This is a genomic window from Chryseosolibacter histidinae, from assembly GCF_018598225.1.
Taxonomy (GTDB): Bacteria; Bacteroidota; Bacteroidia; order Cytophagales; family Cyclobacteriaceae; genus Chryseosolibacter; species Chryseosolibacter histidini.
In genome coordinates this window covers 1-57,671 of record NZ_JAHESF010000009.1, presented here as the reverse complement: position 1 = coordinate 57,671, position 57,671 = coordinate 1, and the positions used below count along the sequence as shown (strand labels likewise).

Genomic DNA, 57,671 nt, shown 5'->3' with positions numbered 1-57,671 from the left:
GCTGAAGAACCTGACAGCGCAGACCGCCGCCAAGCGGTTGTTCATGGACAATAGCTACAGCTACGATAAGATGAATAATATCCTGGGGCTGAAGAACAGCGCGCCGGTGCCATCACCCAACCTGATGGGCGGCGCAGGCGAATACAGCTACGAATATGATGAGCTCTACAGGCTTACGAAAGCCACAGGATCTTTCAAAGGTTCGAACGATGTGCACACCTATACCCTGAGCATGGCATACAACAGCGTGGGCGGTATCACACATAAAACGCAGAACCACCAGCGTAAGGGTGTGGTGCAGAAGAAAACAACTTACGACTTGAGCTACACTTACAGCAGCGAGCAACCTCATGCGCCTGTACACATTGGCGATCAAACGTATACGTATGATGCGGATGGAAACCAGACCGGCTGGACCCACGATAAGACGGGGCAGCGAAGAAATATCATGTGGGATGAGGAGAACAGGATCCGTTCGCTTTATGACAACGGTTCGCAGCATCACTATGTCTACGATGCATCTGGTGAGCGTGTGCTCAAAGGTAAGAGCACCGGCCAGCGCGTGTTTGTGAATGGTGAATGGAAGGCAGGCTCCGGGCAGATGGGCAACTACACGGTGTATGTAAACCCGTACCTGGTGCTGAGAAGCGGAAGTTACACCAAGCACTATTACATCGAGGGGCAACGCATTGTGAGCAAGCTTGGCGGTGGCTGGGATAACAATGGCAAAGGCCCGCTGAAGGCAGGAGGAAGCAAGGTGGATTACATGGGCAAGACTCAAAAGGTATTCGACGGCATTGTGAAGAACCTCAAATTCCTGAGCGCTGACGGACAGATCCTGACGGCGGGGAAAAGTGGTAAAACACCTCCGGGACAGCTCAACGGAAGCACGACCGGAAGCACACCGGAGAAATTCCAGTATTTTTATCACCCTGATCACCTGGGCAGCACAAGTTATGTGACGGATGTCAGCGGCGAGGTGTATCAGCACCTGGAGTACTTCGCGTTCGGGGAGACGTTTGTGGAGGAGCACAGCAACACTGACCGCACACCCTACCTGTTCAACGGGAAAGAGCTGGATGAAGAGACGGGATTGTACTATTATGGAGCGAGGTATTATGATCCGAGGTCAAGCGTATGGGAGAGTGTTGATGAATTGGCTGAAGATCCTGAGCAGTCTGGTAAATCTCCCTATGCCTATGGGTGGAATAACCCGGTAACCTACAATGATCCGGACGGAAAATGTCCGAACTGCGTTACCGCTGCAATTGGTGCAGGCCTCGGCGCGCTCATTGGCGGTGGTTTGGAGCTGGGAATGCAACTTTATAAAGGAGAAGAAGTAAATTGGGGCAAAGTTGGTGGAAGCGCACTGCAGGGTGCCATCACAGGCGGAGCCGCCGGATTTACAGGTGGCGCCTCGCTGGTGACCACAGCAGCGGTTGCCGGAACTGCCAATGCCGTGGGCGGTGCAGCAAACCGCGCGATACAGGGAAAAGGAACAACTGTTAAAGACGTTGTGGTCGATGCCACGGTCGGTGCCGTTCTCGGAGCCGGTGGAAAAGTTGTGGGCAACGCGGTGAAAGGGGCCACCGACAGGCTGTCCAACGCTGCTAAAGGAAAATTAGGCGAAACGGTTACAGCAGTAAAATATGCTGCGAAGGGATATCAGAGTCAGGGAAAGGCGATCGTCAACACGGGAGCCCGCACCGCCACAGGAAGAACGCAAAGAGCTGTTTATGATCATAACATGAGAAATGTGTTCACAGGCAGACGCCTGACAGTGGAAAGTAAATTCAATACGGCCGGGCTAACCCCCAATCAGGTTAGAGCAGCTGGTAATGTTACCACGCCCGGAGGTTTGATCGTTGACAGAACCACAAGTCAGCAGCTTGGCAATGCCGCGAAAGCAGCTACTGTAGGTGCCGGAGGCGGTGTTGCAGCTCAAAGAAATCAAGAACATTAAACCATGGGACTATTTTTTAAAGTATCGGACGATAAACTTCTGGAGGTCAGGAATAAAATATTCCGTGAAAAAGGAATCCCTGCCCTCGAAAAAAATGGATTCAGGAAATCACCGTTCTCTACTGCCTGGTTTGGTAAAGATGATATCGGCGGATTTACTTATCAAATGTGCAGGCTGTCTCAAAACACACGGCTTGAAATAGTTGAAACCATCATTGCGCGGGGTGACCGGTGGATCCAGATCTATTTGAATATTTTTGAGCTGCGTCCGCAAGTGGCCTCACCGGAACAGCTAAAAGGTGTCGATGGACTAAAGTACGACCTGCCTCCCAACAGTTTGACCAGGATGCGTCTGCGGGTTGATGATTTCAAAGGAATGCCGTTATTCAACTTCGTGGAGCACAAATTGAAATCCTTCAATTCGGAGAGCGGATTGAAAAAAAGAGCAGAAGAGCTGGGTGACCTGATAGAAAAGGATCTGACAAATATTGACTCATTTATTAAAAAATGGCATGAGCTCCATCAGCCCAATGTCACAGACTGGAGCGGAAACAGGGTGAAATAGTTTTAACAACGTTACCAAAGTTCATAACAGAAAGTATGAAAAGAAAACTACTGACAGGGGGCCTGATCGCCCTGGCATTTTTTCAATCCTGCAGCGACGATGACAAAGGTACACCCTCGTTATCGGGAAGGTACGGCATGGTGTCGCATGAGATCTCCAGCTGCACAGATGCCACTAAAAATAAACTGACCCAATGTCCGTCAACCGTTCGCTGCCGTGACCTTGAATTCCTGGCCGATGGTAAGGTCAATATCCACTATTCAACGGCCACGCACCCCGGCACTTACGTTATTGCCCAGAACCAGTTGGTGTTGGACGACAATTATTACAGCACCCCGTTCACCACGTTATATACTGTTTCAGCAGACGGGAATAAGCTAACGCTGACAAGGCAGGATACTGACACAGGGGCGGCCTGCATGGAGAAAGAGATCTACAATAAGATGTAAAAAGAGGGGCGATGTTTTATCGCCCCATGATAAAGTAGACGCGCTTCATAGCTTCGTCATATCCGCTTCCATTTTCAATGTTGAGCTGGATCGTTGTTATGATTTCGTTCACCAGCGCGTTGGGATATCCGAATCTGGTAGCGAAAACACTACAAAGCAGTATTTCTTCCGGGTGAATGAAATCGTCTACCGTCATCATGTGAACAAGGTCGTATAGCTGATAAAATTTTTCGCGGTCATCCGTAGGGCATATAAAGACAATGGCTTCGGGATGGCAGCGGATCTCTTCCAGTTGTTTGTCGGAGATATTGTTTCTCCTGGCAATCTCTTTCAGCAGATAAAACTCCTGCTCGTTGAACTCACCATCGGCGGAAGCCACTTCGATCAGGTTTTTGATATGGCTTTTAGCAGATACGTTTCCGTGTTGGAACAAGCCAAAAATATTTCTTAAATCCATTTTCATAGATCATTGTTGTTAATTGATAAAACTATCGGGAAGACTTGATCACGATCAGATCGTATGGCCGTGCAAAAGAGCGCACGGGCAGTACGCCTGAGATGTTAATGTTGCGGTGGGACGGTGTCCATAAAACAGGTTGTTGCTATTAAGCAGCCATATTGCAACATCTATACCACCGGCCTGTTTATGTTGATTTCGAAGCATTGCCAGATCGAAAGCCGTTAAAAACCCTCAAAAAGGGCGGTAAGCTTTTTAAAAATGGGAATGAAGCAATCCAGGAATGGGAGGGTCAGCCGCGATTGACAGCGTTTATGCCCCTGGCTACGGGTTGCGCTGATCTGAAAGGTTTGTAGTGATGCCGGTGAGCGATGGTGAACATTTCGCGATCGCCGGAGGAGTCGCCGTAAGCAACGATCTCTTTGAAGTCTGTGAGCGTGAATTGTTGCTGGATCCGTTTCACTTTTTCGGGCCCGTAACAATTGGCCCCGCAGAGGTTTCCGGTGATCTTGTTGTTCTCAACTTCCAGCTGTGTGCCCACGCAGATCAGTCCCTGTTTTTCACACCACGGCTGCACCCAGTTCTCTGCCGAAGCGGTTACTACGGCTACCTGTGTACCCTCGCGTTTATAAGCGTTGATGGCTTCCAGCGCCTGGGGGCGGATGAGTCGCGGCAGCAGCCTTTCTGAAAATTCTTTACAACGGATCGTAAAATCTTCGAGCTTTTCGCCACCCAAAAAATACCGCAGGCAGATCTGCTTACCTTTCCAGTTCGGGATCAGCTTGAGCACGTACAGCGCCAGCACGGGAGAGAGTACAAACATGCCCCAGAAGAAACGCAGCCGCCCCTTGTAGAACATGAGGAACTCCACCAGCGTGTCTTTGGTGGTGATGGTGCCGTCGAAGTCGAAGAGGGCAAGTTTTCTTGTCATAGTTTATTCTATCGAATTAGGAGCTGTGGGTTGCGAGCCTTGAGCTACCAGAAATTACGAGTCTCCACTCGCTGCCGGAAGCTATCGGCTTGCAGCTTTTTTTGCTACAGCGCATAAATGATGATATAAAAGCTCAGGATCCATCCTGCGATGGTGGTCAGAATAAATTTGTCTTTGATAAAAATATTGGTGGGGGAGCCGCTCTTTTTCTCCACGAAGACGATCTGCAGGTAACGCATGATGCCGGCGATCACAAACACGGTTGTTACGAACAGGTAGTCGCTTTGGAAACGCTCTGTCACTTCGGGGGAAACGGTATACATGATATACGCCACGATCATCACCGCCGAGAGCAGGGTGATGCAGGAGTTGATGTATACAAGGTTATACTTCTTCGTAGACTTGCGGATCACGAAGCCGTTTTTGTGTTTGCCGTTGATGAGGATGTCGTCTCTTCTTTTGGCAAGGATGAGGAACAGCGCCAGCAGCAGCACCATCAGCGAGAGCCAATGGGTGATGGGCAGGTCTGCGATCACGCCACCGCTGTAAATGCGGATGAGAAAACCGAGCGAAACGATGAACAGGTCAAGGATGGGAATATGTTTAAGCCCGAACGAATATGCGAGGTTGAGCGCGAAGTATCCCAGCAGCAGGTAGAGGAACGTGGTGTTCAGCGAAGCCGCCAGCCAGAAGCCGGAACCCAGCAGCAACGCCATCAGCACCCAGGCTGTATGGGTTTTCACTTCGCCCGAAGCAAGTGGCCTGAATTTCTTTTCAGGGTGAAGCCTGTCTACATCACGGTCGCGGTAGTCGTTGAGCACGTAAACGGCCGAAGCTACAAAGCTGAATGCCAGCGCTCCCAGCAGCACCATCAGCAGTTCTTGTGTTTTGAAGAGATGCCCGGCGAAGAACGAAGGGATGAAGAGGAACAGGTTCTTGACCCAGTGCCGGACCCTGATCAGTTTGGCGATGGACTGCATTGGACTGGAGATCGCGCTTTTGGCGGTGATGTCATTGACGAGCATGCTGCCCATGATGGTGTTTTTGTTATTGTCGGCGGTCTGCACTTTCATTTTACCAGATGTTTTCGAGGTCTTTCTTTGTATATAAGTGATTGCGTGTAACGAACAGTGATGATGTATTGCGTTTTCTGAGAACGAGCGGGTCTTTCACGAACAGTCGCGACAGCCACGCCAGCGGCAGCAGAAAAACAAAATAGATGACGCTGAGCAGCACGCGCGAATTGACCCATCCGAGTGCCATGGCCAGCTTGAGCCAGGCCCACTCAATGCCTCTCGCGGCCGCCGGAATAAACACCGAGGCCAGCCCGATGCCCAACGCCACATACATGAGCCACGATAACCGGAAGATCATTGCAATGGCCAGCAGGCCTGTGACAATGACAAGGATGGTCTTGTATCGGTCTTGCTGCTGCACGGCTGATGGTTTAGAATAATGTATAGATAAAAGGCGCAACGGCCGATCCGCCACCGATCACGATGAGCACGCCGACGAAGATCAGCAGCAGGATGATGGGGGTAAGCCACCACTTCTTTCTCTCTTTCAGAAATGTGTAAAGATCTTTGACAAACTCCATAGGTTGATTGTATTGATAGTTCGTAGTTAATTTTCGTGCCTAGTCGAGCGTGAACTCTTCTTTCCAGTTATCTTTTTCCTGCCATGCGGGCTGCTGCTTTTTTTCGAATACAAAATTTCCGACCACGAGGTAGTCCATCTCCGTGCGCATGAAGCAGCGGTATGCATCTTCCGGTGTGCAGATGATGGGCTCACCGCGTACGTTGAAGCTGGTGTTCACGATCACGCCGTATCCGGTAAGCTTTTTAAATTCCTGTACCAGCTCATAGTACCTGGGATTGGTTTCCGCATGCACGGTTTGAATGCGTGCTGAAAAATCGATATGGGTGATGGCCGGCATGTCTGAGCGCAAATGATAAAGCTTCTCTTTCAGCGGGAAAGAGTGATAGCCGTCGGGCAGTGGCTTCCGGCGCTGCATCGATACGGGTTGAACCAGCAGCATGTAGGGTGAAGCCGAGTCGTGTTCAAAGTACTGCCCGCATTCTTCCGCCAATACCGAAGGGGCGAAGGGCCTGAACGATTCGCGGAATTTTATCTTCACATTGAGCTTCTTCTGCATGTCTTTGTTGCGTGGGTCGCCAAGAATGCTGCGGCCTCCCAGCGCACGGGGCCCGAACTCCATCCGTCCCTGCATCCATCCCACCACGTTACCTTCCGAAAGCCTGTTGGCGACTTCCTTGCACAGATCGTTAGAATTGTAGAAGTGTTTGCAGACTGCACCGTATTTCTTCACAACGCGCTGCACATCTGCATCAGAATATTCGGGGCCCAGGTAAGAGCCCTTCATCCCGTCAAGGGCCGAAGGTTTGACACGTTCTTTTTCGAAGTAGATATGATAGGCAGCCTGTGCCGCGCCCAGGGCTCCACCTGCATCGCCGGCGGCCGGCTGAATAAAAATGTCTTTGAAGATCCTGGCGTTGTAGACCTTGCCATTGGCTACACAGTTGAGGGCCACACCTCCGGCCATGCAGAGGTAGTCGGCCTGCGTGAGACGTTTGGCTTCGCGGGCCATGAGCAGCACTGCTTCTTCTGTGATCTCCTGAATGGCAAGCCCGAGGTTGCAATGGTGCGGCTGAAGCTCATCCTCAGGCTTGCGGGCCTTGAAACCGAAGAGCTTTTCCCATTTATCTTCCTGCACCATGGTGAGCCCGGTGGCATAATTGAAAAATTCCTGGTTGAGCCACACAGAGCCGTCGTCCTTGATATCGACAAGCCGGGTCTTGATGATGTCTACGTATTTTTTCACCTGCTCACTTCCCGGCACGCCATAAGGTGCGAGTCCCATGAGCTTGTACTCCCCGGAGTTTACCTTGAAGCCCAGGAAGTAAGTGAATGCAGAGTACAAGAGTCCCAGCGAATGCGGGAACTTGAGCTCTTTGAGGATGCTGATATCCTTTCCTTTTCCATGACAGATGGAGGCCGTGGCCCATTCGCCCACACCGTCGATGGTGAGGATGGCGGCCTCTTCGAAAGGTGAGGGGTAAAACGCGCTCGCGGCGTGCGAGAGGTGGTGCTCCGGAAAAAGCAGCCTGGCCTTCGACCTGTCGAATGGTTCTATTTTTTCGAGCTCCTCCAGCAGCAGCCGTTTCAGGAACATTTTCTCCTTCAGCCACACGGGTATGGCGGTGATAAAAGAGGAGAGGCCCCTGGGAACAAAGGCGTAGTAGGTCTCGAGCAGCCGCTCGAACTTCAGCAAAGGTTTGTCATAAAAGACAATGGCATCGAGCTGACTGAGTGTTGTGCCCGAATACTCGAGGCAGAACTTTACAGCATTGGCGGGAAAACCGGGGTCATGCTTTTTGCGGGTAAAACGTTCTTCCTGGGCTGCGGCAATGATCTCGCCGTTCTCGATCAGTGCAGCAGCTGAATCATGATAGAAGGCGGAAATTCCTAAAATTCTCACAGTACGGGTTTTAAAAAATAAACCTGGGTTGACGATACAGGCCAATACCCGGTTCACCCTAAAAAACTTGTACCTCGCCGCTTCCCCGATTACCAGGAGCGCTGGTCAGCGTGCGGGTGGGCATGGCATTCTTTTATTATACCCGCTAAAGGCTTTACCCCTATGACAACATTTACAGAAGAAAGATCCTATCATTTTGCGGATTTTATCAGGTTTGTGGCCATGTGTGCCATCATTTTTCAACACAGCTTCATTGTTGAAAAAGCAGTGCTCATCTCGGATGCGCCCTCCGTTATCACCTTTTTCTTTTTGAAAGTGATGGCCAAGATCGGCTCCATATCCTTCTTCCTGGTGTCGGGTTTTCTCTTGTCATCCGCCCTGGAGCGTTATTCTTCAAAGGAATACCTTAATAAGAGGGTGAAAAATATTTTCAAACCTTATGTGCTCTTTGTTTTCCTCTACCTCATGCTCGACATGGCGGGGGCTTTTTTCGGGGAGCAGAAGATCACGTCGTTGACAGAGCTCCCGGCCTTCGTGGCAGGTAAGCTGCTCGGCATCCTCTTCTTCACGAGCTACTGGTTCATATTCAATTACTTCATCAGCGTGATGCTTCTGCTCTTGCTCAGAAAATACCTTTACGAGCCCTGGCTGGGCGTGGTGCTTTTTTGCTGCACCATGGTGTACGCCATCAACGTTCACCTGGAGTGGTTCACGCCCCATCACACCACCGCTTTTGTTGGTTTCACTTTCTTTTTGTGGCTGGGCGCCAACCTCAAGAAATACGAGGAGGGCTTCTGGAGGCTGATCGATGGCACACCCTGGTGGAAGCTGATCGCCGCGGTGCTGATAACGCTCGGGGTGAATTTTTATGAGACCTTCTATCTCCTGGAAACAGCCGCCACGGTGGTAGACAGCTCACTGAAGGTGACCAACATTCTTTATTGCTTCGCGGTGTTCATGCTGCTGAGCAAGATCGGGATCAATGTCAGGTTCGGTTTTATGAATCCGCGCGATGAGACCTATCCGCTGTACCTGATCCATCCCATCTTCCTGAAAGTTATCAACTATGCTGTTCTTCCCTTGTTGCCTTCAGTAAAAAACGCGCTCACCATTAACGATCCTTCTGAGATCAGCTGGCTCGCGATTTTATTGTACCAGGCGGGGTGGTTCATTGGCATCTATACCCTTTCATTGGTGGCTGTAAAGGTGATCCTTAACAGTCCCTTCCGATGGGTATTCGGAAAGCAGGGGAAAGCCGTTATATCCCCGGCTCAATATTTTAGAATATTCATTAATGGCGTGAAAAATTTAAAATTCAGATAAATCAGTAAACAAACATATCAAAATGGATCTCTTAGTATTAGCGAAGGTATTGTGGAGAAAATCATGGATCATTATTTCGGTACCATTAATTGCCGCTTTTGCAGCGTACCTGTTCACGATGGACATGACGGATACTTATATTTCGACAGCACAGATCGCCACGGGCTTCACCCTCAATGACCAGGTGCAGATCACCGAAGAAAAATTCAACATGCGCGATGCCGACGTCAAGTTCAGCAACCTGATGAACTCGATGAAGTCAGGCCTGTCCATGAACCTGATGTCATACCGCTTGCTGCTGCACGACCTCGATCCCAAAGAGATCCCTTTTCACCGTCCTGATCCTCAATTGTTCACCACCACACCCAAGGAGATCGAGCTGGTCAGGGGTATGGTTAAACGCAAGCTTGACAGTCTTTCTCCGCTGGCGGCATCCGACCCGGAGTTCGACATGATCCGCAAGTTCCTGGAAGGATATCAGTACAGCTACAATGTTGTGAAAGAAAAGCTCGTCATCGAGCGGATCCCCAATACGGACTACATTGAAGTGGAGTACAGCTCGGAGAAGCCAGGTCTTTCGGCATTGGCTGTGAATGCCTTCTGTGAGGAGTTTATGCGTTATCATCAGTCGCTGAAGACCGAGCGCAGTGGCGAGTCCGTTGAGTTCCTGAAGCAGCTGGCTGATAACAAGAAGGCAGAGCTCGACAGCAGGCTGGAGACGCAGAAGGCTTTCCGGTCGAGCAGTGGGGTTTATGCCGAGGGCGAAGGCAGCATCCGGCTGAGCCAGCTCACGGGGCTTGAATCGCAGCGCGACATAATTAAAAGCAACATTCACCGGCTGCAGCTCACCATGCAGCGGATCAACGAAGATATCAAACGCATCGGGGCGCCTGTAGTGACCAACAACAATCAGCGGATCCTGGACCTGCGAAACAAGATCAACAGGCTCAACGAACGTTACATCACAGGTGGCTCTACCAATCAGCGGCAGCTGGACTCTCTCAACATGCTGCGTGAGGAGCTGCGCATCCAGCAGGACAATTCCAGCCGCCAGGGAGCAAGCCTTCCGCAGGGATACACCGTGGCCGATCTGCAAATAAAATTGAAGGATGCCGAGATCGAATACGAAGTGGAGCGGTCTAACCTGGCCCTGATCGATTCAAAGATCCGGAACCTGGAATACAGCGTGTCTGGTTCTGCTTCGAAGGAAGCGAGGCTGGCGGCCATTCAGAAAGAAGTGGAGCTGGCTACCAACGAATATACCCAGGCCATGGAGAAGTACAACAACGCCAAGAACCGGATGGCGGCTTCCAACACTTTGCGCCAGGTGCTGAGGGCTGTACCGCCGGCAAGTCCCGAGGGGTCAACACGGTGGCTCATCATCGGTCTGGCCGCCTTCACCAGCATGGGCATGTGTATCTTCGTGATCATTACGCTCGAGCTGCTGGATGGTTCCATCCGCACACCAGACCGGTTCAAACGTATGATCGGACTTCCGCTGGCGGGTGTCATCAACCGTATCGATAGCCGCAACTTTAACATCAGAACGTATTTCAATCAGCAGAACGGTAGCCCCGAGACAGAGCTGTTCAAGTCGCTGTTGAGGAAATTTCGCCACGAAATCGAATCGCTTACCGGCAGGGTCTTCCTGTTTACAAGTCCCCGCAAGCGCGATGGTAAAACGTTTATCATGTTCTCGCTGGCCTACGTGCTCAGCCTCATCGACAAACGTGTGCTGATCATCGATACCAATTTTAAGAACAACTCGCTCTCGCAGATCCTGGGCCGCAACCAGGGCGACCTGAAGGTGCTCGATAGCCGCAAGAGCAAGTTGCTCATGAGCGCGGAGGGACAACAACAGAAGCGCGAGCAGGAGTTTGAGCACGAAAGCCACTACGACCTGATCAACCCTACCAAGTACAAGAACATTTACATCGTAGGCAACTCGGGTGGTGGTCACGAGTCTCCGGCCGAGATCCTTTCGGGCCGTGATTTCGGCAACCTCATTACGGTGCTTGCCGATAGCTTTGACTACGTGCTGCTGGAAGGTGCCGCGCTGAATGAATATTCCGACACCAAAGAGCTGGTGAAATACGCCGACAAAGTGGTGGCCGTCTTCTCAGCCGAGTCAGCCATCAGGCAGTTCGACCGCGAATCCATCCAGTATTTCAAATCACTGGGCAAGAAGTTCGGAGGAGCCGTGCTCAACCGGGTTGAGTCGAAAGACCTCCGGGTTTAAGTTTCAGGTTTCAAGTTTCAGGTTTAAAGTTGAGGGATCCCAACTTTAAACTTTAAACTTCAAATTTTAAACTTACTTCACTGTGTTCGGATGCAAGCACTTATCCCAATAATCCAGGATTAGCTTAAAGGTCCGCTCCGTCTCGGCGAAGCTTGCTTCCTTGATGAAGAAACCTTGTACGGTGAGGTCGTATGCCTGGCGTACCTGGTGAAGACTGGCGCCGGTGGTAAAAAAAACAAAGGGGATACTTTTCGACCGCAGGTACTCTTCAGACTGGATCGTCTTTCGCAGCTCGAGGCCATCCATCTGAGGCATGTTCAGGTCGCAGAAAATAATAAACGGTTTTTGTGTTGTAGTGCGGAGGTAGGGGAGCACTTCATTCCCATTGCGGAAGAACAGCACTTCATTTGGCACGTTGAGCCTTGTTGTCACCTCCTTGAAGATGAAGTGGTCGTCTGTGTCGTCGTCTACAATTATGATCGGTCCACTGCTGGTCATGTCTGCTGCAGGTTAGTAATACAAATCTTCACAATGCGTGTTTTAAAATAACGAGCCAGTGATTGGTTGCCGGTTGCCAGTTGCCGGATAGCCGGTTCAGTGTGGTGTTTGAAAGCTAACTGGTTTCTTGTCAATGGTAGAATTGAAGCACAACCGTAAAAGTTACACGACTCTAACCGGCAACTGGTAACCGGCAACCGGCAACCAACTTTGGTTATATAATTCCTCATCTAAAGCTGGCCTCACAATTATACAGGTACAGTCCCAACCGGGCGACAAATCGTGCAATGGTGTATTCTATCGATTGCAGCCGGTTTCAAGTTTTGCCGGGTATGATAATTTCATGATGCTGCTTCAGCACAGATCATAAAAGATGTGCTGATTTTTTGAAAAAAATATCGTCCATCATTAAAGGTTAGACATTGGCTTCATTTGCATACTCGCACTGGCTTTCACAGGGGGCCTACTCCCTGATGAACAGGCTCTCTGTTTTGTTTTTTGGTTTTTTGAATATCTTCTTTATGGTGCGGATGATCCCGAAAGCCGAGATCGGCATCTGGGTGTTGTTCACCAGCGTTACCGCCATCCTGGAGATGGTGCGACACGGATTTATCAGGAACCCCTTCATCACACACCTGGTCAGCGCAGACGAGCACGAGAAAGACGCCGTGATCACCACGTCACTGGTGCTGCACTGCATGCTGGCAGGTATCATCTCTGTTCTGCTGCTGGTGAGCGCGGTACCGCTGAGCCGGTTCTGGGATGCGCCCGGCCTCGACAAGCTGTTCTCGCTCTATGCCCTGAACACCATTATCTTTATACCCTTCCTGCATTTTGAATATTTACAAACGGCCAAGTCCAATTTCAAGGCGATCTTCATCAGCAATTTCCTGAGGCTGGCCCTGCCGGCGATCTACGTGATGATCGTTTATTTTGGCAGCCATCATCTTACCCTGGTGGAGCTGGCCGTTGTGCAGATCGTTGCCACTTTCATCGGCGCTGTCGTGGCCTATTTTTATGTGAAGGACCTGGCCAGGATCTTCTCCAATGTTGACTGGAAAACGTTCCATGAGCTTTTCCACTTCGGCAAGTATACGTTCGGAACCAACATCAGCTCGATGTTCATGAAGAACACCGACAGCTGGATGATCGGGCGTCTCATTTCCACAGCCGGGGTAGCGGTCTATAACCCCGCCCTCCGGATCTCCAACCTCATCGAAGTGCCTACGCTCACCATTGCCAACATGATCTTTCCACGTGTACCCCAGAAAATGAAAGAGCAGGGCGTGGCGGGTGTTCGGGATATCTATTACAAATCGGTAAGCCTCATCCTGGCGGCCATGGCACCCATGGTGATACCGTTGTTCCTCTTCTCTGACACCATTATCACGCTGGTATTCGGTGCCGAATACATTGACTCTGCGCCTATTCTGCGGGTTACGGTCTTTTATTCACTGATCATTCCTTTTAACAGGCAATTCGGCATGATCATGGACGGCCTGAAAAAACCCAAGATCAATTTTTACCTGCTGGTGCTGGTAGCCGTGCTCAATGTGATCTTCAATTTCTTTTTCTTACAATGGTTTGGGCTCATCGGCTCGGCATACGGCACGTTGCTCTCTTACATCGTTGTTTTCATCCTGAACCAGATCATCCTCTACAAAATGTACGGCATCAATACCTTCAAGGTATTTGAAGGCATCACGGAATGGTACCGGGTGGGCTGGGATATTTTCCGGAAGCGGATCGTAAAGTTCGCGTGATGCGGTCTCCCGATTATGATATTATCATGCTCGCGTTGGCGCGCTGGGACGGGCCTTACGCTTCTACTGCGTTCTCTCTCGCCAAAGAGCTCTCGCGGCATACAAGGGTATTTTTTGTTGACAATCCCGTTACCCTCCGGGAGTACCTCGAAAAAAGACATGCGCCGGAGCTGAAGCGGAGACGGAACGCGCTGCTGAAAGGCGATGACTTTTTTTCCATCCCCGACAAGGCATACCCCGAGCTGTACGCAGTGACGCCACCCATCACCTTGCCCGTGAACTGGCTTTCCGACGGCAGTTTGTATGAGACTTTAAGCCGCCTGAACGACGCAGCGCTTTCCCGGTCACTGAACAAGCTGCTGCACACATTTGCCATCAGGCAATACATTTTCATCAACGCTTTCAATCCTTTATTTGGCCGGCGTCTTTCACTTTCCATGCCGCCATTGCTCACGGTATACCAGTGTGTGGATGACATCAGCCAGGCCCCTTACATGCAGAAACACGGCCCGAGGCTGGAGCAGGAGGCGATCGCCGCGGCTGACTTTACCATTTGCACTTCCGCGGAGCTCAGGCGTATGAAGTCGGCGTTTTCAGAGCGCGTATTTCTGTTGCCCAATGCGGCCAACACCACGCTTTTTCAACGGGCCATGCGCGAGAACCTGCCGAGCCCACCGGAGATCAGCCGCCTGCCCGAAGGCAAAAAAATAATTTGTTATGCAGGCAATATCTGCCAGCGCCTGGATTATGAGCTGCTGACAAAAGTGGCCAACGTGCACAGTGACAAAGTGCTGCTGATGATCGGTCCGAAGACGCGGGTTGACCATGGCGCATCCGAGCTTGAAAAATTACCCAACGTGGTTTTTACGGGAGGTAAACCCGTGGAGGAGCTGCCGGCATACCTTCAGCACTGCCATTGCTGCATTATTCCCTTTTTGTGTAACGAGCTCACCAAAAGCATCTACCCCCTCAAGATCAACGAATACCTTTCGGCAGGGCGCCCCGTGGTGACCACCGGCTTTTCTGAAGACATCCAGGGTTTCAGCGAAGTGGCATGGATCGCCGGCAGCCCCGACGAGTTTGCACGCCAGGTGCAGAAAGCCATTGACCAGGATACGGAAAACAGCCGCATCCAGCGAATGATGTTCTCAGCCTCCAATAACTGGGAAGCGAGGGCACACCATTTTATAGATCTTACTGTAGAATTTTTGAAACATGACGGACGAACGCGAGACGCAGGACGAAGAGAACGGCAGCAAACCTTTCATGGGATTGAATAAAGCCCTCGCCATACTATTTGTCCTCGCCATTTACATGGTGATCTTTTTAAAGATACTCTTCATAAAATAATAACGGTTCCAGATGTATTTGAACAGAACAGGCAGGTATCCGCTATTCATCATATTTACCCTGTTGCTCTTGCTCTCGGTAGGCATTGCTTACCTCATCGTGACCAAAGGCACCATCGCAGGCCCGTTGACACTGGTGGCCATCAGCGGCATCTTTTTGCTGGGCGCCATCCTGAAAGATTACCGGATCGGCTTCTATTTCCTTTTCGGCATGGGCATGTTCATGTTTTACATCGACCGTGTCATTCACATTCCCATTCCCCTGGGGGTTGTGTACGATGCGCTCGCGGCACTGGTCTTCATCGCCCTTTTTATTCATAATAAAGATAAACGCGACTGGACCCTGTTTAAAAATCCCGTCACCATCGCCTTTGTGATCATCACGGCGTATCAGCTGCTGCAGTTCTTCAATCCCAATGCTGTATCGCACATAGCCTGGGTGATTGCCCTGCGCAACAATATTTCTTTTCTGCTGTACGTGGTCTGCTTCCAGCTTTTCGCCACGGTCAGGGATCTGACGCGTTTCACCATCACGTGGATCATCATGGCCTCCATCGTTGGTTTCTATGGCATTTATCAGGAGATCTTTGGACTGACGGATTTTGAATGGGAATGGATGTACGCCAGCCCGGGCAGGCTCGACCTCTATCTCATCTGGGGTAAGCTGCGCAAGTTCTCCATGCTGTCAGACCCTTCGGCGTTCGGGTTGTTCATGGCCTTCAGCTGCCTTGCGTGCGCGGTGCTGGCCATGGGACCATTTAAAGGTCTTTATCGTTTCGGCCTGGGCATTCTGTCGGCGATCATGTTCATATCCATGTCGTACTCCGGTACGCGCACCGCCATGGCCATGGTGGCGGTCGGTATTGCATTTTTTATTGTGATGACTCTTCAGAACCGGAAGACCATCATTGCTGCGGCCGGTCTGGTTTTTGTCGGCACTATCGTATTGGTGGGGCCTTTTTACGGAGGCACCATCAACAGGATCAGGTCTACCTTCAATCCGTCAGACGATGCTTCCATGGCGGTGCGCGATAACAAACGCGTGCGCCTTCAGGAGTACGTGCGTACGCATCCCATCGGTGGAGGCCTCGCTACTACCGGACAGAACGGTGTTAAGTACTCTCCCGGTCATTACCTGGCAGGAGGCTGGGACCCTGACAGTGGTTACCTGCTCACAGCGCTGGAGATGGGATGGATCGGACTGATCATTTTTCAGGTATTCTTTTTTATGGTGATGCTCAAAGGAATTAAAAACTACTTCGCGCTCAATGATCCATTGCTTAAAACACTCACCCTCACGTATATCGTGCCGTTCCTGGCGTTGTCAGTGGCGCACTTTACGCAGGATGCGCTGTTCCAGAAGCCTTTGAATTTGCTCGTGATCGTGACGTATGCAGTGGTGGTTAAAATACCCTCTTTTCAAAAGAAATTATTCTCAGTCGATCTCGTGTAGATAACAACTTTCATAAAACAAGGTCAAATCAAAACTCAAAATCAGTATAAATTTTATTGCGATGAAAAAGATCATTTTTTTCCTGGTGATCAGTGTTCCGGTGTTTGGACAAAATGTTGATTACAACAAGATCATTCTGCCTGACTATACAAAGACCGCGGACTTCGGAGAGAAGCTTGTTCAGCTCGCCTGGAAGAACCATCCCAGCAACGAGACCTTTCGCAGGGAAGTGGATATTGCCGAAGTAACCGTGCGGCAAAGCTCGGCGGCGTGGCTCGACATCATCAGCGTGGCGGGTAACATGAACGAGTTCACCATCAACCCCCAGTCTGATATTTATGGAAGGTCTGCGTACTGGCCGAAGTACAACGTGAGGGCCAGCATCAGCCTGGGACAACTGTTTACCATCCCTGCCACCACCCGCGTGAACAGGCACCGCCTCATGATCGCCCAGGCCAACGTGAATACACAGAAGCTTACGGTGCGCAATCAGGTACTCAAGGCCTATAACGAATATGTGCTTCGTGAAAAAATGTACAAGGTGCAGTCACAGCTCCTGCTCGATAACGAGACGTCGCACAAGCTGATCGAACAACGTTTCAAAAATGGCGAAACCAATTTCGAAACCTACTCATTAAGCCTCAGCAATTACACCACCATGACCGTAGCCCAGCTCGAAGCAGAAAGGAATTATAAGAATGCCAAACTTGATCTTGAACAGTTGATCGGGATGAGATTGGAAGACGTGAGGTAACCAGTTGACAGTTGACAAGCGAACAATTCACAACAGGTGGGTGAATTGCGCCGGCGGTGTGCTGATTGAGGGCGCCCCGAATCGTAGCCCGGTTTCGTCACTTTACACTGAACGTTGTCAATTGCCTCTTTGTCAACTGTCAACTATTCCATCTCATACGCTCCAATATCAAACGCTTTTCCTTTCGGTCTTGGGTTCTTGAGGAAATCGAAGCTGATGTCTTTGCAGAATTTTCTTACGTCGGCGCCCCGGTTGATGGCGGGGGAGCCGGGGCGAAGGCGCAGGTCAGCCTGGAGAATATTTTTAAAGCGCACGCGCGAGATGTCTTGTGTGAAAATATTGTTGCAGGAGTCGAGTATGCCGCCACGGGAAGTAAGCTTGTGGCCGGCCTTCACCACCAGGTTGTTCATCACAAACTTTTTTCCGCCGTGGTTGTGGAAGAACACAAACCCATCTTCGCCAGAGTTGTAAATGGTGTTGTTGAAGATCATAAAATATCCATCCGGAATATACACCGCCATGGTGCTGCCCGATCCGTTGAAGCCATCGGCCCCGGCATTCAGCACCACGTTGTTGAAGAACTCGTTGTTGCCCATGCCCTGAAACGAGATGCCATGCCCGGTGCCCGTATCTACAAAGTTGTTGTACACTTTTCCTGTTACACCTTCGCCGATGAAGAGGCCTTCGTTCTGGGCGCCTTTGTTGCGTGTGCCGTAGTTGCGGATGGTGTTGTTGTAGATCTCGCAGTCTTCGTCGGCATTTTTGATCTGGATGCCATCAAACCCGGTGTTCGCGATCACGTTGTTGTAAACGCGTAAACCCTTGATGGAATGGGAGTACGTCTTCGCAGGACATTTCGGCTCCTTGCGGCCTTTGTAAAAACCGTGACCGATATACATGCCTTCGCCTCCGGTGTCGTGGATGTAGTTGTCATGAACGGAGACATTGCGCATGATCCATGCCTGCCGGGTAGAGTCAGTGAACAACGCACAATCCTGGTAAGGGCTCGTTTTGATGCCGATGCCTGCAAAGCCGGCGCCTGTTTCGCCAAGTCCGTTGGGGTTACCACCGGCAATTTCCAGCCTGGCGATCTCGAAGTCAGTAGTGAATTCTTCAAGTGACACAAAGAAGCCACTCTTCGTGGAGATCCTGAAGCCATAGGTGCTGTCTGCAACGCCATCGCCCAGCAATTTGAAATGTTCGGAATGTTCAAACTTCAGCGCAAAACTTTTGGGTGATGAGATGGTGACCACGCCACCGCAGTTCCGGATGGTGATGGGTTTTTCCTTCGTTCCCTTGATGTAGCTCAGCACTGCCTTTTCATATCGTATAGCGGCATCGAAGCAAATGATCTGTCCAGGCTTCACGTTGATCAGCCCTCCGTCCGTGCGATATCCCCGTATAATGTGGTCGCACTTGCTGCACGGAAAAACTTCTCCGGGCGTTTCGTCGGAAGGCATTATTGGCGGTTGATTGGCATTTTCTTTTACGTTAACAAGACTCGTGAGCACAAAGACGATAAGGATCAGGGAATGCGAATACATGTGTGGAAATTAAAAGTTAAAGCGATCAGGAATGTTTAAATCTTCAAGTCTGGAAAACCGGTATTTTCATTTGTCGATCAAAAACTCAGTTAAATCCAAATGGTTTGCCCTACTAATTTTATTCCCGCTCGCTGCCTATATAGCGTTCCATATGCTGGAGGCGGAGGCGGTTTCGTTTGTTTTTCACCTCTTTCCATCTGAACCGTATAAATCCACCGGTTTTTATGACGACCTGCTCAACCTGATGTTCAGTGAGCTTCTCTGGATCACCGGTTTTTTATTCCTCACCTGGATTTTTGTGGTATATGTTCCACTATTGAAGGTCATCAACCAGGCCGAACGGTATGCCATGACCCATTCGGGAATTTATGTTTTTGTGGTCATCAGCGCGTCTTTTGTGCTCTCCGTTTTTATTTCTGACAGGGCCCTCGAGCGTTTTGCCAATTCGTCTGATGAATACGCTTACCTGTACCAGGCTCAAACCATGGGCCATGGAAAGCTTTGGGAATTTGCGCATGACCTTCCCGAGTTCTTCCACTTCAATCACATCGCCCAGAAAGACGGCATCAGCGTAAGCCGTTTTCCACCAGGCTGGCCGCTGATCCTCAGCACCGCGTACTATTTTGGTTTTCCCGCCAACCTTGTCAACCCTGTGCTGGGGCTCATCACCCTCATTGTGTTTTACGGTTTCGCCCGCAGGTTCTATGGGCAGCAGGTGGCGCTCTGGTCGCTTACGGCGCTGGCATTGTCGTCGTATTATATTTTTAATAACGCTTCTTATTTTTCACATACTTCCTGTGCGCTCTTTACAGTGGGCTTCGTCTATGGTGTGTACCGGTACCTGCAGCGGCCCCGGGCAATGTACACCCTGTTGGCCGGCTTTTGCCTGGGCATGGTCGCCATCACGCGATACTATACGGCGATGATCATTTTCCTGCCGTTCTTCTTTTACCTGCTGTATCATTGCCGCTGGAAGTCGTTGGTGGTTTTCACCTGGATCGGCATTGGTGCTTTGCCATGCATGCTCTTTTTGTTCTGGTATAACAACGCCATTACCGGCAACCCGCTGATGCCCGTTACTATGTGGGCTTACGCCGATGAGGCACTCGGTTTTGTGAGGGGGCATACAGTGGCGAAAGGATTCGAGCACCTCGTTCGCTGGTCACTGATGTTCTTCTATTGGTGCTCTCCCGGCATCTTCATCCTGTACCTGGTCTTTCTCTGGAGAAAAGCCATCAACCCGGCGGAGCGTTTCGTACATCCCGAAGATTATATTTTTATCCTGCTGATGATCGGTTATTTCTTCTATTACCAGATCGGTGGCAACCAGTATGGCCCGCGCTTCTTTTTCGAGGCGCTTCCGTTCCTCATTGTGTTTGTGGTCAGTAAAGTTTTCCAATACCGTGAGAAGTGGGCACTGGCGGTGCTGGCCGTGAGCATCGTGTATGCCCCTGTCAGGCTGCCCTTCATCGCGCAGCGTGAGCATGAGGTGGTAGAGGAGCGAAACGATCTCTACAACACCGTAAAAGAAAAACGTGTCACCAATGCCGTGGTCCTGGTTTCATCCTACACCAGTGTGATACGCCCCATGCCCATTGGCGACCTCACACGCAACGACATCCATTACGCCAACGACGTGCTGTTTGCACAAGATCTGAAAGAAGAAGACAGCCTGCTGATGGACTATTATCCCGATCGTACTTTTTACAAGTATGTAAGAGGAGATAATGATGTGCGGGGGAAGCTTATCAGAGTCGGGAAATAGTTGACAATTGACAAATATACAATTGACAAAAGGCACGCCGCATCCTCTCCGAAGCCCGTCATCCTGAGTGGCGGTTTGTGCGGTGGGATGTGCGAGCGAAGGATCCCCTGTTCGTCACTGCGGACTTATTTCGAAGGCAGGTCTTGTAGAGAGCACTTCGCCATCCGGAGATCCTTCGTTCCGCGCAGCGCCTGCACACCGGCCTCACGCAGGATACCGGTTCCCGGTTGGCGGTGGACCGTGGACCGTCGACTGTGGACCGTAGGCTAATTCCTCCCCGCATTCAGCGTATCACTCGTAGTCAACTGTTCCACCGGTTTCGTGAACACATACACATACGATTCTTCCGGGTGTCTTGGCGCGAGGAAGCTGAACTCGAACTTGTAATGTTGCTCGAGGCACTTCCGGACGTCTTCGGGATAGAAGTTGATCACTTCCTTGGGCGATACCGATTCGAAGATCACCAGGTCGTATTCCTTGCTGGCAACTTTCTGGCAGAACCACGCTACCTCTTTATCGAAGATGGAAACGGTCTGGTGGAACCACATGGGCTGTTGGGTGAGGGGCGTGTAGCCGATCTCGTACGCCAGTGAGGTGAGCTCACTCATGTTCAGCACTTTTAATTTTTTCGGATCGGTGTTCTTCACCACATCCAGTTCCATTATTTTTTTGATGCCTTCCAGTGTATTCTCTGCGAGGAAGAGCTTCTCCATCGATTTATATTCTTTGGCCAGCCTGTATTTATGTTTCCCTGCTTTTTCATTGGCTTTTACTACCGTGGGCGCTTTGGAAATGACCCGTTGAACATTTCTCCAGTAGATTCCCGTCCACCAGAAAACCACGAACGTAAAGCAGACCGCAAGGTAAGGCCAGCGTGCCAGGTCAAGGTTCAGGCGAAGGTTGGCCAGGCAATAGGCAAAACCAAAAGCGTAGAAGAATACTTCATTGCGCTCCGGCACAGGACTGGTAACGGGAATGATCAGGGCCTGCCCGATGATGGCGATGCAGAGGAAAGCAAAAAGCACTTCCTTTTTATCTTCCAGGAAGGCGCGGCCCGCCCGGGCTTTGTCAAGCACGAAGAGTACGATCACGAGCAGGAAAAATTTTTCCCAATATGCCCATCCCAGGATCTCGTTGAGAAAATCCGTGATCACCAAGCGCGACTTGTGAGGAGGCTGTCCGTAATTATACCAGTAGAGAAAATCATATTTCAGCAGGGGAAGGATAAAGATGGCAGCGAAGATGGCATACGCCCCCACAAAAGCCAACAGTTTTTTGGCCGAACGCTCCAGCCACGCATTGTAGATAAGCATGCCCAACACGATGAGGAGGGCGAGGCCACCGATGTCCTGCTTGGTGAAGAGCGCAAAAAAAGTGAAGAATGCTCCGAGACAGAGGTTCAGCCACACTTTCCATCCTTCACTTTTCAGGATGGCCAGCAATGTGAAAAAGATGCCTACCAGCTCGAAGACAAAGACCACGTGATTATACCAGGGCCAGAAATTGAACGAGACATAAGAGAAGCAGAACACAATGACCGAGAAGAAGATCACGATAGGTTTTACGCCCAGCAGTTTGAGCACCGATCGGAAGGTGAGCACCGAGACAAGGTTGATGAACACCTGGGCTTTGATGAGACTGTAGAAATACGGGCCGAAGATCTTGAAGAACAGGGCGGGGATCACCCAGTAGCCATACCCCATGGGCAGCGAATAATCCCTGAAAGGCATTTGCCCGAGGTATAACCGGTAGGCGCCTTCCCACGAGAGGAAGATGTTGATGCGGTAGGGATTGTTGAACAACAGGGGCGTGAAGCAGAAAACAGAGGCAATGATCAGTTCAAGGGCAAGCAATTGCTTTTCGGTGATGCTCTTTTGAAACATATATTTAAAGTATAAATAAACGGGTTGTCATGTGTTTATGGTAAATTCAGGGGGTTGGTGCGTATTTTTTACATCGGCTTTATATGAAGAAATCTATTACCAACTGGAATAATTTTCCCGTTGTTGAAGCCAAAGAAATATCGTTTGACTTTCAGAAAGACCTGGTTCCAAAATTGGCCCATTCGTCAATTCCCCACGGCAATGGGCGTTGTTACGGGGATGCTTCATTGTATTCGGATGTGGTTAATACCCTGCGGTTTGACAAGGTGCTCGCGTTCGATGAGCACTATGGAATAATTACGTGCCAAAGCGGCGTTCTGCTCTCTGACCTGTTGCAGATCATTGTGCCCCGCGGATGGTTTCTGCCTGTTACACCGGGCACGAAATTTATTACCGTGGGAGGGGCCGTGGCTTCCGATGTTCATGGCAAGAACCACCATGTGGATGGAGCGTTCTCCAATCACATCGTGGCCATGACGGTGCTCACGGGAACAGGAGAGACCCTCGTTTGCAACAAAGACACCAACCCCGATCTTTTCTGGGCTACGTGCGGTGGCATGGGGCTCACAGGCATTATTCTCGAAGTGAAGTTCTCGCTGAAACGGATCCAGAGCGCTTACATCAGGCAGAAGCAGATCAAGGCCGCGAACCTCGATGAAGTGATGGAGCTGTTCGGTCGCAACATGGACTCAACTTACTCGGTGGCCTGGATCGATTGCCTGAAGAGTGGAAAACATTTCGGGCGCAGCATTTTGATGCTGGGCGAGCATGCAGACACCGGTGAAACTCAGGCAGAGCACAAGCTCACGCCCCGCGAGAAAGCGTTGTTCACCGTACCTTTCCACTTTCCCTCATTCGTGCTCAATGGTTTTTCGGTGAAGGTCTTCAATGCGCTCTATTATGCGAAGAACTACAAGCGGGAGATCAACAGTGTGAGCCACTATGATGGATTTTTTTATCCGCTCGACTCCATTCTCAGCTGGAATAAGATCTACGGCAAACGCGGATTTGTGCAGTACCAGTTTGTGATACCTTTCGATGCGAGCAGGGAAGGGTTGAAAAATATTCTAGCCAGGATCAATAAAATGGGAATGGGCTCCTTCCTGGCAGTGCTGAAATTGTTCGGCGACCAGGAGAACCTGATCTCTTTCCCCATGAAGGGATATACGCTGGCGCTGGATTTTCCGATCCGCGATGGATTGTTCGGGTTCCTGGATGAACTCGACCAGGTAGTGGCCGACTACGGCGGAAGGATCTACCTGTCAAAAGATGCCCGCATGAAAAAAGAGATCTTCTGGAAGACCTATCCGCGTGCACGCGAGTTTCAGGAGATCCTCAAAAAATATGATCCGGAGAACCGGTTCAACTCCCACCTGGCCCAACGCTTAATGTTAAAAGTTTAAATGGAAGAAAATGTATTGATCCTTGGCGCAGCTTCCGACATGGCTGTAGCGATCGCCAGGAAATTTGCCTCCGCCGGATATTCACTGACGTTGGCTGCACGCAACGTTGAAAAACTTGAAGCCATCGCGGCCGACCTGAAAGTGAGATACAACGTGGCGGTTGCCTCCGTAAAATTCGATGCGCTCGATTTCGCGAGCCATGAGCAATTCTATCATTCACTTGCCGAACGGCCCGATGTTGTGGTCTGTGTCTTCGGATTGCTGGGCGACCAGTTTGAAGCACAGCAGCACTGGAAGGCCTGTGAAGAGATCCTGTTCACCAACTATGTGGGCGCAGTCTCCATCCTCAACGTGGTGGCCAACGACTTCGAAAGACAAAAACGCGGCACCATCATCGGCATCAGCTCCGTAGCAGGCGACCGCGGGCGTCAGAGCAATTATTTCTATGGAAGCGCCAAGGCAGGTTTCACCGCCTACCTTTCAGGCCTGCGCAACCGGCTGTACCACCACGGTGTTCACGTAGTCACCGTAAAACCCGGTTTCGTCAAAACCCGCATGATCGAGAACATCAAAACACCGGGTCCCATCACCGCCTCCGTCAAGAAAGTAGCCGACAGCGTCTTCACTGCCTCGAAGCGGAAGAGGGATAGTATTTATGTGCTATCTGTTTGGGCGTTAATTATGTTGGTGATCCGTTTTATACCGGAAGCAGTGTTTAAAAGGTTGAAGCTCTGAGTGTTTTAACTAGAAGCCAGGAGCCAGGAGTCAGAAGCCAGGAGTCCATCTTATTCATCGCGTGCCATCACATCGGGCGTGCAGCTTTAACAATTGTTGCTTACTCCATCCACTCAACCCTTAACTCCCCATTCTGACTCCTGGCTCCTGACTTCTGACTTCTAGTCCACAATCTAAACCTTCGCCCGCTTCTCCTTACTACTTACTCCTGGCTCCTTACTCCTTCTCCCCCTAGCAGGTATACTTTTTTAACCAGCCTCTCCTATACTCACACCACTAATCAAATACAATGCAATACAAAGCCTTACTCATCACGGAAACGCCCGAGGGGAAGTTTGAACGTTCTATTGTGCAGAAACATACCGATGATCTTCCGGCCGGTGATGTGCTGATCAGGGTACATTATTCCGCATTGAATTATAAAGATGGATTGTCGGCCACGGGACATAAGGGCATCACCCGAAAATTTCCACACACACCGGGCATCGAAGCGGCCGGTAAAGTGGAGGAGAGCAGCTCGAGCAAATTTAAACGGGGAAGCGAAGTATTCATCACGGGTTACGACCTGGGTATGAATACGGATGGCGCTTTTGCCGAGTACATCAGGGTGCCGGCAGAATGGGTTATTCCCAAACCTGCCTTCCTATCCTGTAAAGATTGTATGACCATTGGCACCGCAGGCTTTACGGCTGCATATGCGCTTTACAAGATGGAGCTGATGGGGCAGACCCCCGACTATGGCCCCATCGTTGTAACGGGGTCGACAGGCGGCGTGGGAAGCCTTGCCGTGGCGGTGCTGGCCAAAGCAGGTTATGAAGTGATTGCCGTTACCGGAAAGAAAGATTCGGAAGATTACCTTAAATTCCTCGGTGCCGCGCGGGTGGAATCCAGGGAATTCCTCAACGATACACTGGGTAAGCCACTGTCACGGGCTATGTGGGCAGGCGCGATCGATACGGTGAGTGGCAACATGCTCACCACGTTGCTCAAGCGCTGCCGCCGCGATGGTAACGTGGTTGCTACCGGGCTGCTGTCGTCCATTCACTTCAGCACCACCATCTATCCTTTTATTCTCAACGGTGTGAACCTGCTCGGCATCGGCGCGGGACAAACACCCATGCCGCTGCGCCTGAAGCTCTGGAACAAACTTGCCAGCGAATGGAACGTATGTGATAAGCTCTCCGCCATCGCCCAGGAGATTGGCCTTGAAGAGCTCAAGGATACCTACATCGACGCCATTCTCTGTGGCAAGACCAAAGGAAGGGTGGTAGTGAAGCTGAAAGAGAATTGCTGCGCTCCGGAGAAGGAAGAAGAGGTGCTGAAGGAGGTTCCGGCAGTTGTCGAGGCCCCGGTGCTGGCAATAGGATGAGAAGAGTCCACAGTCGACGGTCTACAGTCCACAGCCGTGTCGTTTGTGAGGTCATTGTTTATGTTTCGTATCTAGAATTTTGAATATCGAATATTGAACAGGAACGCCGGATTTCGAAGGAGTACTACTTCGAAATCCGGCGTTCGTTATTCTTTGTTCGATATTTGCATCGAAGAAGACGTTTGGAATAGGATACCGACCTAACCGTGGACTGTCGACTGTGGACCGTGGACTCGTTTTCAGCTTCCGATCAAATACCTGCTATACCTTCCCGTTACCTTCTTCACGAAGTACACCGTCACAATCGAGATCATCAGTACGAACACGAAATAGATCAGCCAGGTGGTGAGCGAGAAGTCTATGGTCACACCAAAAGCTTCCAGCGCTTTTCTCGATACGCTGATCAGGATGTAGTGCACAAAGAACACCCCGAAGCTGTACTGGCCCAGGATGTCGAGCAGGGGCATTTCACGCGTGCGGAGCTTGTAAAAGATCATCAGCAGCGCGAAACAAAGGATCAGCGCTTTGAGCATGTAGAAGTTGAACACAATACTGCCTTCGCGAAGCACCGTTTCAAAGTTCATCTGGCGTTGCAGGCTAAAATTCCCGGCAAGGTCTGCCGCGGTGAATATCAGGTATAGAACAATCAGGGGTGCCAGTAATTTCCAACCCAGCTTCAGGATCCGCTCTTTGTTGTAGCTGGCCCACATACCCGTAATATAAACAGGAATGAAATGGAAATACGAAAGAAACGTGTTGGCGTTGTGCTGCGACCGGTAAGTGAAAAGGCACGAGAGCAGTATGAGTGGAAACAGTGTTCGGTAAAACGTTCGGTTGTCGGCGGCGTGCAGCAGGGGAGAAGTGAGGTAGAACAGGATGATGGTGCTGATGAACCAGAACGGTGGCATGTGGCTGCCCGTGAGCAGATGATAAAAGAACTGATACACCACGGGTTTCTCATGAAAACCCGCCGGCAGCGTCAGCGAATCGAAATCGGTATTGATGCGGATCACGATCAGCGGCACGGATATGAGAATATATGGCAATATGATGTTGAGGAACTTGGCCTCGATGTATTTTTTGAAATCGAACTGATTGTGCGTGAGGTGCTGGAAGAGAAAACCGCCGATGAATAAAAACAGAATGGTGCCGTTGCCTTCTGACGGATCGAAAAAGGTATGCAGGAAATGGCGCACATGCGGATACGTAGCCCAGTCGGTCTCATACCCGGCGGCATGTACGCCCACCACAAACATGATGGCCAGACCCCGGAGATTATGGATGTAGGGCAAGAAGCGAGACATCGTTGGTTTTGTTTAGATTACCGATAATGTTTGAGATCTCCCGGGCGATGATCTCGTTGCCATTGGGCGACACGTGACAGAAGTCGATATAGATATAGTCGTCTCCGTTGAACCGGTCGCTCAGGTCAACGATCCAGGGATGGCCGCGTTCCGCGATCTTCTGCTGAATGCGCTTGTAGATCTCCCGGAAGTTTTTACCCAGCTCTTCGTCCAGCTGCAGGTGCTCCGTTCGGGGCTTGCCGACGAAAGCGGCCGGCTGCAGCACCGCGATGAATGCTCCGCCACGGTTCGTTACTATTTCGTGGGCCATCTCCCAGTTCTTCATCATCATGGAGGCGATCTGCTCCGCTTTCCCCGGGTTGCTCAGGCAATCGTAAGGAGAGTTGTCGGGCGTGGGTTTATAAGTGAACTTATGGATCACCTTCATCGTGTTTTCGACAAAGATCTTGGCGGCTATTTCTTTGACGAAGGCCATCTTGCCTACGTACAGCTTTTCGCGGTACATGGGCACCAGCCTGTGCGCCGGCAGTTGTTTAATGTCTTTGGGACATAAGAAGGCAGCGTCGTTCACACCATCATAAAATACCACGATGTCGGGCCTGGTGTCTACGGCGTAAAGTGAGATGAGCGCATCCAGCTCCTGCCGCGTGTTGTAGGCAAGCTGGGCGTGGTTATAAACGTCATACTGTGGGTTCCGTTCGTTGAAGAGCGCAGGAATGGTATGCTCGTCGTCCGATCCTTCTCCCCACATGGTGGAGCCCCCGAAGAAGTGAACGCTTTTTTCTTTTTGATTCGCAGGCGCGGGATGCGTTCGCCGTCCATCTGTTGAGATATTGAGGGTTGCGCCTTTATAAGGCAACGTTTTCCATCCCACGAACGGTTCGTATTGATGCTGCACCCGGTTGTAATCGTAGAACACCTTTTCAGCGTGCGCATAATCGTTGGCATAATTGGGCAGCTTTTCCCGTTTTACGTCGGCGGCCCGTTTGAGATAAAGGCCGCACGCCCAGTTGACGAGCACGAGCAATAATGCGAAGGAGGCCATATTGATGGCCAGCACTTTCAGGATCCTGATGATTTTCACGGCTATAGACATATAAAGAAAGATGTCTCAAAAGCTGTTCCTCCGGATGGGGCGGATGTGTATTCCCGGTAAAATTCTCCGGAAATTTTTATACCGGCGCCCGGTTAGAAAAGCTCTTGAGACAAATTTCTTTTTTGTTTGGTTAATGATCTGTTTTAATTAATCCTTGGTCGCCGTTGTTGGTGTTCTTCACCAACAACCCAACCCAACGCCTGTTTTAATTAATCCTTCACGAGTATCCTTTCGCGGATCACCTGGTCACCTTGCCTGACAACAATCACGTAGATGCCGCGGGAGAGTCTTTCACGTGGCACCAGCGCTGCGCCTTCTGCCAGTGTGGCTCCTTCAAAAATGTTCTCATAAAAAGGTTTGCCCATCATATCCACCAGGCTCACGTGCACAGGATCGCCCGCCGGGGCATCCAGCTTCACAGTGATATTTTCGCCAGGAGTTGAGGGATTGGGGAAGATGGTCGCCTTGAGTGGCGGCATCTCCGGCCTGGTGATCTCAGGTTCTTCTGCTGAAGCCATTCTCATGCTCGCGCTGCCGGTATTGCTGCTGCGCAGTGCCGAGTTTGGAATGACCACCCAGCTGTTGCCCGTATCAGGACCTTTATACCGCACTGTGAGGGTAGCCCCTCCGGTGTCTTCAATGTATTTACAGTTGATGGTATGCGGACCGCTGCCAAGTGTTATTACAGGCCCCGTGATGGTACGTGACGCATGCAATCCGTCGTTGTCGACAACAAGAGTCGTGTCAACCGTGAGCTTGCTTCCGTCATCTGACGTTGTCTGAAATTGATAGGAGCCTCCTGCGGAGATGTAGAGGTATCCGTCGAACTCGAAATTGAAATAGTCTTCCTGAGTGCGGGGCGCGAGTGTGAAGTTGGGCACCTGGCCCGTAAACTCGGCTACGTTCCAGTTCACAGCGTCGATGTCGTTCCAGGCGCCGGTGCTGTGCTCGTAATACAACCCGGTGACAAAAGTATTTCCACTGGCCGAATTGCTGGCACCACTGAGATTATCACCCAGGTCTTTGGCCTTCACCGTGAAAGTAAAGTTTGTGTTCAGCGGCAGGTCCTTGAGCTTGAAGCTGGTGGCCGGCGATCCCGTATTCACGGTGGTTGCTCCATACGTGATCACATATTCCCGGATGCCGGTGTTGTCTGTAGAACCCTGCCACGATAAGGTGATCTCCTTGATGGCGGTGGAAGCTGCGGTCAGGTTCTGCGGTACTGTTGGCAGTTGCGTATCGGCCCCCGTCACAACGGTGAGGAACTGGCTGCTCGATAAAGGCGTATAGTTCGATCGTCCGGTGCTGCTCACAGCCCTGATCTTATACTGGTAGGTGCTGGAAGGTTCAAGGCCGGTGTCGTTGAAGGTTTTCACGTTGGCGTTGGTCAGCGTGGCCATCACCCATTTCGTGTACGTGGTGGTTCCTGTCTTTTTCCTGCGCCAGATCTCGAAACCACCTTCGTTGCTTGATGCGTCTGTCCAGTTTATCACGGCGCTGCTATTGGTCACTGTACCCGAAGTAAAGGTGGTGGGTGCTGTGATGTTGATGGGCGCCTCATTGTTGAAGAATACATTTTTCGCCGCGGAAGGTGGACTGGGACAATTGTTGAATCCGGCAGTCACCAGCGTATAAGCGCCGCTGGCGTTGGTAGATGACAGTCTTACATACCGGGTGGTGTCGTCCTGGTCTCCCGACAGGTTCACCAGGGTGCCATTTTTATACCAGTAATAGTGATCGGCTTCTGCTGCTGAGAACAGGTGCGCGTAGTTATAGTTGTTCAGGTCCTTGAGCACCACAGATCCTGTCTGCTCGATCTCTGCCTGTGCGGGACTGGAAGAGACCACGGTAATGGGATCTGACCATTGATTCCATTGTGCCTCAGAGGGTGTTCTTGACAGGCGGCTGAACCTCGCCCTGTAAACACCGGTAGTAGTGGCTGTATAGGAAGCCGAAGTGGCGCCTGAGATGATCGCACCATTGCGCTCCCATTGATACGCGAGAAAACCTTCCGCAAGGTCCATCTTCACACCCTGGCCGGTGGTCTGGCAAAGCGTGGGGTTATCAGCGAATACGTGAACCTTCGATTTGTTATGCGACCTGAGCCACAAGAAGAAGTCCGGCTCGTTGTAAGCCGTGTTCCAGGTGCCGTGGCCGAGGTTGGGATATTCGTTATAGCGAACGGTAAGTCCGGCTTCGCGGAAGCGTTTCACATAGCCCCTGGTTTTGCCAGGTGTTGGCGCTGTGTCCCGTCCTCCCTGGAAGAACCACAATCCGATGGTGGAGATCTTTGGCGCAAGGCCGGTGCTGAGAATGCTACTCTCACTGACGGCCGACATTCCAGCGGCAGCGGAGAAAAGCCAGGGTGCTCTTTTGATCACATCAAACACCGCAGCGCCGCCGTTCGAAAGGCCGTGAATATAAATGCGGTTCGGATCGATGTTGTATTTTTTAATGAGCAGGCGCACGATCCTGATCACATCCTGGGCCTGTCCGCCATCCCAGCCATTGAGGTCCTGCGGAAAGAGCACGAACCCGGGAAATGAACGATCGGGCAGGGTAGGGTCGTTGGGCAGTTTGCTGCCGGCCGCATTGCGCATGGCCAGGTGAATGGCGCCGCCGTGTAACAGGTTATGGTCGTTATTCAATAACTGATGCCCTGACGATGTAGGCGCAGGGGGCGTGTTGGTGCCGGGCCGCCATGAGCGCGTGTCCCAGTAGCAGCTGTTATCCCAGCAGTTGGCCCGCTCACCCAAGCCGTGCATCATCACGATCAGCGGGTAGCCGTCGTCAATGCTGGCGTTGTAATTCACGGGAAGCAACAGGCGGTAGTTCATGATGAAGTTGCTAGCGCTGCCATTTTTTTCCCGGAGGTTACCCTGGCCATAAGGACTGGAGTCCCAGCTGGTCATATCCCGGTAAGTATTTGTTTTAACGCCGGGTGAGCTTTCCCTGAAACTGAATGTCTTGCCCTCTTCGAGGTAGTAGTAGCGTGTTGCAGATTTGGCGATCCTGATGTCAAGCGTACCGTATGGCATGCCTGTTCTGTAAATGAAAGTTGTATCAACTTGTGAAAATGCGGCGTGGTAAAAGATCAATAGAAGTCCCCACAAGCCAACCGTTTTTTTGATCATGGTGTGTTAAAATTTTAGCATTGTAAAATGTTTGTCGTTAACTATTTGAGTCGCGCTACGATGTAAAAACTTATGCCTGTTGCTTGCTCTTAAACCGTGTGCTAAACGCTTGATTGATAGTCCACAGTCCACGGTCCACAGTCCACAGTAGTGTTGCGTAAATATCACTGCCAAAATTCGAATGAACAGAAAAAAATGATCAGTGTTTCACTAACGCAGCGCTGCCGTGGACGGTGGACTGTCGACCGTGGACTCTACTATCTCGGTTTATTAAAGAAATAAAAATTAGGTTCTGGTATTTTTTTTACCAGTGGGGAGGACGTTGCCGGTCTTGCGCTTTTGGAGGGATACAGCACACTTTCATAAATGGAGAGCACTCTTTCCGCCGCGGTATCCCAGCTGAATCGTTTGGCGTTGGCCAATCCATCGCGGATCTTTCTTTCGCGGTAGTCCGCGTTGCCCAGCATGCGCAGCAGGCCATCTGCTATAGAGGGAGCGCTCAGCGGGTCAACCAGCAAGGCAGCATCGCCGGCGATCTCAGGCATACACGAGATCTTTGACGTGATCACCGGGGTGCCACACGCCATGGCTTCTATCACCGGCATACCGAAACCTTCTGATAAGGATGGGAACAGGAAGAGCTTGCTGAGCCCGTAAATAAATGGCAGGTCTTCGTCGCGGATATATCCGGGTGTGATAAACCGTTTCGGATCATATTCCGCATTCAGGTTTTTCAGCACGTGCGCGATGAATTTTTGGGTGAGCCCGGGTGTCACCAGTGGCAACGGGTTCGCTACCTTCGAAGCATACATGACATAAGCTTCGATCACACCCATCGGATTTTTTCGCCTGGAAGGATTGCCGAGAAACAGAATGAAGTTCTCCGGCAGCCCGTACCTGTGACGTACCTGCGCCAGGATCTTGTCATCGGTGGAGGGATAAAAGTGGTCTTCGTTGATGCCGTTGTACACCACTTCGATTTTCTTTTCATCGATGCCCAGCCGGCTCACGATGCGTTGTTTTTCATAATGAGAGACGGTGATGATAGCCCTGCTGTGGGGCGATACCAGTGGCACAACTTTTCTGCGGTACTGATTTCCCAGGCGCTGGTACAGGCTGTCTTTATTGGGAATCGGGTCCATAAAAATGATATCGTGCAGCGTCTGCACCACAGGCACCGGTGAAAAATACGGCGTCGTATTTCCGGTGCAATGCAGCAGGTCTACCTTTTCGCGCCTGGCCGCCAGGGGTAAAAAGAACTGCTCGAAATCCACAAAGAATTTTCCGGCTACTTTTTTGATCTTAAAGTTTGCCGACTCCGAAAAGCAATCACGGTCAACATCGTCTTTTACAAACACAACAAACTCGGTGTCGTGGTGAAGAGACTGGAGTTTTTTAAGCAGCGCGAGGGATGACGTTTCTATCCCGTATTTTTTCTTTCGAAACAGCCGCTGTACTTCAATACCAATTTTCATATTTAGAGAGGGATTAAGGGTATTTCACTTTTTGGCCGTTGGCCTGATGCGTAAGGTTCCACATCAGCCCTTTCCAGAACGCTCTTCCGTGTTCGGCATCGCGCTGGAGCAGATAGGTTAGCGTATTTTTCGGCAGTGAGACCAGCAGGAAGAATATCATCCAGAAGATCTTTTTCATGCCCGAGGTATGCCTGCGCATGAACAGCAGCCGGTTACGGGTCATGTAGTAGGTTTTGATCGTCGAGTTCTTGCCTACCGACATCGATTCTTTGTGATAGACCCTGGAGCCCGGCACAAAGTATATTTTGTATCCCGCTTTTTTGATGCTCTCACACCAGTCGATCTCTTCGTAGTAGAGAAAGAAGAAGTCGGGCATCATGCCTGCCTTTTCGATCACCTTGCGGGGCACCATCATGGCGGCGCCGTGAGCAAGGTCTGTCTGCCTGAGCGTATCATGCTGGCCCTGGTCTTTTTCCATGAAGCCCACCCGCTTGTTCCTGCCGGTAAACGGATTCACGCAGGTGCTGCCCGCGTACTGGATCACGCCGCCTGAATTATAATAAAGGATCTTGGACGACGCAGCGCCGGCATCGGGATGCGTCTTGAACAGCTCCACCAGCGGCTCCAGGAATCCCGGATCCACCTCTGTATCGTTATTGAGAAAAAGCAGGTACTCGCCGGTAGCGGCTTCAATGCCAAGGTTGTTTCCGCCAGCGAAGCCCAGGTTCTTGTCGCTCCGGATGAATTTTACTTCGGGAAAATGCTTCGTAATGTATTCGGTCGGGTCTTCAACAGAAAAATTGTCGACCACGATCACTTCAACGTCAGGGTAGGTAACCTTCCGCAACGATTCGAGAAGAGCACCGGTAACGTTTGCTTGATTGTAATTGATGGTAATGACCGATACACGGGAAGGCTGTGCACTCATAATTTTTCGGCGTTACTGGGTTGAGCTTCGATGGGTCCATGCGGGGTATGAATAAAAGTTTTGTTCGCGTCTTTCAGCTTGAACAACAGCATGAACATTTTAACAAAGATGGTCGGTATCAGCAGCACAGACTTCAGCAGCCTGATGGAATAGAATTTCTTGGGAATGGCCAGGATCATCGCCAGCAGGTTCAGTCCCAGCAAGGCGAGCCATAGGAACGGACTGAACACCAGGTGATGAGCCAGCACAAAGCTCACGGCCGTAATGAACGTGAGTAGCCCGAGGTTGAGCAAACGCGGCAGCTGGATGTTGCGCAGCACGGCGCTGTTAAAGAAGCTCAGGTCGCCTTTGGAAAGACTGGCGAACCCCGGTGCAAAATATTTTTTAAGATAGAAGAACTGGCTGGAGATCCAACGCTTGCGCTGCCGCTCGAAAACTTCGGTGCTGGCAACTTTTTCGTCGAATACCACGGCGTCTTTAGCAAAGTATACCTTGATCCCTTTTTCGATGAGCTTCAGCTCGAGCTCACGGTCAAAGCCGCCGATGGAGTCCATCTCCGCCATAATGCTTTTGTAAAGGGCGTAGTCGAAGATCATACCTGAACCGTTCAGGGAAGCAGACATGCCCAGGCCAACAGTACCCTGCCTGTAAATGAAATTATTGATGGTCTCGCTCAGGCCGTCGAGCAATGCCATGGAGTTGTTTTCGTTCTTGGGATCGCGTTTTCCTTGTATGGCGCGGTACCCCAGTCCGAAGAGATCGTTCATCCTGGTAAGAAAGCTCCGCTCCATGATGTTGTCGGCATCGAGCACCACGGCACAGTCGTAATGGTCACCGATCACGGCCATAGCCTTGTTCAGCGCTTTTACTTTTGTGCTCTTCTCGAACGATACTTCGATCACGGTGATGGGCAGCGAGCGCAGCGCGATGATGGTGGCAGGTTTTAATGAATCGGCGATCACCACTACATCGAAGCGGTTGGCAGGGTAGTGCTGCCGCAGCGCCTGCCTGGCAACATCCACGATCACACCGTCTTCTTTGTATGCCGGTATCAGCACGGCCATCTTCCGTTTAAAGGGATCTTCAGGCGCATGCCGGACTTTGTAAAACACGCCACCCACACTGAGGATGAATGAATACAGTGAAACGTACGAGAAATAGATGAGCAGGATCAGTTCTGGTAAATACATGGAAGTATCGTATTAAGAGACCGGATGATGCCGTGTCCGTTTCAGAGAACACGGCACTCCGGACTTTTCACTTTTTACACTTTTTCTTTTTGCAACAGGGCAGGGATGGTAGAGAACAATATTTTCATGTCGAGCCAGAAGGAGTTTTTCATGGCGTACTCCATATCGAGGGCAATGCGCTCGTCTTCCGACATGTTGTCTTTGCCGCGTTTGGTGATCTGCCACAGACCGGTAATGCCTGCGGGTGCCAGGAATCTCCACGCGATCTGGTCTTTGGTGAGCTTCTCTGCTTCGTACAACGGAAGAGGGCGGTTGCCTACCAGCGACATATCGCCGAACAGCACATTGAGAAGCTGAGGGATCTCATCGAGGCTCGTTTTGCGGATGAATGCACCGAACGGTGTAATGCGCGGGTCGTCTTTGATCTTGAAGAACACGCTGCCATTCTTGGTGCCGTTATACTGGTTGAGGTGCGCAAGCTTCTGCAGTTCGGCGTCGGAACCGGTACGCATAGACCTGAACTTGTAGAAGTTGAAGATCTTGTAACCCGTGCCGGCGCGTTTGGAGATATAGAAGATAGGACCTTTCGACTCCAGCTTGATGATGAGTGCTATCAGCACACAAACCGGCAGTAACAACAGGAGGGCGGTGGCCGATACAAGGATGTCGAACGCCCGCTTCAGCGACCAGAGCTTGATCTGCGGAACCAGGTCAATGCTGTGGGCCACATACGGTTTGTTGCCGCGTTGATTCTTGTATGACTTTACTTTTTTAATGAACTCGACCCGTTTCAGAAAGGCGCTGTTGATGGCGCCGTAGTGATAGTCGTCGGCGCTGATGCTGATGGCCGTATTTTTTGCCATGCTCTCGAACGCCGGTGTGTACAGCATCACCGGTACTGTCTTTTTTGCTGCAATACTTTTCAGGGTGGCAAAGTCCGCATTGACGCTTTCGGGATGGATCAGGATGGCGTCGATGTTGCCCTCGCCCTGCACGGCGTCAATGGCTTCCTTTACGGTAACAGTTGAAAAGTATATGTTTTCCTGAAGATAGGTATGATCAAACCCGCGTTGGTGATTGTCGATGCGAAGGATATGTTTTGTAAAAGTAACGGTCTTTCGCCTCGGCTGCTCAAGGCTGATGCCCGGCGCTTGTAACACTAATTCCATATGCGTTAATAAAAATGAAAGTTATCAGTGAGATATAAGTACGTTCTGATTATGGTGCGCTATGGCACGGTTTACCTCCGCCAGAAATTTTTGAGGCTCAAATGGTTTAACGAGGTACGCGAAAGCGCCGAGGGCGATGCATTGGTCTTTGGAGTCTTCGAACCCCGAAAGCATGATCACCGGTATGCTCCTGAATAAACCACTGTTGCTCAAATTTTCTAGCAGCTCTATTCCATCTAGCGATGGCATCTTCACATCTGAAATGATGAGATCCACACGGTTACCATCCGAAAGCCATGACCAGGCTTCTAATCCATTGTTCATGATGATGACCTCATACTTGCCACGCAGAATCCTTTCCAACAGCCAGCACAACGGAGCGTCATCTTCAATCACTAATACTTTATTCATGTTTCCCTTTTTGTAAAATTATTTCCAACTACACACTCCGACAGCTATAAATTGTGATGCCAACAGGTCGCTTATTCCATGCCTGCTTCACACTGTACCTTAGTTAAAAAAGGGATTACTTCCGGATGGTGAAAGAAGAGTGTATGTTTTTCAAGGTGTTACCACGATTGATCTTGCCGCTTCCCGTAGCGCTGAAGTTCTCCGTGATCAACACTTCACGTGGTCGCTCATAGGCAGGAATGCGGGCGAGTATTTCGGGGAAGATTTTTTCCAATAACCCCTGCGTATGGCCGGCCGCTTCAACGACGAGCACGACTTTGTTTCCGAAAGTTTTGTCTGGTATACCGTGAACGAAGAAGCGGCTTGTAATACCCGCTTCAGAGAAAATTTTTTCTAATGCCGCTTCAACTTTTTCAGGGATCACTTTTACACCGCCGCTGTTGATCACGTTATCCCACCGGCCCAGCCACTGGAACCTGTCATGGCCGGTGATCTCTACTAAATCGTTTGTAACGACTCTTTCTTTAAGGAAAGGAACTTCCGCCACCAGGCACCCACGCTCATCCTTATGCAGGGAAATTCCGGGCAACGTGTGGAATTGTTCATCACGTACGGCACCGTTCAAGGCGCGTAAGGCGATGTGAGACAGCGTCTCCGTCATACCGTACGTAGCATAACATCTACAAAGCAGTCCCTGTAGTTGGCCAATCGTCTGTTCATCCAGGGGTGCCCCGCCGATGATGGCAACATCAGGGTTGTTCAGGAAATGTGGATGTTTTGACACAAGCATCGATTGCACCTGATAGGGTACAAATGCGGCAAAATTTACACAAGTGTCGACAGGAATTTTTTGTAAAGGACAGGCGCATGGATCCACCGCCAGGATCTTCATTCCGGTAACGAAGCTTCTTGCCAGCATCATCTTCCCTCCGATGTATCTTGTGTCGATACAAACCAGCGCCTGATAAGAAGGCCTGAGCGAGAGCGCCTGTGCCGTGAGCCTGGCACTGGCCATCATCTGCTCGCGTGTAAAAGTAATGACCTTGGGTTCGCCGGTAGAGCCACTGGTCTGCGCAGTGAAAGTCTCCTCGCCGGAGAGCCACTCGCGCATGAAAGTGAAGGTACTTTCTTCAAAGGTCGACTGTGACTTCACCTGGTCCTGCACGATCATGTCGAGCAACACGGTACGGCCATTGATCCAGATGGAAGCGTAGGGATAGCTCATGGCTTGCGTGGTTCATTTTTTCGCCTGATCAGAAGCTCCTGGTATCCGTACGTGGCATCGTTCACCCTGTCGAAGAAAAGCTCTTCAAGCTCGGCGATGGCGATCTCGGCAGTGGTGTATACGAGGTTCTCATCCAGCAGGTGGCCGCCGAACGTATGACCGGTGCTGTCAGCAACGGAGGTGTGAAGATGACAGGCCGTGTCTGAGAAAGTTCCGGTGAGCGAAACGATCTCGAAGTGCCCGTTCTTTTTTGCGCCGTTGTCCTGGTTGGCAAAGCGAAGGTTTACCTGCTCCAGGCTGCCCACGCAGGTGAGCACGATGCCCGCCTTGATGTTGTGCTCTTTGGCGAACTGCATGATGGACCGCTTCAGGTCTTCATGCGGCTTGAGCCGGAATACATAAGTTCTGTAAGAAGAATGCATAACCTGTGCGGCAGCACCCGTATCGCGCAGGAAGAATGCTGCCGTCAAAAAGATACACAAAACCGGGAGAACCCGGTAGCGGGTCTTAAGGAAATTTGGGATACTTCGACCAGTCCGGATCGCGTTTTTCCAAAAAAGCATTTTTACCTTCTTTAGCTTCTTCACTCAGATAATAAAGCAATGTTGCATTACCTGCGAGCTCCTGGATGCCAGCCTGGCCATCGAGCTCTGCGTTGAAGCTCGCTTTGAGCATACGGATCGCCAATGGACTCTTGTGAATGATCTTCTTCGCCCAGGCCACATAGGTTTCCTCCAGCATCTCCAGCGGAACCACCTTGTTCACCAGCCCCATCTCGAGCGCTTCTTTCGCGTCATACTGATCGCACAGGTACCAGATCTCGCGTGCTTTCTTCTGGCCCACGATCCGCGCCAGGTAAGAAGCACCGAATCCGCCGTCGAAGCTGCCCACCTTCGGACCGGTTTGCCCGAAGCGCGCATTTTCTGCGGCGATGGTTAAGTCGCATACCACGTGCAGCACATGGCCTCCGCCAATAGCCCACCCCGCAACGGCAGCGATCACCGGTTTGGAAATAGACCTGATCATACGTTGCAGGTCCAGTACGTTGAGCCTGGGCACGGTGTCTTCGCCAACGTAGCCGCCATGGCCCCGCACGCTCTGGTCACCACCACTGCAGAAAGCTTTGCCACCTTCACCCGTGAGGATGATGACACGAACATCGGAGTCTTCACGGCAAATGCTTACCGCATCGATCATCTCTTTCACGGTCAGTGGCGTGAAGGCGTTGTGAACGTGCGGGCGGTTGATGCTGATACGGGCAATACCTTCAAACTTGTGGAAGAGGATCTCCTTGTACTCCTTTGCGGGCTTCCATGCGTACTTATAGCTCATAGCTTTTTTTGATTTTCAATTTAAGGTTATCGAATACGGTTTTGTTCAGGGTTACATCGGTCTCGAACTCCAGGATCTTCGTTCTGCCATCGAGGTCGAGAAAATCTTTCAGCACATTTCTCAGCTTGCGGCGGCTGTCGAGGATGAGGTGATCGAAGCCGAACTCTTCACAGAGCTTCTGTGCTTTCAGTGCCTGGCGGGTGATGAAATATTCCCGTGCCTCGGGCATGGAAGCGGGGCCGTCGATCACGTTGAAGATCAGGCCGCCGTGGTTGTTCAGCAGCAGCACCCTTAATCCCGGTATCGGGTAGTTGTGCCAGAACGCGTTGCGGTCATAGAAGAAGGCCACGTCTCCGGTGATCAGGAACGTGGGCCTGCCCGAAGCGAGGTGATGCCCCACGCTGGTGCTGGTACACCCGTCGATGCCGCTGGTGCCGCGGTTGGAAAACACACGAATGCCTTTTCGCCTTGCCTCCAGGCCGATGAAGTTGGCGTACCGAACGCTCATGCTGTTGGCCAGGTGAAGGTTGCTGTGCTCGGGCAGCTGATCGATCAGCTCTTTCACCAGCTCCATCTCGGCCAGGTCTCCGCTGCCGAAAAAATCTGCCAGGGTACGTTGCGCCCGCCGCTCTTCTACTTCCCACAGCTTGGTGTAATTGTGCTGCTTCTGGTTCTCGAAGGTCTCGTCCTGCTGAACGGAGCTGATGAACCCGAAGAAGGAAGCCGGTGAGGTCTGAAAGATATCGGTTACATGTTTGAAGGTGTCGGCTGCGGTTCCTTCAGGCTGAAGGTGCCAGTGTGCTTTGGGTGTGTATTTTCTCAGGAAGAGTTTTACATTCTTGGAAATGAGCGATTGCCCGAAGGTGATCAGCAGGTCGGGACGTAATGTTTTTTTCAGGTCTTCCGATGCCTGGCCCAGGAACAGGTCTGCATGGCGGATGCTCTTGCCTCCCTCGTGAAGGTTGGAGATGATGTCGCTCACCAGTGGCACATCATGTTTTGCGAAGAAGCTTCCGAGTGCCGTTGCAAGCGCCTCGTCGGGATGCTGCTGGCCTGCCACGATGAGGATGTTGTGATAAGAAGACCATTCCTGCCTGATCTTCTGCTGTTGTTCATCGGTCAGCGTGTAGGCATTACGGTGCTCCCGCATCACGCGTACATCGCTGCTATAGGTGGTGGCTTCGTTCCGTTCAGGGTACAGGGGTTCGCGGAACGGGGCGTTGATGTGCACCGGGCCTTGTGGTTCCTGCCGGGCGAGGTTGATCGCTTCATTCACGATCCGGTTGATGGCCCACTGGCTGTCGGCATGATCATAATCCTGAGGAAGCTGGTAGAATTTCTTCACGTGTTTGCCGAAGATCTCGGCCTGGTGAATGGTTTGTCCGTCGTGCTGGGCGATCCATTCCGAAGGCCTGTCGGCGGTGAGCACCACCAGCGGTGTTTCGCTGAACCACGCTTCGGCTACTGCCGGGGCAAGGTTGTATACCGCGGTGCCTGACGTGCAGACCACCACCACGGGATTTTTTTTCTGTTGTGCCATGCCCAGGGCGATAAAGCCTGCGCTTCGTTCGTCGCTGAAGGTTCTGGGAGTGATGTGTGGGTGGCGTGTGAAGGCCAGCGTGAGCGGCGCACACCGCGAGCCGGGGCAGAGCACTGCATCGGTCACATCTTTCCTGGCGCAGAGTTCTGCAATATCGTAGATCGGCTGAAAGCGCATCAAAGGATCACGTTGAGCAATGTGTTGAACTTCACCTCGGTCTCTTCCCATTCTTTCTCTGCTACCGAGTCGATGGTGACACCCGCGCCGGCGAAGAGCAGTGCCTTGCCGTCGAGCATTTTCATACAGCGCAGGTTCACGAACAGGTGAATATTGTTATCTACATTGACGGGGCCGAGGTAGCCCGCGTAAAATTCGCGATCATAACCTTCATGGGCTTTCAGGAAGTCCATGGATGATTCCAGCGGCATGCCACACACGGCCGCCGTGGGGTGAAGAAGCTGCAGCATCACAGAGCCCAGCAACGGGAAGTTGGTGGCCTTCATGTCGACTGTAAAATCCGACTTCAGGTGCACGAGGTTTCCGGCCACAATGGTCTTGGGGCCATGCTCGTCGTATTCGCGAAGCCTGATCTTTTTAAAACAGCTGATCACGTAACGCTCCACCAGCGCCTGCTCTTCGATCTCTTTTTGGGTCCACGCCACGCTTCGCAGGTTCATACCTTCCTGGTAGGGCATGGTGCCGGCCAGGGCTACCGTTTTGAAGATGGTTTTATCTTCCACGGTCACCAGCACTTCAGGCGTGGCGCCGAGCCAGCTTCCGGTGTTGGGAATGCTCACAAAAGAGATGAGGGCGTTGGTGTATTTGCTGCAGAGGTTTTCAAATGCCTTCACGATATCGAAATCGTCGGGCAGGTCTACAAGTTTGGTGCGCGACGGAACGATCTTTTCAAATTTTCCCGCTTCGATGGCGGCTACACCTTTTTGCACGAGCTGAATGAAGTCGGTGCCGTTGCCCGCAGCGGATGATGTTGTGTTTCCTTTGAAGTATACACGTTTGCCTACGGGCCAGGTCCTGAACTTCTGCGACAGCCAGGCTGCCGAAGCGATCTCCGCCGGGGTTTCGGGTGAGGTGAGCACATTGTTCTCGAACCTGAAGATAAAGTCTGCGGGCAGGAACAGCGTTGTGCGGTCGCGGTCGAAAGGTGCGAACATAAAACCTGCGGGCAGCTCTTCGATGGGAGAGTTCTTTTCCAGCGAACGGTACTCCTGCGAGATGATCAGATAACGGGTGGAAGTATTGGGGAGACGCCAGAAGGCTATCGGAAGATCGTTTTCCAACGCGTGGTTCAAAAGCAGGTTGAGTATTTCAGTTTCAGAACTTATCTCTGCGGAAACTGAAGTGACTGTATTCATCTAGTTAGTAATCGGTTATCAGTAATCAGGTAATCAGTAATCTGCCAATCAGTAATCAGGTAATCAGTTGGTGAACCAGCTATCGGTATTAAACCGATTGCCGATCACCGAATACCGATTACCATTTTACATTTTATCAAGAACAGCCATGGTGATCCTGCTGATGCACACCAGCTCTTCTTTCTGGTTGCTGATCCGGATCTCCCACACCTGCGTTTTTTTTCCGATGTGGATCGGTTTGGTGACCCCTGTCACAAAACCTTCTCTTACGCCCCGGAGGTGATTGGCATTGATATCCAGGCCAACACAAAACTGTTTGGCCGGGTCTACGCAGCAATGTGCCGCCACACTGCCAAGGGTCTCCGCCAGGGCTACGGAAGCTCCCCCATGTAACAAACCGAAGGGCTGATGAGTTCTGGAATCCACCGGCATTCTGGCCTCCATAAAATCATCGCCAATGGCCGTAAATTCGATGCCGATGCGCTCGGCCATGGTATTCCGTGAGAGCTTGTTCAAGGCTTCCAGGGTTATGTCTTTGCTGAAAATTCCCATCTTTAAATCGGTAACCGGTAGTCAGTATTCGGTAATCGGTATTCAGTCGAGTCGATATTAGACCGGTTACTGGTTACCCGATTGCTGATCACCATTTTTACCGGTTGTTGTTGTTTAAATACCAATACACCTTATTTTTGCGCCTGCCTATATCTGGCAGGAAAACCTGCTTATATAAGAAGGCGGGGCCAAAATAGTGCAAAATTGATCAGTAAAAAAGTTTACCTCGTTCGTCACGGACAAACCGATTTTAATCTGAAGAACATCGTCCAGGGAAGCGGGGTGGATACAGACCTCAATGACCTGGGGAGACGTCAGGCTAAGGCGTTCTTTTCTGCCTACCGCCATATTTCCTTTGACAAGATCTATACTTCGGCGCTAAAGCGAAGCCAGCAATCCGTGCAGCAGTTCATGGACCTGGGCATCCCGCACGAGGCGCTGGCAGGCCTCAACGAGATCAGCTGGGGTACCAAGGAAGGCCACCGCGTAACACCCGAAGAAGACGAGTATTACCACCACATGCTGAAGGAGTGGCAGAGGGGCAATACCAATCTGCGCATTGAAGGCGGGGAGAGCCCCGACGATGTGATCGTGAGAATGAAACCGGCGGTAGACCACATCATGAAACACGAGCACGAGAAGACCATTCTCATCTGCATGCACGGCCGCGCCATCAGGATCATCCTCTGCCACCTGCTCAATTACCCGCTCCGGTGTATGGATATGTTCGAGCACCAGAATCTTTGTCTCTATGTGCTGAATTTTTCAGGATCTATTTTTTCGGTAGAGCTATATAACGACATCGATCATTTGAAGGGAATCAGTTGACGGGATAAGTCCACGGTCCACAGTCGACAGTCCACGGCAACTTCCCTCGTAAAAACCGCTTCCTTGTAAAAACTGCTTCCCTGCCCCCCCCATGAGACCGGTATCCTGAGTGAGGCCTGTGCGCTGGCCTGCGCGGAACGAAGGATCCCCGGATAAAGGAATGCATACATATAGAGAGCAGGTACACGAAATAAGTACGCAGTAACGGTCACGGGATCCTTCGCTCGCTCTTGCCAGCACCCACTGCACCGCTCAGGATACCGGAAGCAAAAACTGTGGATTTGCTTTTGCCTATTGCCCCGATCGCCTGCGATCGGTCCCGATAGCTATCGGGATTGCCTACTGCCTACTTGATTCTCGCCAGCGCCGACTTCGCCTTACTATCAATACTATTCTTATACTCGTGCTTCTTATACGTAAGCGCCTTCTTGAAAAAGCTCCGGGCTTCAGTCCTATTGTTCTCGGCCTCGAGGATATAACCCAGCTGGAGGCAGGCATTTGGGGCAAAATACCAGTTCTCATCGCCGGCCATGTCGATGGTCTGCCGGTAAAAAAGTTTAGCGGCGGCCAGCTGCTCTGTTTTGTGTTCGATGCGGGCGCGGCGATAATAATATTCAACCTGGTCACGCAGGGAGGGCAGGTCTTTCTCCGCGACAATGGCGTTGAGCATCTCCCGCGCCTGTTTGTAATATCCGCCATCGGTAGCGTAGCGCGCCTTCGACAGCAGAACGTTGGGAAGCTGCTTGTCGGTGAGGCTCCTGGCGGCCGACTTGTCTGCCTCTGAAGCTTCACGTCCCTGAGCCCGGGCATCTTTGAACAACATCATGGCGTCGTTGGTGTTGCCGTTCAGCCAGTAGCAAAGCCCCATTTTATAGTAAGCATCCTTCAGGTAGTTCTGGCCCTGGTAATGGTTCACAAACCACCGGTACGAAGAAATGGCGTTGAGATATTCCGCCTTGTGCAGGTACACTTCACCCCGCAGGTAATCAGCATAATAGAGGGGGAGGCCTTCATGTTTGGAAGCAAGCGTTGATAACAACGTGAGCGCTTCCTCGCTTTGTGAATTCTTGATGGCGAGGGAGGCGCCTACGAACAAGGCCAGGCGGTTATCGGGCCGTTGCTGCAGCAGCCGTTTCATTTCGGTGAACCCGATGTCTGTCTTCTGAAAGATAAAACCCTGGGTGAGGCTGTACAGCAGATCGGCTTCAAAGGCCAGGGGTGAATCTGATGTGCGCACGGCTTCCAGGTCGCTCAGTCCTTCGGCAATGGATCCCTGCATGCCCAGCAGGCTGAGCAGCCAGTTGTATTTCTCCGGCACCGAGCCGATGATGAGCTCCAGCAGTCCGGTTGTTTTACGGATAGCCAGGTAGCTGGGTGATTTCCGTTTGCAGTTCTCGGCAATGGTGTAGGCTTCGCGCAGCCGTGAGCCGGCGTCGAACTCCTGCCCGAATTTCAGGTACACAAATGCCCATTGCAGGTGAAGTTCGGCATGCAGGAACTGGTAATCTTCCGTAACGCCTTTGATCTTCAGGTCGATGCGTTTGTGAAAACGGTCCTCGTATTCGGAGAACTTGCCGTGGTCTTCGGAGATCAGCAGCTCCAGCGCTTCGGCCAGTCCCACCACGTAATGCTCCTGGGCGGTGCGGGGTTCGGGGATCAGCTCCAGCGCTTCTTCGGTCTGCAGATTGAGGGTAAGCTCGTAGGCCCGGCGGGTAGTTTCGTCAAACACCCATTCACCTCCGGCCAGGGCCGGGGCGGCGTACAATAAAAAAAGGCAAGCGAAAAGGCCTGCCTTCTTCTTTATAACGATCAATGTATTATTCAACTTTTCTTCTGCGCGTAGTGGCAGGAGCAGGGGTTTTTGCGGTCTTAGGCTTGTCACCTTCATCCAATGAATCCATGTCAACATCTGCCAAGATACGACCGGAATGCTCATCGATAACAATTTTTTTCTTTTCCCTGATCTCGGCGATCTTCTGGGGAGGGATCACGATGTTACAACCTTCAGCGGCGCCACGTACCACACGTACCACGGCCAGCCCGTTAGACAAGCTTCCGCGCAGGCGCTCGTAATATTTCAAAAGTTTATCTTCTATCTTTTTAGAGGCTTTTTCACGTTCTCCCAGGAGCTTTTTCTCTTCTTCCTGGCTTTCGGTCATGATATCCTGCAGCTCTTTTTTCTTGTTGTCAAGATGCTCGCCGCGTTCAGTAATGAGGGTATTGGTCTTTTCGATGTCGTCTTTCTTCGCCTGGATCTGGTCTTTTGCTTCTTTGATGCGCTTTTCGCAGATCTGGATCTCAAGCTCCTGTAACTCTATTTCCTTGGTAATGGCGTCGAACTCGCGGTTGTTTCTGACGTTCTTCTGTTGCTCGGAGTATTTTTTGATGAGCTTTTCGGCCTCTTTGATGCCTTCCTTGTTTTTCTTAATGGTCTCCTCCAGATCCTTTTGCTCGGCCTCGTAGCGTTGCTGGCGGGTTTTGTATCCCTCTATCTCGTCTTCGAGGTCCTGAACCTCGTCGGGAAGATCTCCGCGAAGCTTCTTGAGTTCATCAATTTTTGAGTCAATGGCCTGGAGTTTAACGAGCGCTTCGAGTTTTTGAGCAATTGATTGATTTTCCATTATTTACAAGTAACTTATTGGATTCGTAACGGTTCTTGAAAAATTGATCGCAAAAGTAGGAAATTTTTTTGTCAAAACCTCCACCAGGAGGTCTTTGGTAAAAACCTCACTTTCATAATGACCGATATCAGCAATGGTGATCCGGTCTTCAGCATCGAAAAATTCGTGGTATTTGAAGTCGGCAGATACGTAAAATTGGGCTCCCGATTGTATGGCCTGCGGCAGTAAAAAGCTCCCGGAGCCTCCGCAAACTGCTATTTTCTGAACGGGTTTATCTAAAAGACGGGTGTGCCTGACAACACTTAGATCCATACTGGTTTTTAAACGCTTCAGGAATTCGATTGGTTCCAGGGGCGCCTCCAATTCCCCTGTCATTCCCGACCCAACTTCTTGATTTTCATTGCTTAAAGCAGTAAGATAATAGGCTACCTCCTCATAGGGATGGGCTTTTCGCAGCGCTTCCATTACCCTGCCCTCGGCATGTGCCGGAAAGATCACCTCGGCCCTCGTTTCCTTCACAAATTCCTGGGTCAGCGCCTTGCCGATGTGGGGATTGGCACTTTCGTTAGGCTTGAATGTGCCGGTACCCTCCAAAGTGAAGCTGCAGTTGCTGTAATTGCCGATCTGGCCCGCCCCTGCACCGTAAAGCGCCTCCAGCACCTGCTCCGCCTGCTGGCTGGGGATAAAGGTCACCAGCTTCATCAGCGTATCCTTTTTTGGCACCAGCACCCGCAGGTTCGTCAGGCCTATCTTTTCACAGATCCTGCGGTTAACGCCGGTATGCACGTTGTCCAGGTTGGTGTGAATGGCATAAATGGAAATATTGTTCCGGATGGCTTTGATCACTGTACGCTCCACATAGTTAACACCGGTTAACTTCTTAAGGCCCTTGAATACAATGGGGTGGTGCGCTACGATCAGGTTGCATTTCGCCGCAATGGCCTCCTGCACCACATCTTCCGTACAATCGAGGGTGACCAGCACGCCCGTCACATCGTCGTTCGGGCTTCCGGTGATGAGCCCTGCATTATCGTAGTTTTCCTGGTAGGCGCGGGGAGCGATAGATTCCAGGTACTGCGTAATGTCTTTGACTGTTGAACTTGGCATCAACCTGCAAATTAAGGTGAAAGTTTAAAGTTCAAAGTATAAAGTTCAAAGTTTAGAGGTAAAGTTATGGTTCTGGCTGCCGCACGTTCCTGCCGTGCTATTCTTCCATTTGGTTAATCCTGTCCGTCCTGCTAATCTTGTATTTTTATCCGAAAATTTTTGATGGTTCTGAAAATCCTGTCTATCCTGCTATTTCCTTTCGCCGTGATCTACGATGCTATTACCAGCATCCGGAACCGTCTTTATGATATGGGATACAAGCCTTCAGCCAGCTTCGAGGTGCCCCTGATCAGCGTGGGCAACCTGGCAGTGGGGGGTACCGGAAAAACCCCGATGATCGAACACCTCATCAGGCTGCTGAAACCCAATTACAAGGTGGCCACTTTGAGCCGGGGTTATGGCCGTACTACCAAAGGCGTTCGGGTGGCGAATGCTGCCGATAACGCTTCTACCCTGGGAGATGAGCCATACCAGTTCTTTAAAAAATTCGGCAACGAGGTGGTGGTCACCGTGGGAGAGGAGCGCGCCCTTGCCGTTCCCTATGTGGTGGACCAGCAACCCGACACCGCCGTGGTGCTGCTGGATGATGCCTATCAGCACCGGCAGGTAAAGCCTGCATTCCAAATATTATTAACCGACCATCGCCGTCCCTTTTACAACGACCTGCTTCTTCCGTCAGGACGCCTCCGCGAATCCAGCTTTGGTGCCAGGCGCGCCGATGTGATCGTGGTCACCAAGTGTCCGCCGGAGCTGAGCTCCGAAGCGATGATGGCCATCGAAAAAAAGATCCGTAAGTACAGCGACAAACCCGTTTTCTTTACATCTATCCGATACGGTAACGTCATTCCTCTGGAAGGTAGTGCAAAGGCCGCGGCCGATAAGGTAGTGCTCGTATCGGGGATTGCCCATGCGGAGCCCCTGGCAGCTTTTGTCGGGCGTAACTATACGATGGTGAAGCACCTGGAATTTGCTGACCATCATGTTTACACGGAAAAAGATCTGAAGATGATCGTGGCGGAGGCCCAGGCGCATCAGGCGATGGTGATCACCACGGAAAAGGATGCTGTGAAAATGGAGACGGAACAGTTCAGGGAATTTCTCGTGCAAGTTCCTTTCTTTTATTTGCCCATCGAGATCGAATTCCTGAAAAATGGAAAGGATTTTGATGAGATGGTTTTAAATGTTATTACGAATGCCTGAAAAAGATCCCGTTGCTGTTGTATCGATCCGATTGCCCCTGCCGGTGTTGTATGCAAGCCGTTTCCGTCTTCTCATAGCCGGTCTGCTGGTGCTGTGTGCGTTGGCTTCCATGGCGCAGCAGGAGGGGAACCGTCGCGGCTCGAGGGTGATTGACGATACTACCAAGCAGGTCTACGGCCCCAACACGTCGCGCTATTTCTATGAGCAGGATGCCTTCGAGAACCGCGAGGTATTGCATCCTATCGATACCTCTATCAACAACTTTCACCGCTGGGACTATGTGCAGCGGTACAACAATCTCTACCAGGACCTGGGGTTATTCGGCACGGCGATTCAGCCCATTTATTATCAGGCCCCTGATGTGATCGGTGTGCGATCCGGGTCCACCGTTTATGACGTGTACTGGGATTCAGAAGCGGTGCGTTATTATAACACACATTCTCCTTACTCTAACATGCGCGTGATCCTGGGCGGCAGAGGGAGGTCGCTGACCCGGGCTACGTTCAGCCGCAACATCAATGAGAACTGGAATTTCGGGTTTACCTACCGGGGACTTTTTATCGACAAGCAGGTGGGGGGCTCCGGAAAGAACGACCGCATTACCCGCAGCAACTATTACGATTTTTATACGACGTACCAGTCGAAAGACAGTACGTATCGCCTGTTCTTCAACTTCAGGAGAGGTTTTCACCGGGTGGAGGAATACGGCGGTGTATCGCTTGACAGCTTGCAAAGCCTCGATCTTGCCAACTATTTCGAGACCAACGCGCAACCCTGGCTCACCAACGCGGAGAGCAACGACCTGCGGATTGCGGTGCACCTGTTTCATGAGTATAAAGTGGGCAAGGCGCTGCAGCTCTACCATACGTTCGACCGCTACCGTCAAAAGAGCAACTTCCTCGATATTCAAACGGCGACCTCTGCCGACTACTATGATTACCAGGAGATCGACAACGACAGCACGCGCGATGTCTCCAAATTCAAAACCGTACGCAACGAGATCGGCATCAAGGGCAACCTGCTGAAGCTGTTCTATAACGGGTACTACGCCATCAGGCATTACTCCATGAGCAATCCCAACTTCACGGCTGACGGTATCCTCAATGCGAGTGGCAACGACCACCTCACTTACGATTCGCTGAAGATAGGCTCCATGATCGGTAATGAAAGTTATCTGGGCGGGCGTATGTCACTGAAGCTCGACTCCATCGGCGAAGTGAGCGGGTGGGCCGAGGTGATGCAGGAAGGTAATTACCGGTTGCAGGGTGAGATCAGGAGCCGGTGGTTTGAAGCGAGGCTCACACAAATGCAGTATGAGCCGACCTTCTTCGAGCAGGCGTACAGGGGAGCGCACGATGTTTGGAATAACAATTTCGGCAATACAAGCCTGACACGGCTCAACGGATACCTGCATTACAATTCAAGGGTGTTCAATATCTCTCCGGGACTGACCTTCACCCGGCTTCGCAATTATGTCTTCTTCAAGCAGGTAAGTGAGGTAGACACCGTGCAGCAGGTGTTGCCCGTACAGTCGGGTGGAAACCAGGTGATGGCGTCGCCGGAAGTGAGGTTGTCGGTAACGTTTCTGCGGCACATCACGCTCAGTGGCAGGGCCATCTATACGCATATGATCGAGAATGCCGATTCCGCGATCCAGGTGCCGAAGCTTTTCGTCAACGCGCAGCTCTCGTATTCCAACGTCTTCTTCAATGGCAACCTCGATATGCACGCAGGAGTGGATGTTCATTGGAAGTCGCCCTACTACGCGCCGGGCTACGATCCAGCCGTCAGGCAGTTTTATACGCAGACCTCGTTCGAGGTGCCGTCGTTCCCGCTGGTTGATCTTTTTTTCGGCGCCCGCATCAAACGTGGCAGAGTATTTTTCAAATACCATAACCTCGTTTATGCGCTCACCAAAGAAGGATATTTGCCCACACCCAATTATCCTGCGCAGCGCAATGCCTTCGATTTTGGTTTCGACTGGTCGTTCTATGATTAACGGAAGCGATGGAAGCAAAAGATAAATTCACGCTGGGCCTCGAGTTGCCAACCGATCCGCGCTGGATCAACATCGCTGAAAAGAATATCCGCGAGATTCTTGTTGACCACGCCTACTGCGAGCAGAAAGCGGCCTCGTCATGCATCTCGCTGATCGTGCAATATCCCGACAAGGAAAAGCTCGTGGAAGTGCTCACGCCGGTGGTGGCGGAAGAATGGGCACATTTTGAACGGGTGATCGAAGCGCTGAGAAGAAGAGGTTACGCCCTGGGCACACAACGCAAAGACGAATACGTGGCCGAGCTGCAGAAAGTGCTCCGGAAAGGCGGCACCCGCGAGCAGCAGCTGATGGAAAAACTTCTCATGAATGCGCTGATCGAAGCCAGGAGCTGTGAGCGGTTCAAGATCCTCTGGAAGAATATTCCAGATCCGGAGCTCTCCACATTCTACTACGAGCTCATGGTATCAGAAGCCGGGCACTATAAGAATTTCCTGCAGCTTGCCAAAGAATACACACCCGAAGAAGAGGTTGAGCAGCGCTGGCGCGAATTGCTGGAGCAGGAAGCAGAGATCGTGAAGAACCTCAAAGTGAGAGGTGATAGAATGCATTGAGAAGGTACGAGGTGGAAAGAGGTACGAGGTGAGAGGTACGAGGTACGTGAATGCAATGCGCACCCTGTATTTCCGTACTTCGTACCTCGTATTTCGTACCTACGTCTTTTGCTTCTTCTTCTTCGCTGCCGGGAACAGAATGTTATTCAGAATAAGCCTGTAGCCCGGAGAGTTGGGATGCTGGTTCAGGTCGGTGGGCTCTTCGTTCACCTGGTGCTGGTAGTCTTCAGGATCATGCCCTCCGTAAAAGGTCCAGAACCCCTTGCCTAAAACACCGTGGATATATTTGGCTTCTCGGATGTCGCGGTTTTCACCCATCAGCACCACGTCAGGTTTGATCAGGTGTTTTTTGAAACCCGTGGTCTGTCCGAAAAAACCGGAGATCACGCGGGTGTGGTTCTGCGTGAGCATGGTAGGGATCGGATCCCACTTGGCGGAGAACTCGAAGATGGTGAAATAGTCGTTGTCCTGGCGCAGGCCCCGTTCATTCGGATGGTTGTCGATGTCTGAGAACTCATACTGGTACGGATCGCGCACCAGCCTGAAATCGGTGAAGGCCAGCGTATTCTCATAGTTAAGCTTTTCCTGTGCCTGCGGATCGGCCGGGTCGCCATCATACATGCGTTCGCAGATGTCAACGCCTTCAGCAGCAAGCGCTATGTCGTAACTGTCGGTTGCCGAGCACATGGCGAAGAGAAAACCGCCACCGGTAACGAACTCCTTGATCTTTTTGGAAACGGCAAGCTTCAGCTGTGACACTTTGTGAAAGCCGTGCTTGCGGGCGAGGTCTTCCGACTCCTTCACCTGCTCTACATACCAGGGCATGTTGCTGAACTGGCCATAGAATTTTCCGTATTGCCCGGTGAAGTCTTCATGGTGCAGGTGCAGCCAGTCGTACTTGGGCAGCACACCGTTCATCACTTCATCGTCGAAGATGATATCGTAGGGAATTTCAGCGTAGGTAAGCACCAGGGTCACGGCGTCGTCCCAGGGCTGTTTTGACTTCGGGGAATAAACGGCGATGCGCGGATACTTCTCCAGCTTCATCACATCGTAGTTCACAGCAGGGCTGGCAATTTCAGTGATGATCTGGTTGGCCTGTGCATCGGAGATCACTTCGAAGCTCACCCCCCGCACCACCAGCTCGTTCTGGATGGCCGGATGATGCTTCACCATAAAGCTGCCACCCCGGTAATTGAGCAGCCAGTCCACCTCCATCTCATTGCGCAGGATCCAGTAAGCAATGCCATAAGCTTTCAGGTGATTGGTCTGCTTCTGATCCATGGGGATCAGGATGGAGTTGGCCTGAGCGATCCGGCACAGGCATAAAAAAACGAACAAAATCACACAGCGCATCGTACACTTACCCGTTATGTTTGACATAAATTTACCTGTTAGCAGCCTGAAATCAGACAAAAATCCTTTAAATATAGATTTTTGTAAAAAACAGGGGCCAGCATGTAACATTAAGCACTGTTTTGTCAACGTATTAGCATACAACGATCGTTTCATTACCCATGAATTTAATCGAGAACTTTAAGGAAGGGCTTCGCTCCGTACAGGCCAACATGCTGCGTTCGGTGCTTACGGCGCTGATCGTGGCCATCGGCATTACAGCGCTGGTGGGCATGCTTACCACCATTGACGGGATAGAACACTCCGTAAACGAGAGCCTTGCCACCCTGGGCGTCAATACATTCGATATCAACTCCAAAACCAACCGGGGATCCAGCTCGCAGGGTGTGGCTGAAAAAACGTATCCGCAGATCAGGATGAATGAGGCCTTCCGTTTTATCGATGAATATGAAGTGGCCTCCACCATCAGCCTCTCTTCTTACCTCACACAGGTGGCGGAAGTGAAACGGCTGTCGAACAAAACCAATCCCAACGTAGCGGTAGTCGGTTGCAACGAAGAATACTTTGCCATCAAAGGTCTTGATTTTCTCAGCGGCCGCGGCTTCTCCAGGCTGGAGGTAGACTACGGTACACAGGTAGCCGTGATAGGATACAAGGTCTATACGACTCTCTTCCCCGACAATCAGCAAGCCATCGGTCAGGAAGTGAACTTCAACGGTGCGCAGTTCAGGGTGATCGGTGTGCTCAAAGAAAAGGGACAGCTCTCGGAAGATAATTACGACAATATGGTGATCATCCCCATCATTAAAGCCAACCAGATGGCGAAAGGCAGGGGGTTGTGGTACGATCTGACGGTAGGCATCCAGGACCCCTCGCAGATGGAATATGCCATGGGCGAAGCAACGGGATTGATGCGCAGGATCCGCGGTGATCAAATAGGTCGTGAGAACTCATTTGAGCTTGAAAAAAGTGAAACGCTGGCGCAGGAACTTGAGAGCATCACGTCAGGTTTACGCCTGGCAGGTTTTGGTATCGGCTTCGTGACGCTGCTCGGGGCTTCTATCGCCCTGATGAACATCATGCTCGTTTCCGTCACTGAAAGAACCCGCGAAGTGGGTGTAAGAAAAGCGCTCGGTGCCACACCGCGCCGCATCCGCCAGCAGTTTGTGATCGAGGCCATCGTGGTGTGCCTGCTGGGGGGCGTTACGGGTGTGATCCTGGGCATCCTCATTGGCAACCTGTTGGCTAGCCTCATGAACATCGACGGTTTTGTGATCCCCTGGGCCGAGATGGTGCTGGGCATGGTGGTGTGTATTGCCGTGGGACTTATTTCAGGATACTATCCGGCGAGCAAGGCTTCACGGCTTGACCCTATCGAATCGCTCAGATTCGAGTAAATCCAACATCGTTCAACCTTCCGCTACTGGGCCTGAAGGTGCCAGACTGGCCTGTTTTCCAGGATCCGGAAAGTGAAATTCTTCAATCATGCCCCTAACCTTACTCAAGGGGTGTGATTTCGCCACCGCTGGACGCTAGCTCCGCAATTTTTACCTACCTTTAGGGTCGGCTTTAATTGTTGAACTATGTTTTTGAGGACCTTTCATGGCTCCAAGTGTATCTTGTGTGTTGCGTTTTTCTTGTTTTTTTCCACCGAGGCTTTCTCCCAGGCCAGTATTATTCCAGGATCCATTTCCACTTCCAAAACAAACTATGCGGCTGGTGCTGGCCCGAACAGGATCATTGTGGTCTGTGTCTCTGACTTCACAGGCAATGGCGCCCGTACCGTCAGCAGCATCACCTGGGGAGGCCAGACGTTTACGAATGCCTCGGTTATCAGTGGTGGCGGCACCGGCAACAACGATACCCGCGCCGAGATCTGGTACCTGAACGAGGCTGGCATCAATGCTGCCTCGGCATCCTGCAACAATATTGTCGTTAGCTGGAACAACACGCCAACCAATGAGACCATCACCGCTTTTACCCTGAAGAACGTAGACCAGACCGCCATTATAACAGACAGTGACGGAACGGCCCTCGGCGCCAATGGCACCACTGTAACGTTGCCGGCTACCACGGTGGTGAATCAGGATATTCTCGTGTACCTCACCATCGATCCGGCTACTGCCACCCATACGCTTCCGGCCAATTATACAGAAGTATCGGATCAAAGCGTGACCGGTTCATCATCGGCAGTTGCCTACCGGCTGATCACCGCGGGCGGCACACAAAATCCAATGGCAACATGGACCGTGTCAGGCAGGTTATCGATCACCGGTGTTGCCTTCAATGGTGTGGCCAACACTGTGGCAACAACCTATTACAGCATCGGTTCAGGAGCCTGGAACTCGAATGCGGTTTGGTCAACAACCAGCGGAGGCGCTGCAGTGGCTGCAGGCGTCTGGCCAAGGCGGTGGGACAACGTGGTGATTGCCAACGGGCATGATATTACTGTGGATGCCACCAACGACAACAAGAGCTGCGGCATCACCCCGATCTCGCTTGCGTACAGCAATGTCGGAAACTTCGCAGGCTCAAGCACAACATATTTTTACCATACGGGAAATATCACCGTCAACTCCGGCGGAACCCTCACCGCCACAGTGCCGGTGATGCTCGAAGGCACCACCGCTATATCAGGAAATTTTCCAGTTACGGGCGACCTGACCAACCTCGGTACGCTGACGGTGAACGGCACGGGTGATATGGACATCACAGGCAGCTTAAACCTTTCAGGCAGCAGTGTCACTACGCTGAACAATACAGGCACGGTGACAGCATCGGGTGCACTGAATCTTGACTATACCAACGCCACCCTCTGCGGTACAGGTCTACTGGTGCTCGGCACCGGTATTGTGAGAACGAATGGGGCGTTGCAGACTCAAATATGTTCGACCATACCGGTCTCCTGCACCTGCACTTCCGGGACGGGAAACACAGGCCCCGGCGGTGTAGGCAAAAGCGATGGAACCTCTACGCTGGAGCTTTGGTTCGACAGCCGGGACCTCAACGCCGATGGCACTACCCCTACGGTAGGAAGCCAGGTCGTAACCTGGTCTGACAAATCGGGCAACAATGTTGACGTAACACGGAATACAACGGGCGTGGCCACTTACCAGACCGATGGTGTTACTTTTAATGGCACCGGCTATCTGCGCGGCAGCGATGCCACACTGCCCTCAGGAAGCAGTCCACGAACTGTAATTCTCTGTGCCAGGCAGCCCGCATCGGCAAACCATGAAGTGCTCTTTTTTTACGGATCTGCTGCAGCCAACGACTCATACGGAATTCTAAAGCTCGGCAGTGGCGATACGCCCAGCAACGGCCTCAGGAACTTCTTTTATACGAACGATTTTGACCTCGCCAGCGGCACCCTGACCACAGCCATGACTGTCATCGGCGCTACCTATCGGTCTAATGTGCAGACCGTGTATGTTCGTGGTTCGGCCAGTACAAGGACTCCTACAACACCCACCACTACGCTGGGGGGCGCCAATGCCCTGAACATCGGTGGCTGGAGCGCATTCGCTGCAACGCATTCCGAGGCCACTATTTCTGAGATCATCTTTTTCTCCGAGGTGATCAATTCGGCACAGATGATCATTATCAACAACTACCTGGCTGCCAAGAATGGTGTGGTCCTGCAGGTATCTGATAATTATACGCAGGATAGCAACGGTTACGATTACGAGATGATTGGCATCGGAAAGGCAGCGGATGGCGAACACCTCGACGCCAGGGGTACCGGTATATTACGGATCATGACTTTGAATACAACCGGGGCAATGGTTTCGGGGGAATACCTGATGACCGCCCATGATAACGGAAGCCTGACCACAACAGGAAAAGTAGCGCCACTGGTAGATGCCGTGGTGATCAAAGAACGTATGCTCAGAACATGGGCTGTAACCGAGCTGGGAGATGTGGGCGGGATCTCGATACAGTTTGACATCAGCGGTTATCCCGGCACGCCGCTGGAGCAGAACCTGCGCCTGCTCATAGACCGTGACGGCGATGGATTCGGCGATAACGATGTTACCCCCATCAGCGGTGCTACGCTTCAAAACGATCTCGTTACTTTTCACAATGTGAACCTTCAATCCGGCGACCGGTTCACCCTTGGCAACACCGACCTGGCGCACCCGATGCCGATCCGGCTTTTGTCTTTCAATGCCAGGGCCGAGCACAGCGTAGTGAAGCTCGACTGGGCCACAGCTTCGGAAACTGACAATGATTTCTTCACCGTGGAAAGATCTCAAGACGGCAAGCAGTGGCAGTCACTCATGGAAGTGGATGGCGCCGGCACAACGAATGAAAAAAGAACCTACCAGGCTGTTGATGATGGCCCGTTGAAAGGTTATTCGTACTACAGGATCAAACAAACGGACTTCGACCTGCAGCATACACACTCGGCACCGGTGGGTGTTTACATCGGGCATAAGCAGATCACGCTGCATCCCAATCCCTCATCGGATGGGATCTTCTATGTGAATACGCCATTCGAGGCAGCGCCGGAAGATGTGCACATCCTGGGGATCTCAGGTCAGCACATGAAGGCGAGGATCTACAAGGAAGGAGACAGGATCGTGTTGGATGGGGCTGAGCTCCCTGCAGGCGTGTACATGCTTCAGGTCTCTGACGGATTGGTAAACCAGTATGTACGGTTCGTGAGGAATTAAAGGATATGGAGAGATCCTTATCTGATGGATGATACGTAAGTAATGTTTCGTATAAAATGTTGATGGAAACAGAAATGTGTTGTGCAGATTTGGGAAGAGGTTTCCAGTATTAGAATGGATTTTGCTATTGTTGGATTTGCTATTGTTGATTTACACTATGAAAATGACCATTTATTGGAAGTGGTGTTTTTTTTGAACAACTGATAATCGAAGGAGAAGAGATCTTATGAAAATTGCAGTTGTTTTAAATACGTCCTGGAACATTTATAACTTCCGGATGAACCTTTTGCGTGAGTTGCAGGCGCAGGGCCATGAGATTCACACCATTGCGCCGTTAGACAATTATACACGGCACCTGATCGATGCAGGATTCATTCATCATCCCATCAAGATGGACAGCCGCGGTGCTAACCCTATCAAAGATTCGGGACTGATCCTGGAGCTGTTCTCGGTCTACAGGAAAGTGAGGCCCGATGTTATCCTCCACTACACCATCAAGCCCAATGTATACGGTACCCTTGCCGCCGCCATGCTGCGCATCCCGGTGATCAACAACGTATGCGGACTTGGAACAGCCTTCCTGAAGAAGAACCTGGTTTCGGC

General features: G+C 51.4%; 47 protein-coding genes (1 of these 47 running past the window's edge). 20 read left to right on the top strand and 27 right to left on the bottom strand.

The features are described from left to right. The 3 genes in view from KK083_RS11090 to KK083_RS11080 are tightly spaced (at most 35 nt apart) and all read left to right on the top strand, a layout consistent with a single transcriptional unit that may run on beyond the window. A protein-coding gene (locus KK083_RS11090; protein WP_254163294.1) for a SpvB/TcaC N-terminal domain-containing protein crosses the window boundary here: on the top strand, nt 1–1,963 show its final stretch. 7,754 nt of this gene lie to the left of the window's left edge; 1,963 of the gene's 9,717 nt are visible here — the last part of the coding sequence; its start codon lies off the left edge, out of view; it ends in the stop codon at nt 1,961–1,963. Nucleotides 1,964–1,966: 3 nt separating this feature from the next. Then, entirely contained in the window at nt 1,967–2,527 is a 561-nt protein-coding gene (locus KK083_RS11085; protein ID WP_254163293.1) for a hypothetical protein, read from the top strand. A gap of 35 nt (nt 2,528–2,562) precedes the next feature. After that, nucleotides 2,563–2,976, top strand: coding sequence for a hypothetical protein (locus KK083_RS11080; RefSeq protein WP_254163292.1), 414 nt, complete (start codon nt 2,563–2,565; stop codon nt 2,974–2,976). Between the two features lie 16 nt (nt 2,977–2,992). Here the strand turns inward: KK083_RS11080 and KK083_RS11075 are convergent, their stop codons facing one another. The 6 genes from KK083_RS11075 to KK083_RS11050 all read right to left on the bottom strand — a co-directional run bounded on the left by KK083_RS11075 (nt 2,993) and on the right by KK083_RS11050 (nt 7,863). Next, entirely contained in the window at nt 2,993–3,439 is a 447-nt protein-coding gene (locus KK083_RS11075; protein WP_254163291.1) for a tellurite resistance TerB family protein, read from the bottom strand. 286 nt (nt 3,440–3,725) lie between these two features. After that, nucleotides 3,726–4,364, bottom strand: a complete 639-nt coding sequence (locus KK083_RS11070; protein WP_254163290.1) for an HAD-IB family hydrolase — start codon at nt 4,362–4,364, stop codon at nt 3,726–3,728. A gap of 104 nt (nt 4,365–4,468) precedes the next feature. Beyond that, nucleotides 4,469–5,437, bottom strand: a complete 969-nt coding sequence (locus KK083_RS11065; RefSeq protein WP_254163289.1) for a UbiA prenyltransferase family protein — start codon at nt 5,435–5,437, stop codon at nt 4,469–4,471. Between the two features lies 1 nt (nt 5,438). Continuing rightward, nucleotides 5,439–5,801, bottom strand: a complete 363-nt coding sequence (locus KK083_RS11060; RefSeq protein WP_254163288.1) for an SxtJ family membrane protein — start codon at nt 5,799–5,801, stop codon at nt 5,439–5,441. Nucleotides 5,802–5,811: 10 nt separating this feature from the next. Then, complete coding sequence (locus tag KK083_RS11055) at nt 5,812–5,961, bottom strand: DUF5989 family protein (RefSeq protein ID WP_254163287.1); 150 nt, start codon at nt 5,959–5,961, stop codon at nt 5,812–5,814. Nucleotides 5,962–6,000: 39 nt separating this feature from the next. Next, on the bottom strand, nt 6,001–7,863 hold the full coding sequence (locus tag KK083_RS11050; protein WP_254163286.1) for a carbamoyltransferase family protein: 1,863 nt from the start codon (nt 7,861–7,863) through the stop codon (nt 6,001–6,003). Nucleotides 7,864–8,025: 162 nt separating this feature from the next. Here KK083_RS11050 and KK083_RS11045 point away from each other — a divergent pair, with 162 nt between their 5' ends. Further along, nucleotides 8,026–9,186: an acyltransferase family protein gene (locus KK083_RS11045; protein ID WP_254163285.1), complete on the top strand. Its 1,161-nt coding sequence runs from the start codon at nt 8,026–8,028 to the stop codon at nt 9,184–9,186. A 22-nt stretch (nt 9,187–9,208) separates the two neighbouring features. Next, complete coding sequence (locus KK083_RS11040) at nt 9,209–11,425, top strand: exopolysaccharide transport family protein (RefSeq protein WP_254163284.1); 2,217 nt, start codon at nt 9,209–9,211, stop codon at nt 11,423–11,425. 72 nt (nt 11,426–11,497) lie between these two features. Here the strand turns inward: KK083_RS11040 and KK083_RS11035 are convergent, their stop codons facing one another. Beyond that, a complete protein-coding gene (locus KK083_RS11035) occupies nt 11,498–11,923 on the bottom strand; it encodes a response regulator (RefSeq protein ID WP_254163283.1) in 426 nt (141 codons plus the stop codon). A gap of 422 nt (nt 11,924–12,345) precedes the next feature. On the opposite strand from KK083_RS11035, the gene KK083_RS11030 reads away from it, so the two are divergent. From KK083_RS11030 to KK083_RS11015, 4 genes are all read left to right on the top strand, one after another. Then, nucleotides 12,346–13,686 carry an oligosaccharide flippase family protein gene (locus tag KK083_RS11030; RefSeq protein WP_254163282.1) on the top strand — a complete coding sequence of 447 codons (1,341 nt, stop codon included), beginning with the start codon at nt 12,346–12,348 and terminating at the stop codon, nt 13,684–13,686. Beyond that, nucleotides 13,686–14,966, top strand: coding sequence for a glycosyltransferase (locus KK083_RS11025; RefSeq protein ID WP_254163281.1), 1,281 nt, complete (start codon nt 13,686–13,688; stop codon nt 14,964–14,966). Before KK083_RS11030 ends, KK083_RS11025 begins: the two co-directional genes overlap by 1 nt. A gap of 82 nt (nt 14,967–15,048) precedes the next feature. Then, on the top strand, nt 15,049–16,488 hold the full coding sequence (locus tag KK083_RS11020) for an O-antigen ligase family protein (protein ID WP_254163280.1): 1,440 nt from the start codon (nt 15,049–15,051) through the stop codon (nt 16,486–16,488). Between the two features lie 61 nt (nt 16,489–16,549). After that, the gene (locus tag KK083_RS11015; RefSeq protein WP_254163279.1) at nt 16,550–17,242 is read left to right on the top strand and encodes a TolC family protein; all 693 of its coding nucleotides are present in this window, start codon (nt 16,550–16,552) and stop codon (nt 17,240–17,242) included. Nucleotides 17,243–17,385: 143 nt separating this feature from the next. Here the strand turns inward: KK083_RS11015 and KK083_RS11010 are convergent, their stop codons facing one another. Further along, a complete protein-coding gene (locus KK083_RS11010) occupies nt 17,386–18,786 on the bottom strand; it encodes a right-handed parallel beta-helix repeat-containing protein (RefSeq protein ID WP_254163278.1) in 1,401 nt (466 codons plus the stop codon). A gap of 151 nt (nt 18,787–18,937) precedes the next feature. Between KK083_RS11010 and KK083_RS11005 the strand changes: the two genes are divergently transcribed. Continuing rightward, on the top strand, nt 18,938–20,551 hold the full coding sequence (locus KK083_RS11005; RefSeq protein WP_254163277.1) for an ArnT family glycosyltransferase: 1,614 nt from the start codon (nt 18,938–18,940) through the stop codon (nt 20,549–20,551). Nucleotides 20,552–20,817: 266 nt separating this feature from the next. On the opposite strand, the gene KK083_RS11000 is transcribed toward KK083_RS11005, so the two are convergent. Beyond that, entirely contained in the window at nt 20,818–22,434 is a 1,617-nt protein-coding gene (locus tag KK083_RS11000; RefSeq protein ID WP_254163276.1) for a hypothetical protein, read from the bottom strand. An 83-nt stretch (nt 22,435–22,517) separates the two neighbouring features. On the opposite strand from KK083_RS11000, the gene KK083_RS10995 reads away from it, so the two are divergent. The 3 genes from KK083_RS10995 (at nt 22,518) to KK083_RS10985 (ending at nt 25,941) form a co-directional block, all read left to right on the top strand. Beyond that, a complete protein-coding gene (locus KK083_RS10995; protein ID WP_254163275.1) occupies nt 22,518–23,837 on the top strand; it encodes an FAD-binding oxidoreductase in 1,320 nt (439 codons plus the stop codon). Further along, the gene (locus KK083_RS10990) at nt 23,838–24,572 is read left to right on the top strand and encodes an SDR family oxidoreductase (protein ID WP_254163274.1); all 735 of its coding nucleotides are present in this window, start codon (nt 23,838–23,840) and stop codon (nt 24,570–24,572) included. Nucleotides 24,573–24,861: 289 nt separating this feature from the next. Next, on the top strand, nt 24,862–25,941 hold the full coding sequence (locus KK083_RS10985) for a YhdH/YhfP family quinone oxidoreductase (protein ID WP_254163273.1): 1,080 nt from the start codon (nt 24,862–24,864) through the stop codon (nt 25,939–25,941). Between the two features lie 239 nt (nt 25,942–26,180). Here KK083_RS10985 and KK083_RS10980 read toward each other — a convergent pair whose 3' ends face one another. The 14 genes from KK083_RS10980 to KK083_RS10915 all read right to left on the bottom strand — a co-directional run bounded on the left by KK083_RS10980 (nt 26,181) and on the right by KK083_RS10915 (nt 42,670). Continuing rightward, on the bottom strand, nt 26,181–27,245 hold the full coding sequence (locus KK083_RS10980) for an acyltransferase family protein (RefSeq protein ID WP_254163272.1): 1,065 nt from the start codon (nt 27,243–27,245) through the stop codon (nt 26,181–26,183). Next, nucleotides 27,217–28,329 (bottom strand): SGNH/GDSL hydrolase family protein, encoded by a 1,113-nt coding sequence (locus tag KK083_RS10975; protein WP_254163271.1) that lies wholly within the window; start codon nt 28,327–28,329, stop codon nt 27,217–27,219. The genes KK083_RS10980 and KK083_RS10975 overlap by 29 nt, the downstream gene beginning before the upstream one ends. 221 nt (nt 28,330–28,550) lie before the next feature. Continuing rightward, nucleotides 28,551–31,475 (bottom strand): fibronectin type III domain-containing protein, encoded by a 2,925-nt coding sequence (locus tag KK083_RS10970; RefSeq protein WP_254163270.1) that lies wholly within the window; start codon nt 31,473–31,475, stop codon nt 28,551–28,553. 257 nt (nt 31,476–31,732) lie between these two features. Next, entirely contained in the window at nt 31,733–32,950 is a 1,218-nt protein-coding gene (locus KK083_RS10965) for a glycosyltransferase family 4 protein (RefSeq protein ID WP_254163269.1), read from the bottom strand. A gap of 13 nt (nt 32,951–32,963) precedes the next feature. Beyond that, complete coding sequence (locus tag KK083_RS10960; RefSeq protein WP_254163268.1) at nt 32,964–33,878, bottom strand: glycosyltransferase family 2 protein; 915 nt, start codon at nt 33,876–33,878, stop codon at nt 32,964–32,966. After that, on the bottom strand, nt 33,875–35,068 hold the full coding sequence (locus KK083_RS10955) for a glycosyltransferase family 2 protein (RefSeq protein WP_254163267.1): 1,194 nt from the start codon (nt 35,066–35,068) through the stop codon (nt 33,875–33,877). The genes KK083_RS10960 and KK083_RS10955 overlap by 4 nt, the downstream gene beginning before the upstream one ends. A gap of 74 nt (nt 35,069–35,142) precedes the next feature. Then, nucleotides 35,143–36,237, bottom strand: coding sequence for a sugar transferase (locus KK083_RS10950; protein WP_254163266.1), 1,095 nt, complete (start codon nt 36,235–36,237; stop codon nt 35,143–35,145). A gap of 24 nt (nt 36,238–36,261) precedes the next feature. After that, nucleotides 36,262–36,648, bottom strand: coding sequence for a response regulator (locus tag KK083_RS10945; protein ID WP_254163265.1), 387 nt, complete (start codon nt 36,646–36,648; stop codon nt 36,262–36,264). A 115-nt stretch (nt 36,649–36,763) separates the two neighbouring features. Beyond that, complete coding sequence (locus KK083_RS10940; RefSeq protein ID WP_254163264.1) at nt 36,764–37,873, bottom strand: AMP-binding protein; 1,110 nt, start codon at nt 37,871–37,873, stop codon at nt 36,764–36,766. After that, nucleotides 37,870–38,355 carry a PPC domain-containing DNA-binding protein gene (locus tag KK083_RS10935; protein WP_254163263.1) on the bottom strand — a complete coding sequence of 162 codons (486 nt, stop codon included), beginning with the start codon at nt 38,353–38,355 and terminating at the stop codon, nt 37,870–37,872. The genes KK083_RS10940 and KK083_RS10935 overlap by 4 nt, the downstream gene beginning before the upstream one ends. Nucleotides 38,356–38,380: 25 nt before the next feature. Further along, a complete protein-coding gene (menB, locus tag KK083_RS10930; protein WP_254163262.1) occupies nt 38,381–39,205 on the bottom strand; it encodes a 1,4-dihydroxy-2-naphthoyl-CoA synthase in 825 nt (274 codons plus the stop codon). Then, entirely contained in the window at nt 39,195–40,922 is a 1,728-nt protein-coding gene (menD, locus tag KK083_RS10925; RefSeq protein WP_254163425.1) for a 2-succinyl-5-enolpyruvyl-6-hydroxy-3-cyclohexene-1-carboxylic-acid synthase, read from the bottom strand. The genes menB and menD overlap by 11 nt, the downstream gene beginning before the upstream one ends. After that, nucleotides 40,922–42,118, bottom strand: coding sequence for a chorismate-binding protein (locus tag KK083_RS10920; RefSeq protein WP_254163261.1), 1,197 nt, complete (start codon nt 42,116–42,118; stop codon nt 40,922–40,924). The genes menD and KK083_RS10920 overlap by 1 nt, the downstream gene beginning before the upstream one ends. A gap of 126 nt (nt 42,119–42,244) precedes the next feature. After that, a complete protein-coding gene (locus tag KK083_RS10915) occupies nt 42,245–42,670 on the bottom strand; it encodes a hotdog fold thioesterase (protein ID WP_254163260.1) in 426 nt (141 codons plus the stop codon). A gap of 204 nt (nt 42,671–42,874) precedes the next feature. Between KK083_RS10915 and KK083_RS10910 the strand changes: the two genes are divergently transcribed. After that, a complete protein-coding gene (locus KK083_RS10910; RefSeq protein ID WP_254163259.1) occupies nt 42,875–43,498 on the top strand; it encodes a histidine phosphatase family protein in 624 nt (207 codons plus the stop codon). Between the two features lie 346 nt (nt 43,499–43,844). Here KK083_RS10910 and KK083_RS10905 read toward each other — a convergent pair whose 3' ends face one another. The 3 genes from KK083_RS10905 to KK083_RS10895 are packed head-to-tail and all read right to left on the bottom strand — an operon-like array spanning nt 43,845 to nt 47,226. Then, nucleotides 43,845–45,311 (bottom strand): tetratricopeptide repeat protein, encoded by a 1,467-nt coding sequence (locus KK083_RS10905; RefSeq protein ID WP_254163258.1) that lies wholly within the window; start codon nt 45,309–45,311, stop codon nt 43,845–43,847. A 4-nt stretch (nt 45,312–45,315) separates the two neighbouring features. Further along, nucleotides 45,316–46,119, bottom strand: a complete 804-nt coding sequence (locus tag KK083_RS10900; protein ID WP_254163257.1) for a zinc ribbon domain-containing protein — start codon at nt 46,117–46,119, stop codon at nt 45,316–45,318. Nucleotides 46,120–46,122: 3 nt separating this feature from the next. Further along, nucleotides 46,123–47,226, bottom strand: a complete 1,104-nt coding sequence (locus KK083_RS10895; RefSeq protein WP_254163256.1) for a Nif3-like dinuclear metal center hexameric protein — start codon at nt 47,224–47,226, stop codon at nt 46,123–46,125. A 162-nt stretch (nt 47,227–47,388) separates the two neighbouring features. Here KK083_RS10895 and lpxK point away from each other — a divergent pair, with 162 nt between their 5' ends. The 3 genes from lpxK to KK083_RS10880 are packed head-to-tail and all read left to right on the top strand — an operon-like array spanning nt 47,389 to nt 51,036. Beyond that, complete coding sequence (gene lpxK / locus KK083_RS10890; protein ID WP_254163424.1) at nt 47,389–48,426, top strand: tetraacyldisaccharide 4'-kinase; 1,038 nt, start codon at nt 47,389–47,391, stop codon at nt 48,424–48,426. After that, complete coding sequence (locus KK083_RS10885) at nt 48,419–50,425, top strand: putative porin (RefSeq protein WP_254163255.1); 2,007 nt, start codon at nt 48,419–48,421, stop codon at nt 50,423–50,425. The genes lpxK and KK083_RS10885 overlap by 8 nt, the downstream gene beginning before the upstream one ends. Before the next feature lie 8 nt (nt 50,426–50,433). Then, nucleotides 50,434–51,036: a MiaE family protein gene (locus tag KK083_RS10880; RefSeq protein WP_254163254.1), complete on the top strand. Its 603-nt coding sequence runs from the start codon at nt 50,434–50,436 to the stop codon at nt 51,034–51,036. Nucleotides 51,037–51,135: 99 nt separating this feature from the next. On the opposite strand, the gene KK083_RS10875 is transcribed toward KK083_RS10880, so the two are convergent. Then, complete coding sequence (locus tag KK083_RS10875; RefSeq protein WP_438834721.1) at nt 51,136–52,419, bottom strand: asparagine synthetase B; 1,284 nt, start codon at nt 52,417–52,419, stop codon at nt 51,136–51,138. 134 nt (nt 52,420–52,553) lie between these two features. On the opposite strand from KK083_RS10875, the gene KK083_RS10870 reads away from it, so the two are divergent. The 3 genes from KK083_RS10870 to KK083_RS10860 form a co-directional block, all read left to right on the top strand. Continuing rightward, complete coding sequence (locus KK083_RS10870; RefSeq protein ID WP_254163253.1) at nt 52,554–53,789, top strand: ABC transporter permease; 1,236 nt, start codon at nt 52,554–52,556, stop codon at nt 53,787–53,789. A gap of 186 nt (nt 53,790–53,975) precedes the next feature. Next, the gene (locus KK083_RS10865; protein ID WP_254163252.1) at nt 53,976–57,068 is read left to right on the top strand and encodes a T9SS type A sorting domain-containing protein; all 3,093 of its coding nucleotides are present in this window, start codon (nt 53,976–53,978) and stop codon (nt 57,066–57,068) included. 277 nt (nt 57,069–57,345) lie between these two features. After that, on the top strand, nt 57,346–57,671 hold a 326-nt coding region (locus KK083_RS10860), incomplete at its 3' end, for a glycosyltransferase (protein WP_317195223.1).

Coding starts and splice junctions, on each gene's coding strand:
- lpxK (WP_254163424.1), top strand. CDS start 47,389: ATGGTTCTGAAAATCCTGTCTATCCTGCTATTTCCTTTCGCCGTGATC.
- KK083_RS10870 (WP_254163253.1), top strand. CDS start 52,554: ATGAATTTAATCGAGAACTTTAAGGAAGGGCTTCGCTCCGTACAGGCC.
- KK083_RS10980 (WP_254163272.1), bottom strand. CDS start 27,245: ATGTCTCGCTTCTTGCCCTACATCCATAATCTCCGGGGTCTGGCCATC.
- KK083_RS10875 (WP_438834721.1), bottom strand. CDS start 52,419: ATGTCAAACATAACGGGTAAGTGTACGATGCGCTGTGTGATTTTGTTC.
- KK083_RS10880 (WP_254163254.1), top strand. CDS start 50,434: ATGGAAGCAAAAGATAAATTCACGCTGGGCCTCGAGTTGCCAACCGAT.
- KK083_RS10990 (WP_254163274.1), top strand. CDS start 23,838: ATGGAAGAAAATGTATTGATCCTTGGCGCAGCTTCCGACATGGCTGTA.
- KK083_RS11055 (WP_254163287.1), bottom strand. CDS start 5,961: ATGGAGTTTGTCAAAGATCTTTACACATTTCTGAAAGAGAGAAAGAAG.
- KK083_RS10960 (WP_254163268.1), bottom strand. CDS start 33,878: ATGAGTGCACAGCCTTCCCGTGTATCGGTCATTACCATCAATTACAAT.
- KK083_RS10955 (WP_254163267.1), bottom strand. CDS start 35,068: ATGTATTTACCAGAACTGATCCTGCTCATCTATTTCTCGTACGTTTCA.
- KK083_RS10970 (WP_254163270.1), bottom strand. CDS start 31,475: ATGATCAAAAAAACGGTTGGCTTGTGGGGACTTCTATTGATCTTTTAC.
- KK083_RS11080 (WP_254163292.1), top strand. CDS start 2,563: ATGAAAAGAAAACTACTGACAGGGGGCCTGATCGCCCTGGCATTTTTT.
- KK083_RS11035 (WP_254163283.1), bottom strand. CDS start 11,923: ATGACCAGCAGTGGACCGATCATAATTGTAGACGACGACACAGACGAC.
- menB (WP_254163262.1), bottom strand. CDS start 39,205: ATGAGCTATAAGTACGCATGGAAGCCCGCAAAGGAGTACAAGGAGATC.
- KK083_RS11020 (WP_254163280.1), top strand. CDS start 15,049: ATGTATTTGAACAGAACAGGCAGGTATCCGCTATTCATCATATTTACC.
- KK083_RS10965 (WP_254163269.1), bottom strand. CDS start 32,950: ATGAAAATTGGTATTGAAGTACAGCGGCTGTTTCGAAAGAAAAAATAC.
- KK083_RS11015 (WP_254163279.1), top strand. CDS start 16,550: ATGAAAAAGATCATTTTTTTCCTGGTGATCAGTGTTCCGGTGTTTGGA.
- KK083_RS10985 (WP_254163273.1), top strand. CDS start 24,862: ATGCAATACAAAGCCTTACTCATCACGGAAACGCCCGAGGGGAAGTTT.
- KK083_RS10940 (WP_254163264.1), bottom strand. CDS start 37,873: ATGAGCTATCCCTACGCTTCCATCTGGATCAATGGCCGTACCGTGTTG.
- KK083_RS10885 (WP_254163255.1), top strand. CDS start 48,419: ATGCCTGAAAAAGATCCCGTTGCTGTTGTATCGATCCGATTGCCCCTG.
- KK083_RS10915 (WP_254163260.1), bottom strand. CDS start 42,670: ATGGGAATTTTCAGCAAAGACATAACCCTGGAAGCCTTGAACAAGCTC.
- KK083_RS10865 (WP_254163252.1), top strand. CDS start 53,976: ATGTTTTTGAGGACCTTTCATGGCTCCAAGTGTATCTTGTGTGTTGCG.
- KK083_RS10900 (WP_254163257.1), bottom strand. CDS start 46,119: ATGGAAAATCAATCAATTGCTCAAAAACTCGAAGCGCTCGTTAAACTC.
- KK083_RS10895 (WP_254163256.1), bottom strand. CDS start 47,226: ATGCCAAGTTCAACAGTCAAAGACATTACGCAGTACCTGGAATCTATC.
- KK083_RS10995 (WP_254163275.1), top strand. CDS start 22,518: ATGAAGAAATCTATTACCAACTGGAATAATTTTCCCGTTGTTGAAGCC.
- KK083_RS11085 (WP_254163293.1), top strand. CDS start 1,967: ATGGGACTATTTTTTAAAGTATCGGACGATAAACTTCTGGAGGTCAGG.
- KK083_RS11025 (WP_254163281.1), top strand. CDS start 13,686: ATGCGGTCTCCCGATTATGATATTATCATGCTCGCGTTGGCGCGCTGG.
- KK083_RS10920 (WP_254163261.1), bottom strand. CDS start 42,118: ATGAATACAGTCACTTCAGTTTCCGCAGAGATAAGTTCTGAAACTGAA.
- KK083_RS10945 (WP_254163265.1), bottom strand. CDS start 36,648: ATGAATAAAGTATTAGTGATTGAAGATGACGCTCCGTTGTGCTGGCTG.
- KK083_RS11075 (WP_254163291.1), bottom strand. CDS start 3,439: ATGAAAATGGATTTAAGAAATATTTTTGGCTTGTTCCAACACGGAAAC.
- KK083_RS11045 (WP_254163285.1), top strand. CDS start 8,026: ATGACAACATTTACAGAAGAAAGATCCTATCATTTTGCGGATTTTATC.
- KK083_RS11040 (WP_254163284.1), top strand. CDS start 9,209: ATGGATCTCTTAGTATTAGCGAAGGTATTGTGGAGAAAATCATGGATC.
- KK083_RS11070 (WP_254163290.1), bottom strand. CDS start 4,364: ATGACAAGAAAACTTGCCCTCTTCGACTTCGACGGCACCATCACCACC.
- KK083_RS11000 (WP_254163276.1), bottom strand. CDS start 22,434: ATGTTTCAAAAGAGCATCACCGAAAAGCAATTGCTTGCCCTTGAACTG.
- KK083_RS11005 (WP_254163277.1), top strand. CDS start 18,938: ATGCTGGAGGCGGAGGCGGTTTCGTTTGTTTTTCACCTCTTTCCATCT.
- KK083_RS11065 (WP_254163289.1), bottom strand. CDS start 5,437: ATGAAAGTGCAGACCGCCGACAATAACAAAAACACCATCATGGGCAGC.
- KK083_RS10950 (WP_254163266.1), bottom strand. CDS start 36,237: ATGGAATTAGTGTTACAAGCGCCGGGCATCAGCCTTGAGCAGCCGAGG.
- menD (WP_254163425.1), bottom strand. CDS start 40,922: ATGCGCTTTCAGCCGATCTACGATATTGCAGAACTCTGCGCCAGGAAA.
- KK083_RS11010 (WP_254163278.1), bottom strand. CDS start 18,786: ATGTATTCGCATTCCCTGATCCTTATCGTCTTTGTGCTCACGAGTCTT.